57 protein-coding genes and 2 pseudogenes (2 of these 59 cut by a window edge) are annotated in these 53,116 nt (G+C 72.1%); 37 read left to right on the forward strand and 22 right to left on the reverse strand.

The window, feature by feature from the left end:
* Nucleotides 1–1,114 carry the 3' portion of a sensor histidine kinase gene (locus AMYBE_RS41085; protein ID WP_020658895.1) on the forward strand. 587 nt of this gene lie to the left of the window's left edge, so only the last 1,114 of its 1,701 coding nucleotides appear in the window; the start codon falls outside the window, past its left edge; the stop codon is at nucleotides 1,112–1,114.
* Nucleotides 1,115–1,208: 94 nt separating this feature from the next.
* The gene (locus AMYBE_RS0108295) at nucleotides 1,209–1,850 is read left to right on the forward strand and encodes a response regulator (RefSeq protein ID WP_027927479.1); all 642 of its coding nucleotides are present in this window, start codon (nucleotides 1,209–1,211) and stop codon (nucleotides 1,848–1,850) included.
* 7 nt (nucleotides 1,851–1,857) lie between these two features.
* Here the strand turns inward: AMYBE_RS0108295 and AMYBE_RS0108300 are convergent, their stop codons facing one another.
* Nucleotides 1,858–2,838 carry an Acg family FMN-binding oxidoreductase gene (locus AMYBE_RS0108300; RefSeq protein WP_020658897.1) on the reverse strand — a complete coding sequence of 327 codons (981 nt, stop codon included), beginning with the start codon at nucleotides 2,836–2,838 and terminating at the stop codon, nucleotides 1,858–1,860.
* Between the two features lie 139 nt (nucleotides 2,839–2,977).
* Between AMYBE_RS0108300 and AMYBE_RS0108305 the strand changes: the two genes are divergently transcribed.
* On the forward strand, nucleotides 2,978–4,699 hold the full coding sequence (locus AMYBE_RS0108305; protein WP_020658898.1) for a GAF domain-containing sensor histidine kinase: 1,722 nt from the start codon (nucleotides 2,978–2,980) through the stop codon (nucleotides 4,697–4,699).
* On the opposite strand, the gene AMYBE_RS41090 is transcribed toward AMYBE_RS0108305, so the two are convergent.
* A complete protein-coding gene (locus tag AMYBE_RS41090; protein ID WP_020658899.1) occupies nucleotides 4,638–4,952 on the reverse strand; it encodes a dsRBD fold-containing protein in 315 nt (104 codons plus the stop codon). The two genes, AMYBE_RS0108305 and AMYBE_RS41090, sit on opposite strands and share 62 nt — an antisense overlap.
* 116 nt (nucleotides 4,953–5,068) lie before the next feature.
* The gene (locus AMYBE_RS0108315; protein ID WP_020658900.1) at nucleotides 5,069–5,536 is read right to left on the reverse strand and encodes a universal stress protein; all 468 of its coding nucleotides are present in this window, start codon (nucleotides 5,534–5,536) and stop codon (nucleotides 5,069–5,071) included.
* A 179-nt stretch (nucleotides 5,537–5,715) separates the two neighbouring features.
* Here AMYBE_RS0108315 and AMYBE_RS0108320 point away from each other — a divergent pair, with 179 nt between their 5' ends.
* The 5 genes from AMYBE_RS0108320 to AMYBE_RS0108340 all read left to right on the forward strand — a co-directional run bounded on the left by AMYBE_RS0108320 (nucleotide 5,716) and on the right by AMYBE_RS0108340 (nucleotide 11,486).
* On the forward strand, nucleotides 5,716–6,711 hold the full coding sequence (locus tag AMYBE_RS0108320) for an Acg family FMN-binding oxidoreductase (RefSeq protein ID WP_020658901.1): 996 nt from the start codon (nucleotides 5,716–5,718) through the stop codon (nucleotides 6,709–6,711).
* On the forward strand, nucleotides 6,708–7,604 hold the full coding sequence (locus tag AMYBE_RS0108325) for an ABC transporter ATP-binding protein (RefSeq protein WP_020658902.1): 897 nt from the start codon (nucleotides 6,708–6,710) through the stop codon (nucleotides 7,602–7,604). Before AMYBE_RS0108320 ends, AMYBE_RS0108325 begins: the two co-directional genes overlap by 4 nt.
* A complete protein-coding gene (locus AMYBE_RS0108330) occupies nucleotides 7,601–9,175 on the forward strand; it encodes an ABC transporter permease (RefSeq protein ID WP_020658903.1) in 1,575 nt (524 codons plus the stop codon). The genes AMYBE_RS0108325 and AMYBE_RS0108330 overlap by 4 nt, the downstream gene beginning before the upstream one ends.
* Nucleotides 9,172–10,410, forward strand: a complete 1,239-nt coding sequence (locus AMYBE_RS0108335; RefSeq protein WP_020658904.1) for an MBL fold metallo-hydrolase — start codon at nucleotides 9,172–9,174, stop codon at nucleotides 10,408–10,410. Before AMYBE_RS0108330 ends, AMYBE_RS0108335 begins: the two co-directional genes overlap by 4 nt.
* 101 nt (nucleotides 10,411–10,511) lie before the next feature.
* Nucleotides 10,512–11,486, forward strand: coding sequence for an Acg family FMN-binding oxidoreductase (locus AMYBE_RS0108340; protein WP_020658905.1), 975 nt, complete (start codon nucleotides 10,512–10,514; stop codon nucleotides 11,484–11,486).
* A gap of 236 nt (nucleotides 11,487–11,722) precedes the next feature.
* Here AMYBE_RS0108340 and AMYBE_RS0108345 read toward each other — a convergent pair whose 3' ends face one another.
* Nucleotides 11,723–12,145 carry a CBS domain-containing protein gene (locus tag AMYBE_RS0108345; protein ID WP_020658906.1) on the reverse strand — a complete coding sequence of 141 codons (423 nt, stop codon included), beginning with the start codon at nucleotides 12,143–12,145 and terminating at the stop codon, nucleotides 11,723–11,725.
* A gap of 198 nt (nucleotides 12,146–12,343) precedes the next feature.
* On the opposite strand from AMYBE_RS0108345, the gene AMYBE_RS41095 reads away from it, so the two are divergent.
* Together AMYBE_RS41095 and AMYBE_RS41100 are read left to right on the forward strand one after the other, a co-directional pair.
* Nucleotides 12,344–12,928 (forward strand): Rv1733c family protein, encoded by a 585-nt coding sequence (locus AMYBE_RS41095; protein WP_020658907.1) that lies wholly within the window; start codon nucleotides 12,344–12,346, stop codon nucleotides 12,926–12,928.
* The gene (locus tag AMYBE_RS41100; RefSeq protein WP_020658908.1) at nucleotides 12,925–13,326 is read left to right on the forward strand and encodes a universal stress protein; all 402 of its coding nucleotides are present in this window, start codon (nucleotides 12,925–12,927) and stop codon (nucleotides 13,324–13,326) included. The genes AMYBE_RS41095 and AMYBE_RS41100 overlap by 4 nt, the downstream gene beginning before the upstream one ends.
* On the opposite strand, the gene AMYBE_RS41105 is transcribed toward AMYBE_RS41100, so the two are convergent.
* Entirely contained in the window at nucleotides 13,327–13,971 is a 645-nt protein-coding gene (locus AMYBE_RS41105; protein WP_020658909.1) for a hypothetical protein, read from the reverse strand. It abuts the gene before it with no gap.
* 235 nt (nucleotides 13,972–14,206) lie between these two features.
* Here AMYBE_RS41105 and AMYBE_RS41110 point away from each other — a divergent pair, with 235 nt between their 5' ends.
* From AMYBE_RS41110 to AMYBE_RS0108380, 4 genes are all read left to right on the forward strand, one after another.
* Nucleotides 14,207–14,707: a universal stress protein gene (locus tag AMYBE_RS41110; protein ID WP_020658910.1), complete on the forward strand. Its 501-nt coding sequence runs from the start codon at nucleotides 14,207–14,209 to the stop codon at nucleotides 14,705–14,707.
* Between the two features lie 247 nt (nucleotides 14,708–14,954).
* Nucleotides 14,955–15,677, forward strand: a complete 723-nt coding sequence (locus AMYBE_RS0108370; protein WP_154676145.1) for a GAF and ANTAR domain-containing protein — start codon at nucleotides 14,955–14,957, stop codon at nucleotides 15,675–15,677.
* A gap of 70 nt (nucleotides 15,678–15,747) precedes the next feature.
* Nucleotides 15,748–16,512 carry a GAF and ANTAR domain-containing protein gene (locus AMYBE_RS0108375; RefSeq protein ID WP_020658912.1) on the forward strand — a complete coding sequence of 255 codons (765 nt, stop codon included), beginning with the start codon at nucleotides 15,748–15,750 and terminating at the stop codon, nucleotides 16,510–16,512.
* 302 nt (nucleotides 16,513–16,814) lie between these two features.
* Nucleotides 16,815–17,147: a hypothetical protein gene (locus tag AMYBE_RS0108380; RefSeq protein WP_020658913.1), complete on the forward strand. Its 333-nt coding sequence runs from the start codon at nucleotides 16,815–16,817 to the stop codon at nucleotides 17,145–17,147.
* A gap of 9 nt (nucleotides 17,148–17,156) precedes the next feature.
* Here AMYBE_RS0108380 and AMYBE_RS0108385 read toward each other — a convergent pair whose 3' ends face one another.
* Nucleotides 17,157–17,777: a hypothetical protein gene (locus tag AMYBE_RS0108385; protein ID WP_020658914.1), complete on the reverse strand. Its 621-nt coding sequence runs from the start codon at nucleotides 17,775–17,777 to the stop codon at nucleotides 17,157–17,159.
* A 305-nt stretch (nucleotides 17,778–18,082) separates the two neighbouring features.
* On the opposite strand from AMYBE_RS0108385, the gene AMYBE_RS0108390 reads away from it, so the two are divergent.
* From AMYBE_RS0108390 to pspAB, 7 genes are all read left to right on the forward strand, one after another.
* Nucleotides 18,083–18,814 carry an ABC transporter ATP-binding protein gene (locus AMYBE_RS0108390; protein WP_020658915.1) on the forward strand — a complete coding sequence of 244 codons (732 nt, stop codon included), beginning with the start codon at nucleotides 18,083–18,085 and terminating at the stop codon, nucleotides 18,812–18,814.
* On the forward strand, nucleotides 18,811–19,548 hold the full coding sequence (locus tag AMYBE_RS0108395) for an ABC transporter permease (RefSeq protein ID WP_020658916.1): 738 nt from the start codon (nucleotides 18,811–18,813) through the stop codon (nucleotides 19,546–19,548). Before AMYBE_RS0108390 ends, AMYBE_RS0108395 begins: the two co-directional genes overlap by 4 nt.
* A 149-nt stretch (nucleotides 19,549–19,697) precedes the next feature.
* Nucleotides 19,698–20,120 carry a hypothetical protein gene (locus AMYBE_RS0108400; RefSeq protein WP_020658917.1) on the forward strand — a complete coding sequence of 141 codons (423 nt, stop codon included), beginning with the start codon at nucleotides 19,698–19,700 and terminating at the stop codon, nucleotides 20,118–20,120.
* 103 nt (nucleotides 20,121–20,223) lie between these two features.
* Nucleotides 20,224–20,961 (forward strand): PspA/IM30 family protein, encoded by a 738-nt coding sequence (locus AMYBE_RS41115; protein ID WP_020658918.1) that lies wholly within the window; start codon nucleotides 20,224–20,226, stop codon nucleotides 20,959–20,961.
* Nucleotides 20,958–21,236 carry a PspA-associated protein PspAA gene (gene pspAA / locus AMYBE_RS0108410; RefSeq protein WP_020658919.1) on the forward strand — a complete coding sequence of 93 codons (279 nt, stop codon included), beginning with the start codon at nucleotides 20,958–20,960 and terminating at the stop codon, nucleotides 21,234–21,236. Before AMYBE_RS41115 ends, pspAA begins: the two co-directional genes overlap by 4 nt.
* Before the next feature lie 4 nt (nucleotides 21,237–21,240).
* The gene (gene htpX / locus AMYBE_RS0108415) at nucleotides 21,241–22,143 is read left to right on the forward strand and encodes a zinc metalloprotease HtpX (RefSeq protein WP_020658920.1); all 903 of its coding nucleotides are present in this window, start codon (nucleotides 21,241–21,243) and stop codon (nucleotides 22,141–22,143) included.
* A 3-nt stretch (nucleotides 22,144–22,146) separates the two neighbouring features.
* Nucleotides 22,147–22,725, forward strand: a complete 579-nt coding sequence (gene pspAB, locus AMYBE_RS0108420) for a PspA-associated protein PspAB (RefSeq protein ID WP_020658921.1) — start codon at nucleotides 22,147–22,149, stop codon at nucleotides 22,723–22,725.
* A 165-nt stretch (nucleotides 22,726–22,890) separates the two neighbouring features.
* Here the strand turns inward: pspAB and AMYBE_RS0108425 are convergent, their stop codons facing one another.
* The gene (locus AMYBE_RS0108425) at nucleotides 22,891–23,523 is read right to left on the reverse strand and encodes a DUF2267 domain-containing protein (RefSeq protein ID WP_020658922.1); all 633 of its coding nucleotides are present in this window, start codon (nucleotides 23,521–23,523) and stop codon (nucleotides 22,891–22,893) included.
* A 183-nt stretch (nucleotides 23,524–23,706) separates the two neighbouring features.
* Here AMYBE_RS0108425 and AMYBE_RS0108430 point away from each other — a divergent pair, with 183 nt between their 5' ends.
* Complete coding sequence (locus AMYBE_RS0108430; protein WP_034288092.1) at nucleotides 23,707–24,588, forward strand: nitroreductase family protein; 882 nt, start codon at nucleotides 23,707–23,709, stop codon at nucleotides 24,586–24,588.
* Here the strand turns inward: AMYBE_RS0108430 and AMYBE_RS41120 are convergent.
* From AMYBE_RS41120 to AMYBE_RS0108455, 5 genes are read right to left on the reverse strand one after another with little or no spacing between them, the layout of a single operon-like run.
* Nucleotides 24,573–25,004 carry a DUF6292 family protein gene (locus AMYBE_RS41120; RefSeq protein ID WP_020658924.1) on the reverse strand — a complete coding sequence of 144 codons (432 nt, stop codon included), beginning with the start codon at nucleotides 25,002–25,004 and terminating at the stop codon, nucleotides 24,573–24,575. The genes AMYBE_RS0108430 and AMYBE_RS41120 overlap by 16 nt on opposite strands.
* 20 nt (nucleotides 25,005–25,024) lie before the next feature.
* Entirely contained in the window at nucleotides 25,025–25,933 is a 909-nt protein-coding gene (locus AMYBE_RS0108440; protein WP_020658925.1) for a slipin family protein, read from the reverse strand.
* 26 nt (nucleotides 25,934–25,959) lie between these two features.
* A complete protein-coding gene (locus AMYBE_RS0108445) occupies nucleotides 25,960–26,442 on the reverse strand; it encodes a universal stress protein (RefSeq protein WP_020658926.1) in 483 nt (160 codons plus the stop codon).
* A gap of 28 nt (nucleotides 26,443–26,470) precedes the next feature.
* The gene (locus AMYBE_RS0108450) at nucleotides 26,471–27,397 is read right to left on the reverse strand and encodes a galactose-1-phosphate uridylyltransferase (protein WP_020658927.1); all 927 of its coding nucleotides are present in this window, start codon (nucleotides 27,395–27,397) and stop codon (nucleotides 26,471–26,473) included.
* Entirely contained in the window at nucleotides 27,394–28,809 is a 1,416-nt protein-coding gene (locus AMYBE_RS0108455) for a glycosyltransferase (protein ID WP_020658928.1), read from the reverse strand. Before AMYBE_RS0108455 ends, AMYBE_RS0108450 begins: the two co-directional genes overlap by 4 nt.
* A 193-nt stretch (nucleotides 28,810–29,002) precedes the next feature.
* Here AMYBE_RS0108455 and AMYBE_RS0108460 point away from each other — a divergent pair, with 193 nt between their 5' ends.
* The 3 genes from AMYBE_RS0108460 to AMYBE_RS0108470 are packed head-to-tail and all read left to right on the forward strand — an operon-like array spanning nucleotide 29,003 to nucleotide 32,676.
* Nucleotides 29,003–30,340 carry a nicotinate phosphoribosyltransferase gene (locus AMYBE_RS0108460; RefSeq protein ID WP_020658929.1) on the forward strand — a complete coding sequence of 446 codons (1,338 nt, stop codon included), beginning with the start codon at nucleotides 29,003–29,005 and terminating at the stop codon, nucleotides 30,338–30,340.
* 60 nt (nucleotides 30,341–30,400) lie between these two features.
* Entirely contained in the window at nucleotides 30,401–30,916 is a 516-nt protein-coding gene (locus AMYBE_RS0108465) for a flavodoxin domain-containing protein (protein ID WP_027927484.1), read from the forward strand.
* Nucleotides 30,913–32,676 (forward strand): AMP-dependent synthetase/ligase, encoded by a 1,764-nt coding sequence (locus AMYBE_RS0108470; RefSeq protein ID WP_027927485.1) that lies wholly within the window; start codon nucleotides 30,913–30,915, stop codon nucleotides 32,674–32,676. Before AMYBE_RS0108465 ends, AMYBE_RS0108470 begins: the two co-directional genes overlap by 4 nt.
* 8 nt (nucleotides 32,677–32,684) lie before the next feature.
* Here the strand turns inward: AMYBE_RS0108470 and AMYBE_RS0108475 are convergent, their stop codons facing one another.
* Entirely contained in the window at nucleotides 32,685–33,308 is a 624-nt protein-coding gene (locus AMYBE_RS0108475) for a hypothetical protein (protein ID WP_020658932.1), read from the reverse strand.
* A 169-nt stretch (nucleotides 33,309–33,477) separates the two neighbouring features.
* Between AMYBE_RS0108475 and AMYBE_RS0108480 the strand changes: the two are divergent.
* Both AMYBE_RS0108480 and AMYBE_RS43820 read left to right on the forward strand, forming a co-directional pair.
* Nucleotides 33,478–34,128 (forward strand): annotated as a pseudogene (locus tag AMYBE_RS0108480) (DUF4389 domain-containing protein); the annotation flags it as partial.
* 74 nt (nucleotides 34,129–34,202) lie between these two features.
* Nucleotides 34,203–35,531 (forward strand): annotated as a pseudogene (locus tag AMYBE_RS43820) (WS/DGAT domain-containing protein); the annotation flags it as partial.
* On the opposite strand, the gene AMYBE_RS46045 reads toward AMYBE_RS43820, so the two are convergent.
* From AMYBE_RS46045 to AMYBE_RS0108505, 4 genes are read right to left on the reverse strand one after another with little or no spacing between them, the layout of a single operon-like run.
* On the reverse strand, nucleotides 35,513–36,952 hold the full coding sequence (locus tag AMYBE_RS46045; protein WP_020658936.1) for a wax ester/triacylglycerol synthase family O-acyltransferase: 1,440 nt from the start codon (nucleotides 36,950–36,952) through the stop codon (nucleotides 35,513–35,515). The pseudogene AMYBE_RS43820 and the gene AMYBE_RS46045 sit on opposite strands and share 19 nt — an antisense overlap.
* 16 nt (nucleotides 36,953–36,968) lie before the next feature.
* A complete protein-coding gene (locus AMYBE_RS41125) occupies nucleotides 36,969–37,688 on the reverse strand; it encodes an AMIN-like domain-containing (lipo)protein (protein ID WP_020658937.1) in 720 nt (239 codons plus the stop codon).
* Between the two features lie 14 nt (nucleotides 37,689–37,702).
* On the reverse strand, nucleotides 37,703–37,975 hold the full coding sequence (locus tag AMYBE_RS0108500; RefSeq protein ID WP_020658938.1) for an SHOCT domain-containing protein: 273 nt from the start codon (nucleotides 37,973–37,975) through the stop codon (nucleotides 37,703–37,705).
* 15 nt (nucleotides 37,976–37,990) lie between these two features.
* Entirely contained in the window at nucleotides 37,991–38,989 is a 999-nt protein-coding gene (locus AMYBE_RS0108505) for an Acg family FMN-binding oxidoreductase (protein ID WP_020658939.1), read from the reverse strand.
* A 325-nt stretch (nucleotides 38,990–39,314) separates the two neighbouring features.
* Between AMYBE_RS0108505 and AMYBE_RS44680 the strand changes: the two genes are divergently transcribed.
* The 4 genes from AMYBE_RS44680 to AMYBE_RS0108520 are packed head-to-tail and all read left to right on the forward strand — an operon-like array spanning nucleotide 39,315 to nucleotide 41,468.
* Nucleotides 39,315–39,509 carry a hypothetical protein gene (locus tag AMYBE_RS44680; protein WP_154676146.1) on the forward strand — a complete coding sequence of 65 codons (195 nt, stop codon included), beginning with the start codon at nucleotides 39,315–39,317 and terminating at the stop codon, nucleotides 39,507–39,509.
* A gap of 38 nt (nucleotides 39,510–39,547) precedes the next feature.
* Complete coding sequence (locus AMYBE_RS46610; RefSeq protein WP_281172058.1) at nucleotides 39,548–39,676, forward strand: hypothetical protein; 129 nt, start codon at nucleotides 39,548–39,550, stop codon at nucleotides 39,674–39,676.
* Nucleotides 39,677–39,715: 39 nt separating this feature from the next.
* Nucleotides 39,716–40,162: a CBS domain-containing protein gene (locus AMYBE_RS0108515; protein WP_020658941.1), complete on the forward strand. Its 447-nt coding sequence runs from the start codon at nucleotides 39,716–39,718 to the stop codon at nucleotides 40,160–40,162.
* A 16-nt stretch (nucleotides 40,163–40,178) separates the two neighbouring features.
* Entirely contained in the window at nucleotides 40,179–41,468 is a 1,290-nt protein-coding gene (locus tag AMYBE_RS0108520) for an ArsB/NhaD family transporter (protein WP_020658942.1), read from the forward strand.
* Nucleotides 41,469–41,476: 8 nt separating this feature from the next.
* Here the strand turns inward: AMYBE_RS0108520 and AMYBE_RS0108525 are convergent, their stop codons facing one another.
* Entirely contained in the window at nucleotides 41,477–43,474 is a 1,998-nt protein-coding gene (locus AMYBE_RS0108525; RefSeq protein WP_027927487.1) for an APC family permease, read from the reverse strand.
* A 368-nt stretch (nucleotides 43,475–43,842) separates the two neighbouring features.
* Here AMYBE_RS0108525 and AMYBE_RS0108530 point away from each other — a divergent pair, with 368 nt between their 5' ends.
* Nucleotides 43,843–44,694, forward strand: coding sequence for a formate/nitrite transporter family protein (locus AMYBE_RS0108530; RefSeq protein WP_027927488.1), 852 nt, complete (start codon nucleotides 43,843–43,845; stop codon nucleotides 44,692–44,694).
* 271 nt (nucleotides 44,695–44,965) lie between these two features.
* On the forward strand, nucleotides 44,966–46,735 hold the full coding sequence (locus AMYBE_RS0108535) for a chloride channel protein (RefSeq protein WP_245573163.1): 1,770 nt from the start codon (nucleotides 44,966–44,968) through the stop codon (nucleotides 46,733–46,735).
* Between the two features lie 33 nt (nucleotides 46,736–46,768).
* On the opposite strand, the gene AMYBE_RS0108540 is transcribed toward AMYBE_RS0108535, so the two are convergent.
* Nucleotides 46,769–47,263 (reverse strand): MarR family winged helix-turn-helix transcriptional regulator, encoded by a 495-nt coding sequence (locus tag AMYBE_RS0108540; protein ID WP_020658946.1) that lies wholly within the window; start codon nucleotides 47,261–47,263, stop codon nucleotides 46,769–46,771.
* 210 nt (nucleotides 47,264–47,473) lie between these two features.
* On the opposite strand from AMYBE_RS0108540, the gene AMYBE_RS0108545 reads away from it, so the two are divergent.
* Together AMYBE_RS0108545 and AMYBE_RS0108550 are read left to right on the forward strand one after the other, a co-directional pair.
* Nucleotides 47,474–48,757, forward strand: a complete 1,284-nt coding sequence (locus AMYBE_RS0108545) for an MFS transporter (RefSeq protein ID WP_020658947.1) — start codon at nucleotides 47,474–47,476, stop codon at nucleotides 48,755–48,757.
* A 60-nt stretch (nucleotides 48,758–48,817) separates the two neighbouring features.
* A complete protein-coding gene (locus tag AMYBE_RS0108550) occupies nucleotides 48,818–49,324 on the forward strand; it encodes a MarR family winged helix-turn-helix transcriptional regulator (protein ID WP_020658948.1) in 507 nt (168 codons plus the stop codon).
* A gap of 241 nt (nucleotides 49,325–49,565) precedes the next feature.
* Here the strand turns inward: AMYBE_RS0108550 and AMYBE_RS0108555 are convergent, their stop codons facing one another.
* Entirely contained in the window at nucleotides 49,566–50,411 is an 846-nt protein-coding gene (locus AMYBE_RS0108555) for a GAF and ANTAR domain-containing protein (protein ID WP_020658949.1), read from the reverse strand.
* 108 nt (nucleotides 50,412–50,519) lie between these two features.
* Complete coding sequence (locus tag AMYBE_RS41130) at nucleotides 50,520–50,696, reverse strand: CsbD family protein (protein WP_020658950.1); 177 nt, start codon at nucleotides 50,694–50,696, stop codon at nucleotides 50,520–50,522.
* Nucleotides 50,697–51,071: 375 nt separating this feature from the next.
* Between AMYBE_RS41130 and AMYBE_RS0108565 the strand changes: the two genes are divergently transcribed.
* Nucleotides 51,072–51,518, forward strand: coding sequence for an ATP-binding protein (locus AMYBE_RS0108565; RefSeq protein WP_020658951.1), 447 nt, complete (start codon nucleotides 51,072–51,074; stop codon nucleotides 51,516–51,518).
* Between the two features lie 46 nt (nucleotides 51,519–51,564).
* Here AMYBE_RS0108565 and AMYBE_RS0108570 read toward each other — a convergent pair whose 3' ends face one another.
* Nucleotides 51,565–52,032, reverse strand: a complete 468-nt coding sequence (locus AMYBE_RS0108570) for a MarR family winged helix-turn-helix transcriptional regulator (RefSeq protein ID WP_020658952.1) — start codon at nucleotides 52,030–52,032, stop codon at nucleotides 51,565–51,567.
* A 136-nt stretch (nucleotides 52,033–52,168) separates the two neighbouring features.
* Here AMYBE_RS0108570 and AMYBE_RS0108575 point away from each other — a divergent pair, with 136 nt between their 5' ends.
* A protein-coding gene (locus AMYBE_RS0108575; protein ID WP_020658953.1) for an FAD-dependent oxidoreductase crosses the window boundary here: on the forward strand, nucleotides 52,169–53,116 show its 5' portion. 315 nt of this gene lie beyond the right edge of the window; 948 of the gene's 1,263 nt are visible here — the first part of the coding sequence; it begins with the start codon at nucleotides 52,169–52,171; its stop codon lies beyond the right edge, outside the window.

Below are 53,116 nucleotides of genomic sequence, written 5' to 3' on the forward strand. Positions count from 1 at the left end.
CGCCCGGCTGTACGAGACGGCGCGCACCCGCCAGGAATGGCTCCGCGCGTCGGCGGCGATCACTCGCGAGCTGCTGTCCGCGGAGTCCGGCGATCCGCTCGACCGGGTGCTGGACAACGTGCGCGGCCTGGCGGAGGCCGGCCTGGTCTGCGTGCTCCGCCCGGCCGACGGCGGCGCGGTCCGGATCGAGCGCGCGATCGGCACGGTCTCCGACGGGCTGGCCGGGACGGTGCTGGCGGAGGGCGCCCCGGCGGCCGGCTCGATGCTGGCGAACGGGAAACCGGGCATCCGGTCGTGGCCGGGCGAGCGGACGCGGCTGCCGGTCGTGGCCGCGTCGGCGCTGAATCTGGACACGGTCCTGGCAGTCCCGCTGACCGGCCAGGACGGCGTGCTGATCGCCGCCCGCGTCGCCGGCCGCCCCGCGTTCACCGACGAGGACCTGGAGATGGCGGCCTGGTTCGTCGACCAGGCGGCGGTGGCCACCGAGCTGGCGCAGGCCCGCACCGAACGGGAACTCGCCGCGTTGCACGACGAGCGGGACCGGATCGCCGCCCAGCTGCACAGCGAGCTCCTGCAACGGCTCTACTCGGCCGGGCTGTCCCTGCACACCACCGTCGGTCTGGCCCGGTCGTCGGTCGTCGGCGCCCGGATCCGGGAGACGATCACGGAGCTGGACGACATCATCGAGCGCGTGCAGGGCACGGTGTTCGCGCTGGAAGATCCGCCTGCGCCGGCGCCCGCGCCGGTCCGCGCCGAAGTGCTGCGCGTACTGGCGGACGCGGGCGAAACGCTCGGGTTCGCGGTGTCCACGCAGCTGACCGGGAAACTGGACGAGATCCCGGCGGAGGCGGTGGTCCCGTTCCTCGACGAGGCATTGCGGCTGGTCGCCCGGCACGGCGCGGCCCAGGCGGCGGAAGCCGAGATCACGGCGGAACCGGAGCGGGCGACGGCGGTCGTCAGCTACGACGGGGCGGGCGACCTCGTGCGGACCGCCGGGCCGGAGCTGGCCTCGCTCGCCGAACAGGCGACCCGGCGGGGCGGCGTGTTCGCCGTCGACGGGCACCGGATGAGCTGGACCGTGCCGACCGGCACGGGACCTCCTGCGCGGAGATGATGACTTTGGTCCTCCCCCCGGGGGGACCTTCCCGTCGTACGCTCGTTGCCTGACCGCACGGCGCAGCGCCGTGCCCGAAATGGGAGAAGAACGGATGCTGCGGGTTTTCCTGGTCGATGATCACGAGGTGGTTCGTCGCGGTGTGGCGGACCTGCTGGAAGAGTCGGAGGAGCTGACGGTTGTCGGCCAGGCCGGCAATGTTTCGCAGGCGCTGGCCCGGATTCCGGCGCTGCGCCCGGATGTGGCGGTGCTGGACGTGCGGCTGCCGGACGGCAACGGGATCGAGCTGGCTCGTGAGCTGCGGTCGCGGCTGCCGGAGCTGATGTGCCTGATGCTCACCTCCTACACCGACGAGCAGGCAATGCTGGACGCGGTCATGGCCGGGGCTAGCGGTTACGTGATCAAGGACATCAAGGGTCTTGACCTGGTTTCGGCGGTGCTGGAGGTGGGGGCGGGCAAGTCGCTGCTGGATGCGCACGCGGCGGCTGCGTTGATGTCGAAGCTTCGCGACAGTGCGGAGAAGAAGCGCGGTCCGTTGGCTCAGCTGTCGGATCAGGAACGCACGCTGCTGGAGCTGATCGGCGAGGGGCTGACGAACCGGCAGATTTCCGAGCGCATGTTCCTGGCCGAGAAGACGGTGAAGAACTACGTTTCGCGGCTGTTGACCAAGCTCGGCATGGAGCGGCGCACGCAGGCTGCCGTGCTGGCCACCGAACTGCGGGGCCAGCGGCAGTAACCGCCTCTCAGGCGATCAGCGGCGACGGCTCGACGAGCACGTCGTCCAGCGTCCGTCGCGGTGTCCAGGAAACCGGGGAGCCGTAGCCGAGCCGCAGCACGATCTGCGGCCACAGGCCGCCGCCGAGCAGGTCGCGCAGCTGGGCGCGGACGGCGGGCACCTCGACCGGCTGCGAGACGAACGACGCGTCGATGCCTTCCGCGGTGGCGGTCAGCAAAACTCGCTGCATCGCTTGCCCGGCGCGCAACCGGTCGGTCGGGGTGTCGCCGAACGTCCCGATCACCACTACCAGCGGGCCGGCGGAAGGCGCCCGCGAACTAGTGCCGTAGTCGCGCAGGACCCAGGTGTCGTCGGCCGCGACGGTGCCGCCGGCGGCGAACGGGACTCCGTCGCGGTTGCCTTGGCCACGGCCGGTCCAGCGCTGCCATTCGGCGACGAACGCCGGGTCGGCCATCTGGACCCGGTGGCTTTTCCGCACCAGGTCCCGGAGACCGGCGACCTGGCCGGCGTCCAGCTGCGGCATCCAGGCGTGCTCGACCTCCGCGGCGTGCCGCAGCCGGCCGATCGCGGCCGCGGGCACCGGTTCGGCGGCGAACGGGGTCCGGTTGGTGTGCCGTTTCGGGATGGCGGTGGCCAGTACCGCGAGCCGGCGGTCGATCGGCGCGGTGGCTTGCGGGAGCACGAGGGCGAGCAAGTCCGGGTCGTCGCGGCGGGGCATCAGGGAGGTCGCCGGGTGCACGCCCATCGCGTGGATCGCGGTGCGCAGGTTGAACAGGGCCGCGCCGCAGGACAGCAGCAGCTCGCGCCGGTCCGCGTCGACGACCGGCAGAGTCCGGTCGGCGTCCGCGTACAGCTCGATTCCGTCCGGCCCGCTCGCGAACAGCCAGGGCTGGGTGTTGTGCGTGGACGGGGCGAGGGTGGCGGCGCGCAGGGCGGAGGCCACCTGATCGGTGCTGAGTTGGCCCGCCGGGGCCACGTGGAGCGTCATAGTTCTCCCCAGGCCGTGAAACACGGCACACTGTGGTCGTACCTAGTCGTTCCAGGATGGCTCCCTCCGTAGAGGGCGCACAGAGGCGAAAGTCATCTGCCCGGGGCGGCGTCGAGCACGAAGAGGGACGGCGGGACCGATGCCGGAGACCGGAGAGGGCGGCCGCAGGCTGTCTGGAACTCTCTCCCAGCTGCGCCTGCGCGAAACGCTGCGCGACCTGCAGGATCGGATCGAGGTGCTGATCGGCACCCGGGACAAGATGGACGGCCTGCTCGACGCGGTGCTCGCGGTCGCGTCCGGGCTGGAGCTGGACACCACGCTGCGGCGGATCGTGCAGGCCGCGGTCGACCTGGTCGAGGCGCGCTACGGCGCGCTGGGCGTGCTCGGCGCCGACGGCGGGCCGCTGGCGGAATTCGTGTACCAGGGCATCGACGAGCCGACCCGTGAGCTGATCGGGCCGCTGCCGGAGGGGCACGGACTGCTCGGGCTGGTCATCGACGAAGCGAAACCGCTGCGGCTGGAGGAGATCTCCTCGCATCCGGCCTCGGTCGGCTTCCCGGCCAACCATCCGCCGATGCATTCGTTCCTCGGGGTGCCGGTGCGGGTGCGCGACGAGGTGTTCGGCAATCTCTACCTGACCGAGAAGCGGGACGGCGAGGCGTTCACCGACGACGACGAGGTCATCGTGCAGGCGCTGGCCGCCGCGGCCGGGATCGCGATCGAGAACGCGCACCTCTACCAGCAGGCGCGGGCGCGGCAGCGCTGGCTGGGCGCGACCAGCGAGGTGACCACCGAGCTGCTCGGCGGCACCGACCCGGTGGACGCGCTCGACCTCATCGCCGGCCGCGCGCTCGAGCTGACCGGCGCGGACGCCACCATGCTCGCCCTGCCCGGCGACGGCCGGCTCGACATCGACGAAGACGACGAAGAACCCGACGAGCTCACCGTCACGGTGTGCGCCGGATTCAGAGCCGATGAGCTGACCGGGTTCCGGATGAGCGTCGGCGAGACGGTGCCGGGATCGGTGTACCGGGACCGCACCCCGCGCCGGGTGGCCGAGCTGGCGCTGGCCGCGGACCGGGGCTACGGCCCCTCCCTGGTGGTGCCGCTGCGCGCGGGGGACCGGACGTCCGGCGTGCTGATCGCGGTCCGGGAACCGGGCGCGCCGCCGTTCGAGACCTCCCAGCTGCCGGTGCTCGCCTCGTTCGCGGACCAGGCCGCCCTCGCTTTGCAGCTGGCCGCGCAACAGCAGGCGGCGCGCGAGCGCGACGTGCTGTCCGACCGCGACCGGATCGCCCGGGACCTGCACGATCACGTGATCCAGCGGCTGTTCGCGGTCGGGCTCGCGATGCAGAGCACGCAACGGCGCGCGAAGGCGCCGGAGGTCCAGCAGCGGCTTCAGGACAGCATCGACCAGCTGCACGAGATCGTGCACGAGATCCGCACCGCGATCTTCGACTTGCACGGCGGCGCGGCCGGCGAGGTCCGGCTCCGGCACCGGCTGCACGAGGCGATCGCGGAGCTGACCGACAACGCACCGCTGCACCCGACCGTCAGCATGTCGGGAACGCTGGACACGGTTCCGTCGCAGCTGGCCGAACAGGTGGAAGCGGTAGTGCGGGAAGCGGTGAGCAATGCGGTCCGGCACGCCAGTGCGGCCACCGTGAGCGTGTCGGTGGCGGTCCGCGACGGAATGGTCCAGGTGAGCGTCGCGGACGACGGCAACGGGCTGCCCGAGCATGTTTCGCCCAGCGGGCTGGGAAATCTCCGCGAGCGCGCGGAAGCCTCGGGTGGGACGTTCACGCTCGAATCGCGCCCGGGCGCCGGGGTTCGGGTGGACTGGTCGGCGCCGCTGCACTGAGCTCGCCCATCGCGGCGTCGACATCGGTCGCGACGGCTTCCAGCAGTTCCTGGCTCAGGTCGCACAGCGCCCGTCCGGCGGCGAGGTAGCCGGCCACGTGCGCGAGGCCGCGCCCTTCCAGTTGGCTGTGCGCGAGCCCGATGCCGGAAAACTCGTCGCCGTCGCTGCTGCGCAGCACGGCATGGGCACGGGTGTGGTGCACGGTCTGGTCGAACGCGATGGCGACCGTCCATTGTTGCGGTGTCTCGGTCATGTCTCTGCTCCGTTCCGGCTACACAGTCACAGCCGAGCGAGGGAGGGCGACAGGGCCGGAAGTCCTCGTCGTAGGGAGGCCTGAACTGCGGAAAGGTTGCATTGTCCGGACGCGCCTCACCCGGCCGGCGCGGGCGTCAGCCGCCGCGCCGCCTCCGGCGTGATGACTACCACCGGGCATCGCGAATACCGCACGCATTCCCGCGAAACGCTGCCCAGCAGCAATTCCCGCGCCAGCCCGGTGCCGTGCGCGCCCACCACGAGCAGGTCCGCCTCGGTCGACGCGGTCACCAGTTCGGTGGCCGGGTCCCCGTGCGGGGTGCGGATCTCGATGTCCGGGGCGTCCGGGAACTCCTGGCGGATCGCGACTATGTCGTCGTGCGGGCGATGTTCGGCGCTCGGGTGGCGCCCGTGCGGCTGGATGGCGTACGAGGTCCCGGGAAGCAACGCGTCCGCCGGGCGCACGACGACAGCGCGGATCCGGTCGCCGGGCTGGGCAGCGACGCCCAGTGTCCAGCGCAGCGCGGCGTCGCCGTGCGGTGAGCCGTCGAATCCGACGACGAGGAGACGGCCAGGAGCGGTCATCGGATGCTCCTTTCTCGGAAGGTCGGGCCGATCGTGGCGCCGGTCCGGCGCGGCGGGCTAGGGCCGGAGGTCATCGGCGAACCCGGGGACGTCTGCGCCGGGCCCGATGACTTTCGGCCTCAGCGGGCGCGGGAGGCCCGGTGCGAGCCTGGGGCGGTTCCCGCATCCAGGAGTGATCGATGACGAGTTCGGCGACCGCAGCATTCGCCCCGCCGGAAATCGGCGTGCTCGCCCGCGCGGTGAGCCGTGCGCCGTCGGTGCACAACACCCAGCCGTGGCGGTTGCGCGTCCGCGGCGGCGACGTCGATCTTCTCGAGCGGCGCACGGTTTCGTTGCCCCGGCACGATCCGGAAGGGCGGGACCGGCTGCTCTCCTGCGGCGCCGCGGTCGCGAACCTCGAGATCGCCGCGCGGGCGCTCGGCCGCGACACGACGACCTCGATCCCGCCGGACGGCGAGGTCGCCGCGACTGTCCACACCAGACCGGGCCGGGCGCCGAGCGCGGCGGAGCTGGCTCTGCGCCGGGCGATCGACCAACGGCGGAGCTACCGGCGGCCCTTCTCCCCGGCCGCGGTCAGCGACATCGAGCTGGCCGGGATCGTCGCCGCGGCCGGCGATCCGGCGGTGCGCGTCGTGCTGCCGCGCGACCTGCGGCCGCTCGGCGAGCTGCTCGGCTTCGCGACCCGGGTCTTCCGAGACGATCCGGCGTATCAGCGCGAACTGGACATCTGGACCGCGCACACTTTCGGCAGCCGCGCACTGGGCGCGGTGGACGGGGTGCCGGAAGCGGCGATGGGCGAGGGTCCGTTGCCGTCGGCCGGGCTGGTCCGCCGGACGACGCCGGTCCCGGACGATCCGCATCTGGCCGCCCGCCTTGCGGCGGAAACGTTTCTGGTGGTCTGCACCGAAGCCGACGGCAAGGCGGAGCACCTGGCGGCCGGGGCGGCGCTGGAGCGGATCTGGCTCGCCGCGACGGTGCGCGGCCTGGCCGGGTCGGTCCTGACCCAGCCGCTGCATCTGACCGGCTTCCGGGAACGGATGGTCAGCCGGCTCGGCTTGCCCGGCCTTCCGCAAGCGCTGTTCCGCTGCGGCCGGCCGGACTGCGCGGTCCCGCCTTCCCCGCGGCTGCCGCTCGGCGAGCTGCTCTCGGACGATTCCCTGGGAGGCCCGCAATGACCCCGGTCATCGAAATCTCCGGACTGCGCAAGAACTTCGGCGGTACCCGCGCGCTGGCCGGGCTGGAGCTGATCGTCGAGCCCGGCACGGTGCACGGTTTCCTCGGCCCGAACGGCGCGGGCAAGACGACCACGCTGCGGCTGCTGCTCGGCTTGCTGCGCGCGGATTCGGGCCGGATGCGCGTGCTGGGCGGAGATCCCTGGCGTGACGCGGTGGCACTGCACCGGCGGCTGGCCTACGTGCCGGGCGATGTCTCGCTGTGGCCGAACCTGACCGGCGGCGAGACGATCGACCTGCTGGGGCGGCTGCGCGGCGGCGTCGATCCGGTGCGCCGGGCCCGCTACCTGGAACTGTTCGAACTGGACCCGGCTACCCGGGTGCGTGCCTATTCCAAGGGCAACCGGCAGAAGGTGGCGGTGGTCGCGGCACTCGCGGCGGACGCGGAACTGCTGCTGCTCGACGAACCCACCGCGGGGCTCGACCCGTTGATGGCCGAGCAGTTCCGGCAGTGCGTGCGGGAGGAACGCTCGCGCGGCCGGACCGTGCTGCTGTCCAGCCACATCCTCGCCGAGGCGGAAGCGCTGTGCGACGAGGTCAGCATCGTGCGGGCAGGGAAGGTCGTCGACAGCGGGACCCTGGACCAGCTGCGCCATCTGACCCGGACGTCGCTCACCGTGCGGACCGCTGCCTCGGCCGGTCTCGCGGAACTGCCCGGCGTCCACGACGTGGCCGCCGAGGACGGACTGGTGCAGTTGACGGTCGACAACGGCGAGCTGAGCGAGGTGCTTGCGGAGCTGGGACGGCGCGGCGTGCAGAGCCTCGTCAGCCGTCCTCCGACGTTGGAAGAGCTGTTCCTGCGGCACTACCGCGAGCCGGAAGCGGTGTCGGCGTGAACGCCCTCGCGGGCGTGGGCACGCTGATCCGCCTCGACCTCCGCAAGGACCGCGTGCGGCTCACCGCGTGGATGCTGGTGGCGGCCGCGATGACCGCATCGGCAGCTGCGGCCACAGTGGACGTCTACCCCTCCGAAGAAGCTCGCCGGGCCGCGGTGGCCAGCATCAACTCTGTGCCCGCGCTCGTGGCGCTCTACGGGCCGATCGCCGAACCGACGACGGGCGCCACCGCGGTGTTCAAGCTGACCGCGTCCGGCGCGGCCCTGGTGGCGGTGCTGACCATCCTCACGGTGGTCCGGCATACCCGCGCGGAAGAGGAAACCGGACGCTGGGAGTTGCTGCGCGGCGAGGCGACCGGCCGGTATGCCGGTCTGGCCGCGGCGGGAATGCTGCTGGTGCTGACCGCCTTCGGGCTCGGCACCGGCGCTGCCGCCGGTCTCGTCGCGGTGGGGCTGCCGCTGAGCGGGTCGCTGGTGTTCGGCTTGGGCTGGGCCGGCGCGGGGCTCGCGTTCGGCGCCCTGGCCGCGATCGCTGCCCAGCTCACCCGGAGCGCGCGGGCGGCGTCGGAGATCGGGTTGCTGGTCCTGGTCGTCGCCTACCTGCTGCGTGCGGTCGGCGACTCGTCCGGGCCGCGGTGGCTGTCGTGGCTTTCGCCGGTCGGCTGGGCCGGGCAGCTGCGGCCGTACGCGGGCGACCGATGGTGGGTGCTGGTGCTGCCGACCGCGACCGCAGTGGTTTTCGGCGCGGTGGCGTTCGCGTTGTCCCGGCGTCGGGATCTTGGCGCCGGGCTGTTCGCGGTGCGGCACGGCGCGGCGTCGGCCGGGCGCGCCTTGTCCGGCCCGGTCGGGCTGGCCTGGCGGCTCGACCGCAGCGCGGTGCTCTCCTGGACGCTCGCGTTCGCGGTGCTGGGCCTGGTCGCCGGAAACCTGTCCACCTCGCTCGGCTCGTTCTTCTCGACCCCGCAGGCGCGGCAGATGATCGCCGCGCTCGGCGGGCAGCAGGCGCTCACCGACGCGTTCCTGGCGGCCGAGTTCGGCGTCTCCGGGATCCTCGTGTCCGCGCTCGCGATCGTCCTCATCGGACGGTTGCGCACCGAGGAGGCGGCTGGCCGGGCGGAGGCGGTGCTGGCCGGCCCGGTCTCCCGGTGGCGGCTCGCCGCCAGTGCGGTCGCGGTCGTCCTTGCCGGGACCGCGGTCCCGCTGCTCGCCGCCGGCTTGGCCGCCGGGCTCGTCCGCGGTTCGGGTGACATGCTGCCGCTGGCCGGTGCCGCGCTCGTGCAGCTGCCCGCGGTGTGGGTGCTGACCGGGATCGCGCTCGTCGTGTTCGGCATGGCGCCGCGGGCCGGCTGGATCTGCTGGGCCGCGCTGGCCGCGTTCCTGGTCGTGGGCGAGTTCGGGCCGCTGTTCCACGCGCCCGGCTGGGTGCTGGGCAGCTCGCCGTTCGCGCACCTGCCGCACTTGCCGGGCGAAGTGGTCGACGCCGGGCCGCTGCTGTGGCTGACCGCCGCGGCGGTGCTCCTCGGCGGGGCCGGGCTGACCGCTTTCCGCCGTCGCGACTTGGCCGCGTCATGACCGGCTCGCTGCTGACCTTCCGAGGCACCGCCGGGGAAAGCTTCCAGCTGGACGTCGCCATGCCCGGGAGCCGGATTCTCGTCGGCTGCGGCGCGGCGGGTGAAGGGCCCGCGCCGGACGCGGTGGTGCTCCTGGACGCCACGCTCGACCAGTGCGGCCAGCTGCCGCGACTGGTCGCCGACGGCTGGGCGGGACCGGTATACGCGACGCCGACGACCGCGGCCCGGGTCCCGCTGGTGCTCGCCGACGCGGCGCAGCTGCTGGCGGAGGAGGCCGAGTGCGCGGCCGCGGCCGGCTGGCCGGAACCGGCTTCGCCAGGAAAGCTGGATGTCGCCGGGGTGGCGGCGCTGCTCAAGCCGCTCGCGCTGGGAACGCCGCACCGGATCGAGGGCGGTGCCGTCCTCCGCTTCGGCGCGGCCGGGCGGGCGCCGGGAGCCAGCTGGGCGGAACTTTCGCTCGGCGCGAGGCGGCTGGCGGTCGTACCGGCGGTGGGCAGCATGCACCACCCCCTGCTCGCGCTGCCGCAGCCGCGGCCGGCGTGCGACACGCTCGTGCTGACCAGCCCGCCCTGCCACGGCGGCAGCGAGCACTACGTCGGCCGGTTCGCGGCGGCGGTGCACCGGGCGGTGAGCCGCAACGGCAGCCTGCTGATCCCGGTCTCCGCGGCCGGGCTGACCGACGTTGTCCTGACCGTCTTGCGGGACCTCACCGACGCGCGGGAGATCCCGCCGCTTCCGGTGCTTCTCGACAGCCCGATCGGGCTGGACCTGGTCGCGCAGCAAAGCGGGGTCCGCCTGCCGGAGACGCTCGTCGAACACCGGGAGGCCGGGGATGCGCGGCTGCCGCGCGGTCCGGCGATCGTGCTGGCCGGGACCGAGACGGCGGAGTACGGCCGCGTGCGCAGCCACCTGGAGCGGATGCTGCCGGACCCGAGTCACGGCGTGCTGCTGGCCGGGCCGGTCCCGCCCGGCACGCCGGCCGCGCGGCTCGGCGCGGGGGAGCGGCAGGTCTCGGTGCGCGGCCGGTACCTGCCGGTGCGGGCGGAGATCACCCGGACCGGCGACTTCGCCACCACCGCGCGGGACGCGGAGTTCCGCGTCTGGGCGGAATCCGGCCCGCCGCCGGAAACGGCGTTCCTGCTGCGCGCGGGCGCGGACCGGACCGCCCGTACGCTCCGCGCCGACAACGGATGGTGCACGGTCGTTCCCGCCGACGGCGAGCAGGTGCTGTGGTGAGGGCCGTTGGTCCTCCGATGTCGGGTCAGCCGCCGCTATCCGGAAAGGACCGCCGGGCCCGACGCTGAACCGGTAGCCCACGGAACCGCCCGGAGACCGCGATGAACGCATCCCTGCCCCAAGCCCTCGACCAAGCGCTGGCCGCGGCTGTCCGCGCGCCGTCGCCGCAGAACACCCAGCCGTGGCAGTTCGTCGTGGACGGGCCGCGGATCGAGGTGTGGCTGGACCGCGAGCGCGTCCTCGCGGTCGCCGACCCGATCGCCCGGGAAGCGCGGCTGTCCTGCGGCGCGGCGGTGTACAACCTGGTGCTCACCTTGCGGGTCAACGGAATCCGCGCGCGGGTCCGGGTGCTGCCGGATCCCGCGGAGCGGGACCTGCTGGCCGTGATTTCGATCGAGGGCAACACTCGTTCGTCCACTATGGACCGCCGGCTGGCCGAGGCGGTGCACCGCAGGCAGACGAACCGCCGCCCGATGTTCGACCGGCCGGTCCCGGTGTCCGCGCGGGCGCAGCTGCGCTCGGCCGCGCTGGCCGAGGGCGGCCAGCTGGAATTCCTGGACGGCTCGGGCCGCTACGCCCAGGTCGCCGCGCTGGTCCGGCGCGCGGAGACCGCGCAGAGCACCGACGAGGAGTACCTGGCCGAGGCAGCATCCTGGACCGGCCGCGCGGCGGACAGCCCGGACGGCGTGCCCATCGTCGCGTTCGGACCGCCCGCCGAGGGACCCGGCACGGTTTCGCTGCGCTCGTCGCACCAGAACCCGTCGATCGCGCCGCGACCGTTCGAACAGGACCCGGTCCTGGCCGCGGTGCTGACCCGGGACCGGGGCACCGCGGCCGAGGTCCGCGCCGGGATGATCATGCAACGGGTCCTGCTGACCGCGACCGCCGAAGGCTTGGCGACTTCGTTCCTTTCCCAGCCGTTCGAGGCGCGGGAAACCCGCACGCACCTGCTGGAGGTGTTCCATCGGCTGGGCGACGTGCACACGCTGCTGCGGATCGGGTACGGCCTGCCGACCCGGATGACCGCCCGCCGCCCGGCGGCGGAGGTGACGACGGTGCGAACCCCGGCGCGCTGAACGCTGCTCCCGCGCTTCGGTCCGCGAGCTGGGCCGCGCGCCGCTCCGCGCTGCCGCTCCCGCGTGACGCGCCGCGCGCCGCTGCGCTGAGCGCCGCCGCTCCCCGCGCGGCGCTCCGCTCCGTGCGCCGCGCGGACTTGACTGTCCGTGAAGGGCCCCTTGAGGGACTTGGATTCCCTCAAGGGGCCCTTCACGGACAGCTTGCCGGCGCGGACCGGGCCCGGGCCGGCGCGCGCTTACGGTCGTCCCGCGGCGGGCACCACCCGCAGCACGTCCTGGAACGTCACGATGCCCACCAGGACTCCCGAATCCACCACCGGGATCGAGCGCAGCCGTGCCGCGGCCATCCGGTGAGCCAGCTCCGTCACCTCGAGGTCCGCCGCCGCGGCCATGCCGGGAGTGCGCATGACGGTGCCCGCGGTGCGGTGCCCGCTGAGCAGCACGCCGCCGTCCGGGTCCGCTTCATCCGGTCGTTCCGGGTCCGGAAAGCCTTCTCGCACCAGGTCTTCCTCGCTCACCACGCCCAGCAGCCGGCCCCCTTCGTCGACCACCGGCAGCGTGGTGAACCCGTGCTGGGTCATCAGCCGCGACGCTTCGCCGAGGGTGGCCGAGGGGGTCACCGCGATCACCGGGGTGGTCATGATTTCTCGCGCCTGCATGGCAGCCTCCGTTCGCCGCGGGAGTGCTTCGACGATCTCGCCGCGTCCCCAAGCGGGCCAAGGGTCTTTGGTCCTTGCCGCAATGCCCTCCGAACCGGGTACCGCGTCCCGTCCACCCCGGGGACAACGCCTCTTCGGCCAGCCGGTCGCCGGGACGATTCTGAGGGCGGAATCACCGTACGGCGAAAGGTGCGAGAGATGAATGCGTTGCGGTGGCGGCATCTGCTCTTCCCCGGGCGCCGTTCGGTCGCCCGGGTATCGGATCGCGTGCAGAGCGGACTGCTTCTGCTCTCCGTTCTCGTCGCGCTGGCGGCGGTCCCGTTCTCGGCCGCCGCGGGCTCGATGCTCTACGCTCACCAGGCGCCGATTTCGGCCGAGCAAGTCGCCTCGCGCACCGAGACGACCGCGGTGCTGCTGGCCGACGGCCCGGCGACGTCGGTCACCGGGCGCAGTGGGGTCGTCGCGAACTCGGCTCCCACCGCCGCGACCTGGCAGGCGCCCGACGGATCGCGCCGGGCCGGCAACGTGGACGCGGACGAGGGCACCCGCCGCGGCGATCCGGTCTCGATCTGGGTCGACCGCGCGGGCAACGTGACCAGTCCGCCGCTGACCGCCGCGGCGGTCCTGGTCGACGCGGTGTGCGCGGGGATCGGCCTGTGGGTCTCGGTGTGCCTGCTGCTCGCCGGCCTGTACGGCGGCACCGTGCTGGTGATGAACCGCCACCGGCTGGCCGAATGGCAGCGCGAATGGGACATCGAGCAGTCGAAGCGGGCGCACTCGTGACCGGGGGGAGCGCGGACATCGTCGTCGGCGTCGACGGTTCCGCGGCCAGCCTCGCGGCTCGGCAGTGGACACTGACCGAAGCGCGGCAGAGCGGGCGTACGGCGAAAGCCGTGCACGCCCGCCCGGCCGGCATCGCGACGTCGTGCTGGGAACCGGCCGCGCTGGCGGCGGCCGCCGGGGCTCCGTTCGGCACTGAGACCGTCGACGGCCTGCCCGGACCGACGTTGGTGGAGGCGTCGGCGGGCGCGGAGATGCTGGTACTGGGCAGCCACGGGCAACACGGGCTGTTGCGGCAGCTGGTCGGCTCGGTCTCGGCTTACTGCCTGCGCGAGGCCGCCTGCCCGGTGGTCGTCATCCCCGCTCGCACGGTCGGCACGCTCGCGCCGCCGCGATGCTGATTATTCGGCGGGGCGCAGGAATCGGCGCGGATCGCCGGCCGCGCGGGCCCCGCTGTCGAGCCACTTCGTGAATCCCCGGCGGTCACGGCGTTCCAGCTCGTCGAGGTACGCCTGGCGGGCGGCGATGACGGCCTGCCGGCCCTGCTCGTCGCTGGCGCGTTGCAGCAGCAGGAAACTCCGCCGCCACGCGAGGCACAGCTCGTCGGTCGAAAGCGAAGCGGCCGTGACCGGCGGCACCGGAGGGACCGGCACCGGACGGACCGGCAGCGGCGGGCGGCGGGTTCGAACCGGGCGCTGGGGGGCGGTCCGGATCTGCCACTGCGCCCAGAGAGCCGCGCCGAGGAGAAGTCCAGTGCTCGCCAGCGCGAGCGACGGTCCGGCCAGCACGCCGACGGTGACCGCGAACAAGCCGGTGACCACCAGCAGCGCCGCGAGCGCCGCGCTGGCCCGTCCCACGGCGTGCCGTGGGCCGAACTGTCGTTCCACCCACGGGACGTCTTCGAAACAGAGCGACACGAACGCCACCACCACCGCGACCGCCGCCACGATCCCGAGCAGTGCCGCCAGCGGAACCAGGACCACGCTGAAGGCGCACACCAAGACCGCGCACCAGAGAGTCGCGGACCACACCGCTCGAGCGAACATGGGCCACCTCGATCGTCTGCTCGGCGCGGAATTTCCCGCCCCGCCCGCGGATCCAGCCTGCGGACGGGCGTCCGGGCCGGGATAGGGCCCAAGGTCGCCGCGACGGGGCCCTACGGCCATGCGGCCGCCGGCCGGGCCTTTCGTCACCCGCCGCCGGGCCGGGTGGCTCTTCCCGGTCCCGGCCGGACCGGCTGTGCTGGAGCCGGAAAGCGGGCGCGGCGGAAGGGGACGGGCGATGACCGGGGACAACGATCGGGTAGTGGTCGGCGTGGACGGATCGGACGCGAGCCTGGGCGCGCTGGCCTGGGCGCTCGACTGGGCCGAAGCCGCGGGCGCGGAAGTGACGGCCGTGAGTGTGTGGACCTACGACCCGATGCTCGACGAAGACTCGCAGCGGCACTCCCGCACCGAGGCCCAGGAAGCTCACTTGCGAGAGCTGAAAAAGCAGACCGCCGCGGTGCGCGCGGGCTCGCGAATGCCGGTGCGGTTCGCCGCCCCGGACGGCGATCCGGCGGACGTGCTGGTCGAGTTGTCCGAGCAGGCCCGGATGCTGGCGGTCGGCAGCCACGGCCGGGGAAAGTGGCGCGATGCGCTCGTCGGCTCGGTGAGCGGGGCGTGTCTGCGGCACGCGCACTGCCCGGTCGCGGTCATCCCGCCGCGGGCGTGGATGGCCGGCGGCCGGGTGGGCCGGATGCTCGCCGGGGCGGCGGAATCGGCCGGTCCGGATTCGGCCTGAGCGTCGCGGAGGAATCGTTGCCAGCGAACAGGCCCGTGGAGCGCAGGCGAGCACCGATCCGCATTCGCCGCCGTGGCGACCGACCGGCGGTCGCCGGATCGGGTGATAGTCGGCCATCGCGGCACGGCCGACGCACCGCGCCCGCGGTTCCCGGCTCGACCTGCTTCGCCGGGGTACACTGGCGGAGCCGTCCACGTTTCCGCGGAACTCGGCTGGGCACATCGGTCGAGAGGCGGTGACATCGGACGTGGCGGGAATCGGAGATTTCTCCGCGGCGATGCCGGAATCGGTCGCCGAGCTGCTGGCCGCGCTGCGCGAGGGCCGGGACACCGCGCCGCCGCTGGCGGAGGTCTGCCGCGCGGCGACGGAGCGGCTGCCGGTGGACGGCGCATCGGTCGCGTTGATGACCGACACCCGCGATCGGACCCTGGTGTACGCCAGCGACGAGGTGATCAAGCACCTGGACTCGGTGCAGTTCAGCCTGGGCGAAGGCCCGTGTTTCGAGGCGGTGTCGACCGGTCGGCCGGTGCTGGCCCCGGATCTGGCCCACGACCCGCAAGAGGCGTGGCCCACGTTCGCGAACGAAGCCGGGCTCGCCGGGGTCGGCGCGATCTTCGCGTTCCCGTTGCGCCATGGCGCGGCGATGCTCGGAGCGATGGACGCCTACCGCCGCGACCCGGGCTGGCTTTCCGAGGCGGAGCTGGCGAGCGTCCTGAACGCGGCGGATTGGGTCACCAGCGCCCTGCTTGCGGTCGCGGCCGCGGCGGGCGACGAGATGCCCGTCGGGATCGGCCCGGACCGCGCGGTGGTCCACCAGGCGACCGGGATGGTGATCGCGGAGTTCACCGTCCCGGCGGCGCAGGCTCTTGCGCGGCTGCGCGGGTACGCGTACGCCAGAGGAAGACTTCTCGAAGACGTCGCCGGCGATCTGGTCGCCCGGCGTCTGCACCCGCGGGAGATCGAAACATGATTCCGGACGGACCGCCGGGATCCCCGGCGAGGCGCGCGCTCGGACGTCTTTGGAGGGAAGGAGAGGCACCATGAGTGACGAGCTCGCGACCGCGGTGACACCGTCCAGCGAGAACCTGCTGCTGCGCGCGTTCGTGGACATGGCCGACACGCTGGTGGACGACTACGACGTGGCGGACATGCTGCACCGGCTCGCGGGGTACTGCGTCGAGCTGCTCGGCGCTTCGGCGGCCGGGTTGCTGCTGGCCGACCAGCGAGGCGGCCTCCAGGTGGCGGCGTCGTCCCACGAAAGCAGCCGCCTGCTCGAATTGCTGCAGCTGCAGACCGAGCAAGGCCCGTGCCTGGACGCTTACCGGGCAGGGGAGCCGGTGCAAGTGGACGACCTGACCGCGGCGGTGGACCAGTGGCCGCTGTTCTCCCCGGCCGCGCTCGCCGAGGGCTTCCGCTCGGTGCACGCGCTGCCGTTGCGGCTGCGCAGGCAGGTGATCGGCACGCTGAACCTGTTCGGCCGGGAAACCGGTCCGCTGGGCGAGCAGCAGCTCCGAACCGCCCGCGCGCTGGCCGACATCGCCACGATCGGGATCCTGCAGGAGCGCGCGATTCGCCGCGGCGAGCAGCTGACCGAGCAGCTGCAGCATGCGCTGACCAGCCGGGTCGTCATCGAGCAGGCCAAAGGCGTGGTCGCGCACGCCGGCGGGCTGGCGATGGAGGATGCGTTCGAGCAGCTGCGGGCCTACAGCCGCCAGCACAACGAGCGGCTCAGCGAGGTGGCCGAAGCGGTGGCGCGCACCGAGTTGTCGCCGTGGCGGGTTCTCGACAGCGAACCGGCCGGCTGAGCCGGCCGCGGTGCACGGCGCGACCAGGTGGCCTCCGGTTGTGACCGAGGTCGCCGGTTAGCCCGAACGGACGTCTTGGCACGGCCTGGCGGCCGACGCTAGCGTAAAGGGCAGCCCGGTAACCGGACCGCCTCCGCGGCCTGCCCGAGCTTGTGCAGATGCCGCTTGTGCCCGTGCCCCCGGCTTTCTGACATCTGCGACATAGAGCCTGCTGCCTTCCTGGAGTGCTGATGTCGCGTCCTTCCCCCGAAGTCGTTTTTCATGCCCGCCGTACGAGAGTGTGCGGAAGCTGCGGCGATCCGGTGCCGCCCGGAAAGCTGCAGACCGCGTTGGTTCCGGACTCGTCCAGCGTCGAGTTCGTGGATTCCGCCCGGCGCGGGCAGCGCCTCGTCTACGCCTGCTGCGACGAGCACATGAGCCTGCTGGTGCAGCAGGCCCGGCGCGACTGGGTCGACGAGCAGTGGTGGTTCGAGCTGTTGTGCCAGGCCAGCCTGGTGCCGAGGATGGCGCACGCGTCGTTGCCGGAGGTGGCGCGGCGGGCGCGGTTGTCCGGCGGGAAGCTCGAAGCCGCATTGAAATGGAATGCCGGGTGCGAGCACCCGGTGCAGCGGTTGCCCGGCGGGCAGCCCTGCTGACCGCGCCGGTCACGGAGTGCGCGGCCGAGTTCCGCCTCCGGCGTCGGCGGAGCGGAGATACCGGAACGGATCGCTCGAGGGACGTGCGCCGTTGTCCAGCCAACGCGCGAAGCCCGCCGGGTTGCGGCGTTCCAGCTCGTCGAGATAGCCCCGACGGGCGGTGACGACCGAGGCGTGCGCGTCTCCGTGGGTCCGCAGCAGCTGCAGGTAGCTGCGCTGCCAGAGCCGGCACAATTCCTCCAGCGCAAGAGTTTCGACCGGAGCGCCGGGTTCCGCGGGCGGCGGCACTGGCGGGGCCGGTTCAGCGGCGGTCCGGCGGAGAGCCCAGCCGCTCAGCGCGAGGCCGAGAGCGAGGCCGAGAGCGAGGCCGATCGCGACCACCACCGCGACGGCGAGGTGCAGCACCTCGCCGAGAACGAAACCCGCCGTCCCGGCCGCGGCGGCCGTCGTCAGCCGGGTCCGCAGCCCGGCCCGGCCCGCGGCACTGCCAGGCCGGATCGCCCAGACGAGAACCGCGCCGCCGGCGACCGCCAGGGCGGGGAAGAACAGCCACGCCGGCAGGGCCGAGCCGAGCGCGCACAAGACGAAGGCGCAAGTGCAGACGAGGCACCATTCGAGTCGAGCGAACATGGCGCACCTCGGGTCGGTCGTCGGGTCTGGTTCGGTATCCGGCAAACCGTAGAGACAGCCGCCGCGCGGGGAGCAGGGCCGGAGGCACCAGGCGGCGAGGACGTTGGGCCCGGACCGGGCAAACCGGCGCGACGTTCGCCGCCGGCAGGACTGTCGGCTCTCGCACCGAGGTACTCCGGCTCTTCTGCGGTCTGCTCCGGGAAGCCATGCTGCGGCCGACCCACGGTGCCGAAGAGCAGCGGAAAGGCGGGAACGATGCACCCGTCCGCGATGCGTCGCGCCGGTGAGCGACAGCGGAGCCGGCCATGACCACCGTCGCCCCGGCCGCGGTCGAGGTGGCCGGGCTGCGGGTCGTGCGCGGCGGCCGGGAGGTCTTGCGGGGCGTCGGGTTCGCGGTCGCGCCCGGCACGGTCACCGGCGTGCTCGGACCCAACGGCGGCGGCAAAAGCACGCTGCTGCGGTCGATCGTCGGCGTGCAGATCGTGGCAGGCGGCTCGGTGACGGTCCTCGGGCTCCCCGCCGGCCATCCCGATCTGCGGCACCGGATCGGCTACGCGACCCAGGAGCCAGCGGTCTACGCCGACCTCACTGTGTACGAGGCGCTCCGCTACTTCGCGACCGTGCTCGGCTCAGGGGCGGCCTCGGTGCGGCGGGCGATTCGCGAAGTCGGGCTGGAACAATCGGCGCGGAAGCTTGTCGGCGCGTTGTCCGGCGGCCAGCGCGCCCGCGCGAACCTGGCCGTGGCGCTGCTGGGCGAGCCGGAGCTGCTGGTGCTGGACGAACCGACCGTCGGCTGCGATCCCGAGCTGCGCGAACAGCTGTGGCAGCTGTTTCGCGAGCGCGCCGCCGCGGGCACCACGCTGCTGATCTCCAGCCACGTGATGGACGAGGCGGCCCGTTGCGAACGCCTGCTGCTCATCCGCGAAGGGCAGCTGCTCGCCGCCGCCACCCCGGCGGAATTGCGCCGGCGCACCGGGACGGACGACCTGGAACAGGCGTTCCTGCGGCTGATCCGGAGAAGCGAGCTGACCGCATGAGCCACGCGACGATGACCGCGGCGACCGCCCAGCGGATCCTGACCCAGCTGCGGCACGACCCGCGCACCGTCGCGCTGCTGATGATCGTGCCGACCGCGCTGATGGTGCTGCTGCGATACGTGCTCGATTCGGCGGCGCAGTTCAGCGCGGTCGCGCCCGCGCTGCTGGGCGTCTTCCCGTTCACGATCATGTTCCTGCTGACGTCGGTGAGCACCCTGCGCGAACGGACCAGCGGCACCCTGGAACGGCTGATGGCGCTCCCGCTCGGCAAACTGGACCTGCTGGCCGGCTACGCGATCGCGTTCGGTCTGCTCGCGGTCGCCCAGGTAGTCGTCGCCACCGGGGTTTCCCTGCTGTGGCTGGGGCTGACCGTCAAAGGCGCGTTGTGGACGCTGCTGCTGATCACCGTGCTCGACGCGCTGCTCGGCACCGCGCTCGGGTTGCTGGTCAGCGCGTTCGCCCGGACCGAATTCCAGGCCGTGCAGTTCATGCCGGTGGTGGTGCTGCCGCAGATCCTGCTGTGCGGGCTGTTCGTGCCGCGCGGCTCGATGGGCTGGGTGCTGAACGTGCTGTCCGATCTGATGCCGTTGTCCTACGCGGTGGACGCGCTCACGCACGTCACCCGTTCCGCGGAAATCGACGGCACGCTGGTGCGCAACATGCTGATCGTGGCCGGCTGCGCGGCGCTGGCTTTGATCGTCGGTGCGGCGACGCTGCGCCGCCGGACTCCGTGAGCCGGCCGGGAAGGCCCGGCCGAGACGGACCAAGGCTGAGCTAGGGACTTTAGTCCTTGCGGCCGCAGACGTCCGGCGGTGCGCACAGCCCGGCGCGAGGCGTTGAGTTCTCAGTGCCGGAGCGGTCGGACCGGGGGAGGAGCAGGACGATGGAAAGCGGGACGTTGACGCATCGGGACTGCGTCCGGCTGCTCCGGTCGGCCGGGCCCAGCCGGTGCGGGTCGGTTTCGATCGACGGGCTCGCTCCGGTGCTGCTTGCCTGCCTCGTGCTCGACGACGGCGACGTGCTGATCCCGGCCCTCCCGGACAGCCCGCTGGTGCGTGCGGCCGCGCTGCGTCCGGTCGCGGTCGAGTTCGCCTGCGGCGACCCGGGCGCGGGCGGGCACTGGACGGTGCGGGGGATCGGCCTGGCCCGGCTCCTCGCCGGCTCCGACGTCCCCCGGCCGCGGACGACCGTCCTGGCGACGCTGCCCCACGCGGGCGGCGGCCTGCGCGTCGTGGTGGCCCGCTATCACGGCACCCGGACGCCATCGGTGGCGATCCCGCTGCCGCGCCCCGGCGAATCCGGCTGACCGGCAGCGGTGACCTCCGCCCTCCGAGCGGACTTCCTTGGTCCCTGCCCGGCCGCGCCCGGGAGGACGACGCTCGGAAGTGCCGTCGGAAGGAGGCAGGGACGTGAGCATTACCCGACGCCTGGCGCTGCTGTTCCGCGTAAAGGCAACCAAAGCGCTCGATCGTGCGGAGGACCCGCGCGAGGTGCTGGACTACTCGTATCAGCGGCAGCAGGAGATGCTGGCCAAGGTGCGCCGGGGCCTGGCTGACGTAGCGACCAGCCGCAAGCGCCTGGAGTTGCAGGCGCGGCAGCTGCAGCAGTCGGCCGACCGGTTGCAGAGCCAAGCCGCGCAAGCAGTCGGCCAAGGCCAGGACGCACTGGCCAGGGAAGCGCTGACTCGCCGGGCCGCCGCGCTGGCACAGATCGAAGACCTCCAGCCGCAGCACGACGCGCTCAAGTCCGAAGAGGACAAGCTGATCGTCGCGCAGCAGCGGCTGCAGGCGAAGGTCGAGGCGTTCCGCACGCGCAAGGAGACGATCAAGGCGACTTACACGGCGGCCGAAGCGCAGACGAAGATCAGCGAAGCGGTGTCCGGCATCTCCGAAGAGATGGGCGACGTCGGCCTCGCGATGCAGCGCGCGGAGGATAAGACCGCGCAGATGCAGTCGCGGGCGGCCGCTCTGGACGACCTGATGGCCTCCGGGGCGCTCGACGACGCGACCGCCGCACTCGGGCCGCACGACGACATCCAAGCCGCGTTGTCGGCAGGCAAGGCGCCGGACATCGACGCCGAACTCGCGCAGTTGAAGGCCGCCTCCGCGCCGGCGCAGCTGGAATCGCCCAAGGAGGCGCAGTCGTGATCATCCGCATTCTGGGGCAGGGGCAGTACGACGTGGCCGCTGCCGGAGTGGACCGGCTCAACGAGCTGGACGCCCGCTTGCAGGACGCTGCCGAATCCGGCGACGCAGCCGGTTTCGCCGCCGCGCTGCGGACGCTCGTCGCCGAAGTGCGCAATGTCGGCGAGCAGCTGCCCGAGGACGCGCTCGTCGTCTCGGACCTGCTCTTGCCCGCCGAGGACAGCGACCTGGAGCAGGTGCGGGCGCTGCTGTCCGACGAGGGTCTCATCCCCGGATAGTCCGATGCGCACCCGGTTCCGGCCCGACCGCCAGCTCACCGTCCGCATGCTGGCCACGCTTGTTCTGCTGACGTTGGTCTACGCGGCGTTCGTCGCCGCGCTCGTCCTGCTGGTCAAATCCGTCGCCTTGGTGGTGCTGATCGCCGGCGGTCTGCTGTTCGCCCAGTACTGGTTCGCCGACCGGATCGCACTGCGCGCGATGAACGCCCGCATTGTCACGCCGGAAGAGGCTCCGCGGCTGCACGGCATCGTCGATCGGCTCTGCGCGACCGCCGACATGCCCAAACCGCGGCTCGCGGTGGCGGACACCGAACTGCCGAACGCTTTCGCGACCGGACGCAGCACCGACCGTGCGGTGGTGTGCGTGACTACCGGGTTGATGCGCCGGCTGGACACCGAGGAACTCGAAGGGGTGCTGGCGCACGAGCTGTCGCATGTCGCGCACCGGGACGTCGTGGTGATGACGATCGCCTCGTTCCTCGGCGTCCTGGCCGGGCTCGTAGTCCGGTTTTCCTTCTATTCCGGCACTTTCGGCGGCGGGCGCTCGCGGGACAACACTTTCCCGGTGGTGCTGCTGGTGATGGCGGTGTCGGCGGCGGTGTACGTGCTCAGCTTCCTGCTGGTGCGCGCTCTCTCGCGGTACCGGGAGCTGGCGGCGGACCGCGCCGGGTCGATCCTCACCGGACGGCCGTCCGCGCTCGCTTCGGCGCTGACCAGGGTCACCGGCGACATCGGCCGGATTCCCACTCGCGACCTGCGCGCCGCACAAGCGTTCAACGCGTTCTTCTTCGCTCCCGCACTCGGTGCGCAGCCGAGTGTGATGCATCTGCTCGCCACGCACCCGACGCTCCAGCAGCGGCTCGACCGGCTGGCGGCGTTGTCGACTGAGCTGGGCGAAGAGGTCTGAGCGATGGGTTTCTTCGACGCACTGCTCGGCCGTAGCGCTCCGGTGCCGCCGGACCTCGACGTGCTGTTCACCGTTCCGGGCGCGGCGGACACGCTGCAGGCCGCGCTCGGGTTCGCGCCGACCGGCGCCGGTGCGGTGTGCTTCAAGCCGGCGGAAGGCGGTGCGGCGGCGGCGTCCCGGCGCGAGATCGGCGACCTGCTTTCACTGGACCCGGCCCTGGTGCCGACGGTGACCGACGACGAGTTCGGCTACACCTGGGTCACCTGCCGGCAGGAGGTCGCGGACGTACCGGCGCTCGTGACGGGATTGCACGCGGTGAACGCCGCGCTCGTGGACGCCGGGTTCGGCTCTTCGCTGCTGTGCACCGTTCTCGGATTCCGGGGCGGCACCGAAGCCGCGCCGCGCCGGCTCGCCCTCGTGTACCTGTTCAAACGCGGCAGCTTCTACCCGTTCGCCCCGACCGGCGACCAGCGCCGGGACACCTCGCTCGAGCTGCAGGCCCGCGCCGCGATCGGCACGGACCTGCCGATCGAGCCGGACCTCAGCCGCTGGTTCGCGCTCTGGGACGCGCCGGTGCCCTGACAGCGGTCAGGTCGGGACGCCGGGAACTCAAGCCGGTCAGCTCGCAGCGTGCTGATCGGCCGTAACGGACATCTGAGGCATCCAGTCCGTTTTCTTGAGTCCGTGAAGGGCCCCCTCAGGGAATCCAAGTCCCTCAAGGGGCCCTTCACGGACTTGACCAACCGGTCAGGTCGGGATCTCACCCTGGGAAAGCAGGATCCGGTGCGCTTCCTGCGCTGCCCGCGCGGTGTGCCCGGAGCCGGGCTCGCTGTCCGGCAGCTGTTCCAGGCCCCGGGCGAGCGTGCTGATCGCGTCGGTCAGCGCCTCGACCCGGTCTTCCAGCGCGTTGATCCGCAGATGGTCCGGCGCGGCCGGGGAGCGGGGCGGCGCGGCCGGCCGGACGCCGTCGAGGGTGCCGCGGAGGCTTTCCGGCAGCAGCGCGAAGACGTGGTCGAGCTGGCCGGGCGAGCACAGCGCTGCCAGACCGGCGGAGACCGCACTGGCGGCGGCCGGCACGTCGGAGGCGCTGATGGTGGCTCCGGCGGCGAACCGGGACACGAATTCCTCCGCGGGGTAGCGGGTCGGGACCTTGCTCGGGACCCAGCCGTCGTAGTAGATGCCGCGCAGCAGTTCGGGCAGCTGAGCGGCGAGATGGACGGCGCTGTCGACGGTGAGCCGGTCGCGCACCAGGTGCAGCCAGGTCCGCACCACCCGGTGGACGTAGGGCCGGTCGTCGGTGCCGAGCCGGTGCGCGATCGTGGTGTACCACCGCTGGGCCGTCTGGTGCGCGTGGGCGAGTGGATCGGGGTGTGCGGTCATCGGGCCCTCCTGCCGTGTCGAGATCTCCACCTTCGGTCCCGGCCCCGGGGCCGGGACAGGGCAGAAGGACCCGAACCGCACGGCCGCAAGGACTTTGTCCCCTTCCGGATGACCGGGCGCGGGCGCATTCTGGGTATCCGGCTCCGGGCGGCGGAGCCGCGACCGAGCCGATCGGGACGGATGATGGCGAACCAGCGGATTCCCGACCAGGCCACCGTCGAGGCGGCGGTGGCCGCGGCGCTGCGCGCCCCCGCGGCAGACGGGCTCCCGCCCGCGCAGTGGCGGATCGGGCACTCCGCGCTGCACCTCTACGCCGGACGGACCGGAATCCCGGACGACCGCGCTCCGGTGCTCAGCGGCGGCGCCGCGCTGCACCACTTCCGGGCCCGGCTCGCCGGGTCGGGCTGGGCGACCTCGGTCGCTCGGCTCCCGCAGGCGGGCGAGCCCGGTCATCTGGCGGCGGTGACCCCGCGCCCGGGCCAGCCTTCGGGCGAAGAGCTCGCGCTGGCCGCCGCCATCCTGGTCCGGCGAGACGACTGGCGGCCGCGGCGCGGCTGGCCGGTGCCGCCCAGTGTCCTGCTCGGCATGGCACAGGCCGCGGCGGGGGCGGGCACGCTCCTGCACGAGGTGACTGATCGGGAGGTACGGGCGCGCTTGTTGCCCCGGCTCGGCCTCACCGCGCGGCACCGCACGCGGGAGCGGGTCCTGGTCGGAGGCGGGGGCCTCGCGAAACGGCCGCCGGCGAGGCGCGGCGGTGAGGTGGCGACGTTGGTGCTGAGCACTGCCGAGGACGACCAGCTGGCTTGGCTCCGGGCCGGGGAGGCGCTGAGCGCGGTGCTGCTGAAAGCGACCGCGTACGGGCTGGCGTCCGGCAGCTCGGTGACAGTGGCGCGACAGGCCCGGGAGCTGCTGACGGACCGGGTCACGGCCGGGCGGGTGCCGCAGGCGGTGTTGTGGGTGGGGTGGCCGGAAGCCGGCGAGCCGCCGGGGGACCGGCTGGTCCGGGCTGAGGTGGCGGAGGTGTTGTGTCCGTTGGAGGCGCCGTCTCGCTACCACTTTCGGTAATCCGGCGGTCGGGTCTGCCGGGCGCGCCCGTCTTCGTAGTGGGCGAGACAGGAGACCCGGCGGTCGCGCAGCCGCGGCGGGGCGGCGGCTGGCCCGCCGGTCCGGCCGCGGACCGCGCGGACGAACGCGCGCAGCCGGGCCGGCGCCGGCACCAGATCGCCGCCCAGGTAGGCCAGGACGCGCTGGCCGTCGCCGTCCGGGCTTTCGATCGCGAACGACCAGCCGTGCCTTTCGTCCCACAACAACGCGGTTTCGCGGCCGGGACAGCCGGCCAGCTGGATGTCGAGGACGAGGCAGGCGGCCTTGGGCGGGCCGAAGTCGACTGCGAACGATTCCGCGCCAGTGCCGAGAGCGGCGCTGACCGCGGTGAGGTAGCCGCGCAATCCCCGGCGCAGCCGGTCTTCGGTGCTCTGCATCGGCCAGCCCGTCCCGGTCGCTATCCGGCCCGCTGCGGCGAAATCGACGGCTGCACCGGGGCCGACGGCTGCGCCGGGACCGTTGGCTGGGCCGGGACCGATGGCTGCGGGCCGTTCCGGGCGGCGCCCAGGTCGTTCGGCCCGGCGCCGTCGCGGTGCGGAACGGCTGCCGCAGCCTCCCGCGACAGGAACGAGCCCAGCTCGCCGATCGTGCTCATCAGCGGCGCCGGGAAGATGACCGTGCTGTTGTGGTCCACGCCGATCTCCACCAGGCTCTGCAGATTGCGCAGCTGCAGGGCCAGCGGGTGCGCCATCATGGTGTCCGACGCGGTGCCGAGCGCCGCGGCCGCCTGCGCCTCGCCTTCGGCGTTGATGATCTTCGCGCGCTTCTCCCGCTCCGCCTCGGCCTGCTTCGCCATGGCCCGCTTCATCGACTCCGGCAGCTGGATGTCCTTCAGCTCCACCAGTGTCACGTCGATGCCCCACTCGGTCGTGACCAGGTCGAGGATCTGCCGGATGTCGGAGTTGATCTTGTCCGTCTCGGCGAGCGTCTCGTCCAGCGTGTGCTGCCCGACGACCTTGCGGAGCGTGGTCTGCGCGATCTGGTCGATGGCCGCGCGCACGTTCTCGATCGCCACCACCGATTTGACCGCGTCGACGACCCGGAAGTAGGCGACCGCGGAAACGTCGACGCTCACGTTGTCGCGGGTGATGATCCCCTGCGACTGGATCGGCATCGTCACCACCCGCAGCGACACCCGGCGCAGCTGGTCGATCACCGGGACGATGAACCGCAGCCCCGGTTCCCGGACGCCGATCACCCGGCCCAGCCGGAAAAGGACGCCCTTCTCGTACTGTTTCACCACTCGGATCGACAGCGCCAGCAGCGCGACGAGCACCACCGCCCCGACGATAATCCAGACAGTCATGGCAGGAGTTCCTTTCTCGGACGGTCTCAGCCGCCGGTGATTGCGGCGATCTTGCGGCCCAGCCTGCTTTCCGGGGCGAGCGCGCGCGGCGGGATCACGGTGACCGGGCAGGACGCCCGGCGCAGGCAGGCTTTGCCGACCGACCCGGTGAGCGCCTCCCGCACCATGCCCTTGCCGTGGCTGCCGACGACGAGGAGCGCGGCATTGCGCGACTGGTCGATCAGCGCCCCGGCGGCGTCGCCTTCGGGCACCGCCGAGCGTACCGAGGCGACCGGCACGTTCTTGACGACTTGCGCGATGAACGCGTCCAGTTCGGCGAGATGCGCCTTCCTGGCTTCGTCCACGGTCCGGCCGATCGAGAGGTCGTCGAGCAGCGGATCGTGCAGCCACGCGGAGACCACGTGCAGCTCCGCGCCGCTCGCCGACGCGGCTTCGGCTGCCCAGATCAGGGCGCCGATGCTGGCGCTCGAACCGTCGACCCCGACCACGATGAACCGGTGTGCCTTCATCTGCCGTTCCTCCTTCGGTCTTCGGTAGTCAGGACGCGATCGTCGGAGAGACCCGGGCGCGCAGCCGGGCCGCGGCGGTTTCGGGCGCGACGGTGACGACCGGGATGCCGGTGGCGAGTTCGAGTCCTGCGGCGATGCCCAGCCGGGGCACCAGCTGCAGCGACCACGCGGTGAAGGGGGCGTCCTCGTAACCGGTGGGCGCGGTGCGCAGGACCAGGTTGTACGCGGGGTCGCCGAGTTCGGTCTGCAGCGCGGCCAGTACCACGCGCAGGCAGTGCGCGAGCGCCTCGATCGTCTCGGGGGGCGCGGCGGCGAAGTCGGCGGCCGGCCGGCGCGGCAGGAAGGACACTTCGTAATCGGCGACCGCGGCGAACGGGCTGAACGCGACGATCTGCTCGTCCGCGAACACGATCCGGCTCCCGGCGGCCAGTTCGGCCGCGAGCACGTCGTCGGCGAACCGGCGGCCGGTCGCGGCGTGGTGCTCGCGCGCGGTTTCGAGGTCGCGGCGGGCGTGCTCGGCGAGCACCGGCAGCCCGGCGATCTGCGAATGCGGGTGCGCCAGCGAGATGCCCGCGGCGGAGCCGTGGTTGCGGAAGACCGCTACCTGGGCCGCGCCCTTGCGCAGGGTGCGGTGCCGCAGCTGCCACGCGGACAGCACCGCGGCCGTCTCGGCGATCGTCCCGGTCGGGATGTCCCAGTCGTGCCGCGGGGATTCGATGACGATCTCGTGCCGGTCGGACAACGCGTACCGGTTCGGCACGGTGCGCACGAGCCAGCCGTCGCCGCCGGAGAGCCGCCAGGTCTCCGGCGGGGTGTCCTCGCCGGGACCGGGGCAGAACGGGCAGCCGGCGCGGCCGACGTGCGGGCGGTCCCGGCGGCCGGTCGCGAGCACCGACCAGGCTCGGGTCTCGGAATTCCAGCGGAGCTGGCCGCCGTGCCAGGTGCGGGTCGTCATGGCCGTCCTTTCCGGGTGGCGAACGTGTCCCGGCAGCCGGCCGAGCAGAACCGGTGCCGGACGCCGTCGCGGAGCAGCGAGAACGATTCGTCGCCCGGCACCAGGTAAAGGCCGCAGACCGGATCGCGGTCGCCGGTGCGGGTCATCAGCGAGCCGGGCCGGTCGCCGTGCGCGAGACCGTCGAGCAGCGAGAGCTCGTCGAGAACCAGCCGCGGGATCAGGAAGTGCCGCTTCACGCGCTGGTGCCCGGCGGTGCCCAGCGCGGCGGCACGTGCGCTGTCGGCGAGCAGTGCGCCCAGTTCGCGGGCGCATTCCTCGACCGAATCGACGAGCACCCCGCCCGCGCCGTCGGCGACCTGCAGCGGGATCCCGCCCGCTCGCCCGGCGACCACCGGCGTTTTCTTCCAGAGCGCCTCGGACACCACGAGGCCGAACCCCTCGCGGATCGACTTCTGCACCATCACCGCCGACGTCCGCTGGAAGGCGTTGACCTCGACATTGCCGACGCCGGTGAAGTTGGTGAATACGTGCACGCCGGGGTCGTGCCGCGTCGCGTCGCTGATCATGCGATAGACGTCCCATGCCTCCGGGTCGTCCAGCGCCATCGATCCGACCAGAGCGAGCTGCAGGCCGGGGACTTCGTCGCGCACCAGCCGGTAGGCGTCGATCACCCCGAGCGGGTCCTTCCACGGGTCGAACCGGGACACCTGGGTGATCAGCGGAAGCGCCGGGTCGATGCCGATCCAGTTGAGCACGGCGTGCGCGGTGCGGTCGTCGAGGGACAGGTTTTTCGGGCTCAGCGGGTCGATCGCGGGCGGGATGACGTCGACCCGGTCGGCGGACAGCGAGGGTGGGACGAAATCGGCGAGGGTGAAGACCGTCGCGTCGTAGCCGTCGACGAACTTGCCGATGTAGTCCCAGGTTTCCGGCTGAGGCTGCGAGGTGTCGATGTGGCAGCGCCACACCCAATGCGCCGCCATTCCGTCCACAAAGGACTGTATGGCGGCGGGCTGCGGGTCGTGCACGAAGACGAAGTCCCAGTCGGCGAACCCGCGCTCGGCGGCGAAATCCGCCGCGTTGCGGCGCGCGGTCTCTTCGTACACCGCGCGTTCGGCCGGCGTGAGCGGCTCGGACGCGCCCTGCAGAGCGTTGTGGATCTTCTTGGTGACGGCGAAGAACTCCGGTCCGCCGTTGATGATCTTCCACGTCGCGTGCACGCCGAGATCGCGGTAGAGCGGGATCGCCGAGCGGAGCAGTTCCGACACGCCGCCGCCGTACGGGGTCGCGCTGAGGTGCAGCACCCGCGCGCCGCGCAGCCGGTCGCCGACCGCGGCGAGCGCGTCGAGAATCCAGTCCGGCGCGACCGGGCGATACGCCGACACGGCCAGTTCGCCGACGTCCACGGTCTGCATGGCGGGCACCTTTCTTCAGCGTTCTTCCAGGCAACGCGCCCGGGCCGGGCAGCGAGAAGAGGCCAAAGACCCCGGCGCCCGGGACCGAGGGCGGACCGGGGACCATCGTCGCCCGCGCGAGGGACGTGCGGCCCTCTTGCAGTCCGGCGGCCCGCCCGCACACTGGGCCACGGCCGAGCCGGAAGGGACCGCGATGAACGGGCTGCGCACGGATCTGTACGAGATCAGGATGGCGGTGAGCTATCTGCGCCGGGGGATGACCGGCCCGGCCACCTTCAGCCTGTTCGCCCGGAACCTGCCGCGGCACCGGGGATTCCTGGTCGCCGCCGGGCTGGACGAGGCGCTCGACCTGCTGCACTGCTACCGGTTCGAGCCCGAGGAACTGGCGTATGCGAGCGAGGTGCTCCGGCTGCCGGCGACCGACGTGGAAGCGTTGTCCCGGTTGCGGTTCACCGGCGACGTGCGCGCCGTCCCGGAAGGCCGGACAGTGTTCGCGGGGGAACCGCTGCTGGAGGTCACCGCACCGCTGCCGGAGGCGCAGCTGGTGGAGACCCTGCTGCTGAACACGGTCACGTTCGCCACCGCCGTCGCCACCAAGGCGGCGCGCTGCCGGCTCGCCGCGCCGGACGCCGAGCTCATCGACTTTTCCGCGCGCCGCACACACGGTTCGGCCGCCGCACTGGCCGCGGCCCGGTTGACGGCGCTGGCCGGTTTCGCCGGCACCAGCAACGTCGAGGGAGCTGCCCGGCACGGCTTGCGCCCGGCCGGGACGATGGCGCATTCGTACGTGCAGGCGTTCCCCAGCGAGTACGAGGCTTTCCGCGCGTTCGCCGAGGATTTCCCGGCCGCGCCGGTGTTCCTGGTCGACACCGTCGACACGGCGACCGGCATCGCGCATGCGATCGACGTGGTGCGGGAACTGGACTTGCCGGCCGCGCGAATGGCCGTCCGGCTGGACTCGGGCGATCTGCTGGAGCAGTCCCGCCTCGCGCGCCGGATGCTGGACGACGCCGGTCTGTCGGCGGCCCGGGTGATGGCGAGCGGCGGCCTGGACGAGTACGAACTGGAACGGCTGACCGCGGCGGGCGCGCCGATCGACGCGTACGGGCTGGGTACCGCAGTGGGCGTTTCCGCCGACGCGCCTTCCCTGGACAGCGCGTACAAGCTCGTCGAGTACGACGGCCGGCCGGTGATGAAGCTGTCCGCGGGGAAACGGACGCTGCCCGGCGCGAAACAGGTCTGGCGGGATCCCGCGGGCGGGCCGGACCTGCTGGCGTTGGCCGACGAGGCCCGTCCGGGCGGCGAGGCACTGCTGCTCCCGGCGATGCTGTCGGGACGCCGGATCGGCCGCTTCGACCTCGCCCGCGCCCGGCGGCGGCTCGAATCGGACCTGGCTTGGCTGCCGTCCTCGGCTCGCCGTCTCCGCGCAGCGGTGCCGGTGCGGGCGCGGCAGTCGGCGGCAGTGACCGCGTTGGCGGCGGAGGTGGCGGCAGGCCTGCCGATCCGGCGGGTGCCCGCGCTGGCGCGATGAGGCAGCGCGCACCGGCCGCACCGTCCGGTCCGGTGGCGCAATGGAGAAAGGAGCCCGCATATGCGAGCGTTAGTCGTGTACGAGTCGATGTTCGGCAACACCGAGGAAATCGCCCGTGCGATCGGCGAAGGACTCGGCACCGACGAGATCCTGCCGGTCGATCACGCACCGCGGGATCTCGCCGGTTACGACCTGCTCGTGGTGGGCGCGCCCACGCACGTGCACGGGCTGAGCCGGCCGTCCACCCGGAAAGCCGCGGCCGACCAGGGCAGCGGCAGCACCCGCACCGGCGAGCCGGGAGTGCGGGAATGGCTGGGCGGGTTCACCGTCCTGCCCCCGGCTCTGGACACCGCGGTCTTCGACACCCGGATCGGGAAACCTCGGTGGCTGACCGGGTCCGCCGCCCGGAGCGCGCAGAAGATCCTGAGCGGGCTCGGCCACGCGCCGGCCGCACCGGCGGAGAGCTTCCTGGTCGAGGGCGACGGCACGGAGACGAAACTGGTTGCCGGGGAAACGGAGCGGGCGCGCGAATGGGCCGCCGGGCTCCGCCTGCGCAGGCGGGCGAGCCGGGCATGAACCCGGTCCAGTACGCCGGCCCGTCCGGCCCCGTCGTCGCGGACGACGCCGTGATCGCCGACGACCTCGCCGACTGGGCGGCACGAGAACCCGGACATCCGCTGTTCGCCCGGGAAACCCCGGCCGGCTGGCGAGACGTGACCGCCGGCGAGTTCGCCGCGGAGGTGCGCGCTCTCGCGAGCGGCCTCGTCGCGGCCGGGGTCGAACCGGGCGACCGGGTCGCGATCATGTCGGCGACGAGCTATGAATGGGTCCGCTGCGACTACGCGATCTGGACCGCGGGCGGCGTTACCGTCCCGATCTACGAGACGTCCTCGGCGGTGCAGGCCGAGTGGATCATCCGCGACTCCGGCGCGGTGGCCGTGTTCGCCGGAGGGGAGAAGTGCGCGCAGACGGCGGTCGAAGCCGGGGCGCGGCAGGTGTGGCGGACGGACGGCCCGGACCTCGACCAGCTGGCGGCGCTCGGGAACGGCGCCCAGCCGGACCGGCGCGGTGCGGGCGTGGACGACCCGGCGACGATCGTGTACACCTCGGGCACCACCGGCCGGCCCAAGGGCTGCGTGCTCACCCACCGGAACCTGCTCGCCGAAGTCGGCGCGGTCCTGGCCGCGCCCGGGATCCGGGACCAGGTGCTGACGCCGGACAGCTCGGTCCTGCTGTTCCTGCCGCTGGCACACATCCTCACCCGGGTGGTCCAGCTCTCCGCGGTGCGCGCCGGCGCCCGGACCGGCCATCTCGGCGACCTGGGCCGGCTGCCCGAGGTGCTGCGCGAGTTCCGCCCGAGCGCGATGGTCGCGGTCCCGCGCGTGTTCGAGAAACTTCACGACACCGCCGAACGGCAAGCCGGGCACGGTCTCGGCGGCCGGATCTTCCGCGCGGCCGAGCGGACCGCGGTCGAATGGAGCGAAGCGGCATCGCCGGGGCGCTTGCTGTCCCTGCGCCGCTCGCTGTTCGACCTCGTCGTCTACCGGCGGCTGCGGGCGGCGCTCGGCGGGCGAGTGGAGTACGCGGTGAGCGGCGGAGCCCCGCTGTCGCCTCACCTCGCGCATTTCCTCCGCGGTGCGGGGATCCGGATCCTGGAAGGCTACGGGCTGACCGAAACCACCGCTGGCGTCACGCTGAACCTCCCGGCCGCACAACGGGTCGGCACAGTCGGCCAGCCGCTTCCCGGCGCGGTGCTCCAGATCGCCGCGGACGGCGAGATCCTGGTGCGCGGCCCGATGGTGTACGCCGGATACTGGCACGACGAGGCGTCGACCGCCGAGGCGTCCGCTCCCGGCGGCTGGTTCCGCACCGGCGATCTCGGTTCGCTCGCGGACGGCTATCTCACCGTCTCCGGCCGCAAGAAGGACCTGCTGGTGACCGCGGGCGGCAAGAACATCGCCGCGGCCTACTTCGAGGATTCGCTGCGCGCGCACTGGCTGATCGACCAGTGCGTGGTCACCGGTGACCGGCTCCCGTTCGTCGGCGCGCTGTTCGCGCTGGACCGGGAAGCGTTCGACGGATGGAAACTCGACCGCGCGAAGCCCGCCGGCGCCACGGTGGCGGATCTGCGCGACGACGCCGAGCTGCATACGCTGCTGCAGCAGGCGATCGACGAGGTGAACGCCACGGTGTCGCAGGCCGAAGCCATCAAACGGTTCCGTGTGCTCGGGACGGAGTTCAGCGTCGGCGACGAGCTCACGCCGACGCTGAAGGTCCGCCGGTCCCGGGTGCTGGAGAAGTACTCCGACGAGGTGGCCGCGCTCTACTCCGGCTGAGCCGCCGGTCAGTCGTCGTCGCGCTGGTAGGCGGCGAGCGCCCGTTCCCGCGCCTCGTCGGCGATCGTGCGCAGCAGCGCGGTGTGGACCGCCAGCGCGAACGGCGACGCGACCCGCCAGTAGCGGCGGAACTTCAGCCAGCTCGGCGGATCGGTCAGCTGCACCCGGGTGTCGATCGTCAGCAGGCTGCGGTGCGCGCCGTAGGGCCGCACGCCGAAAGTCATCACGAGTTTCCCGTACCCGGGTTCGGAAAACGCCTCGAACTCGGCGGGCTCGACGCGGCGCCAGACGATCACCGGCCGCCAGAACTTGCCGGCCACGCCGATCGCGAACTCGCTGCCCGGGTGCTCGCCGAGCAGTGCCCATTCGGTTCCGGCGTCGAGGTCGTCGATGGTCAGCCGGGTCGGCCGGCGCATCGGCCCGGCCCGGCGGCCGCGCCACCGGGCGGGCAGCTCGCGCAGCCGGCCCGCCGCGGTCGCGAGGCCGCTGTGGATCTCGGTCAGGTCGATCGCGCGGGCCGCGGCGTAGGTCGGTTCTACCGGCGCGTCGACGATCGCGTGGCGGACCAGCGTGAAATGCGGGTTCGGGAGGAAGCGATCGCCGAGCAGGTCGCGGGTTTCCTGAGTGGTCATAGCGTCTCTCCGGAGTTCGGTGGGGTTCAGCGTCGGCCCGCCGCGGCTGTTCGCGCCAGAAGCAACCGGTGCGTTCCGGCGCCGATTTCGTCACCGCACGAAAGGACTTCCTGCCCTGTGCCGGGACCGGTCGGCCCGGCGACGGTGAGCAGGCTGAAAGGGGGCCGCGATGGAGATCCCGGACGCGCCGTACCCGGTTCGCGTGGAAGCCGATCTCGACGAGCCGCTCTCGCGCTGGCTGTGGCTGGTGAAGTGGCTGCTGCTGGTGCCGCACTGGTTCGTGCTCGCGCTGCTGTGGCTGGTCTATCCGCTGGTCGGCCTGTGCGCGCTCGTCGCGATCCTGGTGACCGGCCGGTACCCGCGCCCGCTGTTCGAGTTCACCGTCGGCGTGCTCCGCTGGAGCTGGCGGGTGCACTGCTACGGCTACGCCGCGCTCTCCACCGACCGCTACCCGCCGTTCGCCCTGTCCGCGGTGCCGGACTATCCGGCGCGGCTGGAAGTCGCATATCCGGAACGCCTTTCCCGGGGCCTGGTGCTGGTGAAGTGGTGGTTGCTCGTCCTGCCGCACCTGTTCGTGGTGGCCTTGTTCGTCGGAGGCGGCGGCACGGTCGTGCACACGAACGCGGAGTGGGACGGCGGACTGATCGGCGTCCTGGTGCTGATCGCCGCGGTCGTGGTGCTGTTCACCGGGTCCTATCCCCGTCCGATCTTCGATTTCGTGGTCGGCATGGACCGCTGGGCGCTGCGCGTCGCCGCGTACGCCTCGCTGCTGACCGATGCCTATCCACCGTTCCGTCTCGACCAAGGCGGGTCCGAACCGTGAGCCCGACCGATTCGCGGCGGATCGCCGCGCAGGACGCGCTGTGGCTGCGCCTCGACCGGCCGCACAACCGGATGGTGGTCACCTCGGTGCTCTGGACCGCCGAACCGATCGAGCCCGGCCGGTTGCGTTCGCTCGTGGCCGACCGGCTGCTCGCCCGCTACCCGGTGTACCTGCAGCGGCCGGTCGGCGGCCGCTGGGAGACCGACCCCGACTTCGACCTCGACCGGCACCTGCTGGTCCACTCGCTCCCGCAGCCGGGAACGCAGGCGCAGCTCGAGGAGTTCGCGGCCGCCCGGCGCAGCGGCCCGTTCGACCCGGATCATCCACTGTGGACGATCGACCTGCTGCAGGGCTACCGGCGGGGGAGCGCTGTCGTCGTCCGCACGCACCACGCGATCGCCGACGGGATCCGGTTGACGCAGGTGCTGTTCAGCCTGCTCGACCCGGACCCGGCCGGACCGGGGCTGCCCGCGCACGTCGGCGGCGCCGCGCCGCATCACCCGCCGGTGGCTCATCCGGTGGCGCGCGCCGGTGCGTCGGTCGTCCGCTCGGTCGACGACGCGAGCGCGGCACTGCAGGACCGTGCCGCCCGGATCGGCCCGATCGCCGAAACCCTGGTCGCCGTACCCGCGTACGCGGCGGCCACCGTGACCGGAGTCGCCGCCGCCGCGGCCGGCATCGCGGCCGGCCTGCTCAGCGGCGGCCCCCGGCAGGCGGTCGAGCAGGTGGCCGCCGCGGTGACTTCGCTGCGGCACAGCGCCGCCGGGTTGACCGACCTCGTGCTGGCTCCGGCCGCGGCGCCCGCGTGGTCCGGGCAGCCGGGCGCGGAAAAAACGGCGGCCTGGGGCGATCCGGTGCCGCTCGCCGACCTGGCCGGACTCGGGCACGCCACCGGAACGACGGTGAACGACGTGTGCACCGCGCTGGTGGCGGGCGCGTTCGACCGGTACCTGGCCCGCAACCCGGCCGCTCGCGTCCCCGCCGACCTGCCGTGGTTCGTCCCGGTGAGCCTCACCGCGTTCGACGAGGAGCTGCCAGAGGAACTGGGCAACCACTTCGCACTGGTCTTCGCGCGGCTGCCGCGGGGTTCCCGCACGTTCGCCGAACGGCTCGCCGAAACGCACCGCCGGGTCGCCCGGATCCGGGACTCCTACGAGCCGGTGGTGAACTACGGGCTGCAGTACGCGGTGGCCCGCACCCCGGATCCGCTCGCGGTGTGGTTGAGCGATTTCCTGTCCGCGAAGGCGGTCGGGGTGCTGACGAACGTGCCCGGGCCGCGCACGCCGATGACACTGGCGGGCGCCCGGGTGGACGGAATCGTCGGCTGGGCACCGTGCTCGGGACGCCAGGCGATCACCGTCTGCGTGTTCAGCTACGCCGGTCAGGTTCGCTTCGGCTTCGGCACCGACCGCCGGCTGTTGCCCGACCCGGGAGAATTGGTCCGGGCCCTCGAGGAGGAGACCGCCGCGGCCTTGAGCGCGGCGAGGTCGGAGACGATCGTGTCCGCCAGCACCCGCGGATCGGGCACCGTCGCACGGTCGGCGGTCACGCCGAAGAAGACCCGGCCGCGGTAGGTCAGCATCGCGATCCCGGTTCGCAGGCGCAGCGCGATCGGGACGTACGGGTAGAGCGCGAGCACCCGGCATCCGGCCACCGTCAGGGTTTCGGCCGGGCCGGGCACGTTCGTGGTCACGGTGACCACGTTGTGCTGGGGGAGCCGCAGCGCCGCGCGCACCGCCCAGGCGGCAGGCGCGAACGGGCCGCGGGCGGCAGCCGCGGTCACGAACGCGCCGGCGGTGGATTCCTTGCCTTCCTTGTGCGCCAAGAGCCGCCGGTGCACGCGAACCAGCCGCTGGACCGGATCGGGCAGGTCGACCGGGAGCAGCGGGAGCAGCAGCGACACTTCGTTGTCGACCGTTCCGTCGCCGGGCAGCCGGACGGAAACCGGCACCAGGCTCCGGACGCTGTCGGAAGCGGGTTCTTCGCCGCCGCGCAGGAGGACTTCGCGCAGCCCGCCGGTGATCGCGGCGAGCAGCACGTCGTTGCCGGTGGTGCCGAAGGCGTTCGCGACGGCGGCCACGTCGGACAGTTTCGCCTGCGCGATCGCGTATCCGCGAGTGCTGCCGATCGGCCCGCCGAGCGAAGAGGGGCTCACCGGCAGGAGAGCTTGGGCGAGCGTGGCGAACCCGTGTGCGACGTCAGTGGTGCGCCGGGCGAGCACACGGGGATGCAGCAGGCTTCCGGCGAGGGCTCCGGCCTGGGCGAACGGCCCGGTGACCAGGTCGCCGAGGGAAGACGCCAGAACGCGGAGGGCACCGGGGTCGGGATGCGGGTCCTCCTCGGGCACGGATGCGGACTCGGCGAACAGCAGCTGCTGCAGCCCGTTGGCGGAAATGCCGTCGGCCAGGCAGTGGTGCACCTTGGCGAGCATCGCCCACCGCCCGCCGGAAAGTCCTTCCAGCACCCAGAACTGCCAGAGCGGCCGGTCCCGGTCGAGCCGTTCGGACATCAGCAAGGCGACCAGTTCGCACAGGGCGGCTTCGTCGTGCGGTTCGGGCACCGACAGCCGCCGGAGATGCTGATCCAGCTCGAACGAGTCGTCGTCGACCCAGACCGGCGCGCCGAGGTCGAGCGGCACGCGCCGGACTTTCTGCCGGTACCGCGGCACCCGGGGCAGCCCGGCCTCCACCGCGGCGGCGAACTGCTCGGGCGAAGGCACCGGTCCGGACAGGACGGCAACCGAGGCGATCGCCAGCGAGACCTGTGGGTCCTCGTCTTCGATCGCCAGGAATGCCGCGTCCAGGGGGCTGAGCCGGTCCATGGCGGGCTCCTCCGGTTCAGTGGGCGATGTCGAGCACGACCAGCCGGACCTGGTTCACGCGGTCGAGCAACGTGAACACCCGGAACGGGAGTTTCGCGCGGGTGCCGACAGCGAAGGTGCACTGTCCCTCGAAGAATCCGGCGAAACGCACCGCGCGCAGGGAGGGCCAGCTGGCCAGCTGAGCGGACGGGTAGAAATAGTCGCCGGTGGCGGCGAGGATCCGGCCGGGCTGGTGCCCGCTGGTGTCGGCGCCTTGTTCGGGCGCCCGGACGACGACCTGCAGCACCGCGCCGCCGGCGACCGGAAGCGGTTTGCCCGAAGCGTCCGCGGTCACCAGCGGGACGTAGCTGACCGAATAACCGGTCGAGGCCGGCCCGTTGATCGAGAAGACCACGCGGTCGTAGCAGTCGTGCCGGCCGATGCGGACCAGGTAGAGCGCGTCGGTGGTCGAACCGGCGGCTTCCTTCGCTCCGGTGCCCCATCCGGGCGCGGGACAGCCGGGCGTGCCCGGCGTCGAGGTCGGGGCGGGGCTGGTGGTGCCCGGCGGCGCGGTGGAGCTGGGCGGTGCGGTAGTGCTGGCCGGCGGTCCGGCCGACGTCGTCGGCGCGGTGCTGGTCGTCGCCGGGGGCGCGGCGCTGGGAGCGGTGGTCGGTGCGGCCGTTCCGCCGCCGTTCTGGCTGCACCCGGCGAGGATCAACAGCCCTGCCGCGGCGAGCGCGGCGGGAATGCGGCGCATCGCAGTCCTCCCCGTCAATGCCGGAGCGCTTCGCGGCGGCGGTCGTACTCCTCCTGGTCGATCTCGCCGCGGGCGAACCGCTGGCGCAGGATCGTCATGGCTTCGTCCGGTCCCGGGCCCGGCCCGTGACCCGGCGCCGGCCCTCGTCCCGGGCCCGGCGCGGCGGCCTGCCGGCGGACGAGGAGCGCGATCACCACCCCGAGCGCGGCCAGGATCAGGACCGCTCCGACGATCATCACCACCGGGCCGACCCAGCCGGCCTCGTCTCCGTAGTGCCAATAGGGCATGGCGTCCTCCTCAGGTCAGGACAGCTGATCAGCGTCGAGCGGCTCGAGCACCTCGGCGACCTCGCGCCGGGGTGTCGCGGGCAGCGGGTCGGCGTTGGCCGGCGCCCAGCCGATGCGCAGCACCATCTGCGGGAAGCTGCCCGCCGCGACCTTCTCTTCGACAGTGCGCCGGACATCGGGCAGTTCGAGCGCTTCGGTCAACGGGCAGGTGGCGAGACCGAACTGGGTCGCGGTGAGCAGCGCCGCACTCGTGGCTTCCCCGGCGCGGAGCCGGGACATCCGGTCGTCGGACGCGGTGCTCAGCACGAGCAGCACGGTCTCGTCTTCCTCGCCGGCCGCGCCTTCGGCTTCCGGCAGTTGCGGGTCGGCGAACGGACGTCCGGGCACCGCGCCAGGCGTGCTGTCCGGCACCGGCGCGTTGCGCGCGGGAACTCCGTCGGGCGACGTGTGCCGCCCGCTCCAGGCGGCCAGTTCGATCCGGTACGCGGGATCCTGCAGGTGCCGCCGCGACGCTTCTTCGATCGCGGCAGCGAGGTAATACCGTTCGGCATCCTCCGCGACGCGCAGCACCACGCCTTCGTCGGCGACCGCTTTGGCGATGTTTTCGAGGTGTCCGCGCGGAACGTGCCACGAACTGTGCCGCCGCCGGTCGGTCCGCCGCCGCGGAATCGCCGCGGCGAGCGCGATCTCGTCGAGAGTCGGCTCGTGCCGATGCAGCTCCACCGAAGCGAGATGGTCGGGCTCGGCGGGGTTGGGCAGCCGGTGCACCTCGGCCCGCCAGCCGAGCGCGGCGAACGCGATCCGCAAGTGATGCAGCGCGGCGCCGCAGCTGATCAGCAGGTCGCGCCCGTCCGGATCGGTCTGCGCGAGCTGCCGCGAGGGATCCGCGTAGAGATGCATGGACCGGTACCCGACCGCGAACCGCCAGGGCTGGGAGTTGTGCACGGAAGGCGCGCGAACGGCCATCCCGACCGCGGTGGTGACGGTGTACTCGTCGGGGAGTCCGCGTTCCATGGCGCCCTGCCTCGTCGTGTCGTCCGGTGGTGTCTTCGACACTCGCAGGCGAGGCAGGAGCGGGGGAGGGCCGGAGTTCCCCGGGCAGAGGGACCTTCGCCGGTTGGGCGCCCGATGCACCGCGGCAGCGGGCAAGCGGGCCTGGTCCGGGGTCTCGTCGAACGGCGGGTTCCCGAGTTGCCTCCGCCGGTTCTTTGCGGCATCTTTACGGCCGGAGTGCCGGGAAGTCTGGTCGGCCTGTCCGTGCCCGGCCGGGCGACGGACCGCACGATCGACCCGGGAGAGTGTCCGATGGTGCTGGCTCGGCGTCGTGCCGCGGATCAGCGTGTCACTCTCCGGAGCCGCCGCGCGGGCGGTTCCGCCAACCGCATTGCTGATCCTTCAGGTCGCGCCGCTGGCGATCGCGGCGCTGCTCTGCGCGGGCGGCCACCCGGCGCCGGCCACTGTGGACAAGACGGCGGCCGGACCTGCCGAAGCGCTGGCGGTCTGCTGCCGGAGAACACGAAGTCCGCCGCGCTGATCACTTCGGACGGCGAGGCGGTGTCCGGACTCGTGGCGGTGATCATCGTGCTGCCTTCTTCCAGCGCAGCGGCGGTCGCGACGCCGCTGCGCGTCGAGCAGCCGGGCAATGCTCCCGCCGGCCGGCCGAAGAACGGCACCCGCAAAGAGAAAGGAAAGAATTCGTGAGCTTCGGCGGAGCCGCCCGGATGGCCGTAGCCTTGGCGGATGCGCGCAGCGGACATGGCCGAGGAATTCCCGGTCGTCGACGTCGACTCGAACGCGCTGGCGGCCGCGCGGCTGCTGGCCGAGCACCGGCTGCCCGGCCTGGTGGTGACCGACGCGTCCGGATGCCCGCAGTCGGTGCTGCCCGCCTCGGACGTGGTGCAGTTCCTCGTTCCGTCGTACGTGCGCGACGATCCGTCCCTGGCCGGGGTGCTCAGCGAGTCGATGGCCGACCGGGCGGCGGACAAGCTGGGCGGGCGGACGGTGCGCGAACTGCTGCCCGCCGAACCGGCCGAGCTGCCGCGAGTGGACGCCGACGACACCACCGTCGAGGTCGCCGCGACGATGGCCCGGCTGCGCTGCCCGCTGGTCGCGGTCATGCGGGACCGGACTTTGCTCGGCGTGGTGTCCGCGTCGCGGCTGTTGGAGCTGGCGCTGACGCCCCGCTGACCGGGGCGGGCCCGCGATGAGCACCGTGATCGCGGCCGTCGTGTTCGTGGTCGCGTACGTCCTGATCGCGTCCGAGAAGGTCCCGAAGATGACCGCCGCGCTGGCCGGGGCGGGTTTGGTGCTCGCGACCGGGGTGAGCGGTTCGGCCGACGCGTTCTTCTCCGAGGACACCGGCGTCGACTGGAACGTGCTGTTCCTGCTGCTCGGTATGATGATCATCGTCGGGATCCTGCGCCGCACCGGGGTGTTCGAGTTCGTCGCGGTCTGGGCGGCCAAGCGCGCGAAGGGCTCGCCGCTGCGGATCCTGATCCTGCTGGTGCTGATCACCGCGGTCGCGTCGGCGTTCCTGGACAACGTGACCACGGTGCTGCTCATCGTCCCGGTGACGCTGCTGGTGTGCGACCGGCTCGAGATCAGCCCGGCGCCGTTTCTCATCTCCGAGGTGCTGGCGTCCAACATCGGCGGCACCGCGACGCTGATCGGCGACCCGCCGAACATCATCATCGGCAGCCGCGCGGGGCTGGCGTTCAACGACTTCCTGATCAACCTCGCGCCGATCGTCGCAGTGGAACTCGTCGTGCTGGCGCTGGTGCTGCCGTGGCTGTTTCGGGGTTCGTTCGCGGTGGATCCGCAGCGGGTCGCCGACGTCATGGCGCTCAACGAGCGCGAAGCGATTCGGGATCGGAAGCTGCTGCTCAAGTCCGGGCTCGTGCTGCTGCTGGTGCTCGCCGGGTTCGTGCTGCACTCCGTGGTGCACCTCGACCCGTCGGTGGTCGCGCTGCTCGGGGCCGGTCTGCTCGTGCTGCTGTCCGGCACGCCGCCCAACCACTACCTCGCCGGAGTCGAGTGGGAGACCCTGCTGTTCTTCGCCGGGCTGTTCATCATGATCGGGGCGCTGGTCAAAACCGGCGTCATCGACCGGCTGGCCCGGCTCGCCGCGGAAGCCACCGGCGGGAACGCGCTGCTGGCGGTGTTCCTGATCCTCGGGGTGTCGGCGCTGCTGTCCGGTGTGATCGACAACATTCCCTATGTGGCGACGATGAGCCCGCTCGTGCTGGCCCTGACACACGACATCCCGGACCCCGCGCATTCGGAGGCGTTGTGGTGGTCGCTGGCGCTCGGCGCCGACTTCGGCGGCAACATGACCGCGGTCGGGGCCAGCGCGAACGTGGTCGTTCTCGGCATCGCCGCCCGAGCCGGGTCGCCCATCTCGTTCTGGGAATTCACCAAGAAGGGCGCGGTTGTCACGCTGGTCAGCGTCCTGGTGGCCGCGCCGTACCTGTGGCTCCGCTACTTCGTGTTCTGACGGCGCGGTCAGGAACTGCGGCGGGTGGTGACGCCGCGGCGGAGGTCGCCGGGCAGCGGGCGGACGCGCTGGAGGTCGCGGCGGCGGCTGGAGCGCAGCTGCCACGGCACGCTGGTGACCATGACGCCGGGTTCGAACAGCAGCCGTCCTTTGAGCCGCAGGGAGCTCTGGTTGTGCAGGATGTTCTCCCACCAGCGGCCGACGACGTATTCGGGGATGTAGACGCACACGACGTCGCGCGGGCTGGAGCGGGCGTAATTCTTGACGTATCCGACGACCGGCCGGGTGATCTCCCGGTAGGGCGACTCGATGACCTTCAGCGGGATCTTCATGCCGCGCCGGTCCCATTCCCGTTGCAGATCCCGGGTTTCGGCGTCGTCGACGTTCACCGTGATGGCGGTCAGCGTGTCCGGCCGGGTGGCGCGGGCGAAGGCGATCGCGCGCTGGCTGGGCTTGTGCAAGGTGGACACGAGCACGATGGCGTGGACGCGGCTGGGCAGCAGCCCGCTTTCCTCGTCGGGCCGCAGCTCGTCGCGGACGTGCGTGTAGTGCCGGTGGATGGCCCGCATCATCAGGTACAGCGCGGGAATGGCGATGACGACCAGGTACGCGCCGTGGCTGAACTTGGTGATGAGCACGACCACGAGAACGACCGCGGTGAGCGTGGCGCCGAGCGCGTTGATGGCGCGGGAGCGCAGGATCGCCCGCCGGGCGCCCGCGCCGCTGGCCAGTTCGCGGTTCCAGTGCCGGACCATGCCGGCCTGGCAGAGCGTGAAGGAGGTGAACACGCCGAGGATGTAGAGCTGGATGAGCCGGGTGGTGGAGCCGTCGAACGCATAGATCAGGATCGCGGCGACCAGGGCGAGCGCGATGATGCCGTTGGAGAAGGCCAGCCGGTCGCCCCGGGTGTGCAGCTGGCGAGGCAGGTAGCGGTCCTGGGCGAGGATCGAGGCGAGCAGCGGGAAGCCGTTGAACGCGGTGTTCGCGGCGAGGATGAGGATCAGCGCCGTGGTGGCCTGCAGGAAGTAGAACAGGACGGCGTGGTCGCCGCCGAAGACCGCGGCGCCGATCTGGCTGATCACGGTGCGCTGCGGGTCGGTCGCGCAGTTGCCGGCGAACCCGGCGAGGTCGCAGGTGTTCTCGGCGATGTGCACCTTCGTGATCAGCGCGAGCGCGGTGATGCCGCCGAACATGACGACGGCGATGATGCCCATCGCGGTCATCGTGCGGGCCGCGTTGAGCGCCTTGGGCTTGCGGAACGCGGGCACGCCGTTGGAGATGGCTTCGACGCCGGTGAGCGCGGTGCAGCCGGAGGAGAACGACCGCAGCAGCAGGAAGATCAGCGCGAATCCGGTCATTCCGACTTGCTCGGGCCGGATCGTGTAGCCGGCGCTCTCGGCGAGCGGGGCGTGCCCGGCGAGCGCACGAGCGAACCCGAGGACGATCATCACCACCACGGCGGCGACGAACAGGTAGGTCGGTGCGGCGAACGCGCGGCCGGATTCGCGGATGCCGCGCAGGTTCATCGCGGTCAGGATCACGATGAAGCCGATGTCGAGGGCGATCCGGTAGCCGTTGAGGCCGGGCACGGCGGAAATGATGTTGTCGACGCCGGAAGCGACCGACACCGCGACGGTCATGATGTAGTCGACCATCAGCGCGCCGGCCACGACGAGCCCGGCGTGCCTGCCGAGATTGCGGGAAGCGACCTCATAGGAGCCGCCGCCGCTCGGGTAGGCCTTCACGACCTGCCGGTAGGAGACGACCACGACGCTGAGCAGGACCGCGACCCCGAGCCCGACCCAGGGCGCCAGCGCCAGGTAGGTGAGCCCGCCGATGGAGAGGATCAGCAGGATTTCCTGGGTGGCGTAGGCGACCGAGGACAGCGGGTCGCTGGCGAAGATGGGCAGCGCGAGCCACTTGGGCAGCAGTGTCTCGCCGAGGGTGTCGCTCCGGAACGGCCGGCCGAGCACCAGCCGTTTGAGCCATGACGTAGGTGCCGGCACGTACCGCAGCGTCCCTCGCCGCAAGCCGGTGCGGCGTATGGATCACGTCAAGATCCGGGCTTCCGCGTAGAGATTCCGTCAACGCACGTCAGAAATGCGTCAACGATCCGGTTGCCGGGACACGAGGGCACCTAGGCTGCCGCGCCACGGCGGCGCCTCCGCGCGATCGGCGGGTCTGGCCGGCCAGAGACGGACGCATCGGAAAAGGCCGTCGAGTCCGGAATGGCGGGATTCACCGGGCAGGGTGCGCGCGGTGCGTTCCTGGATACCCGACGGTGACTCCGAGGTGATCGGCGCATCGCGGTGATCGGGTCGACTGTCCGGGTGATCGCCCGATCACGGAAGTCGACGATTCCGGAGGACCGGCCGTGCCCATTCCACTTCCCGATGCCTTGGCCGTGCAGGCGAGCACCGCCGAGGGCAAGATTCGCGATCTGCGCCGGCCCGGGCGCTACCTGGTGAGCTCGGCGCTGGCCGGGGCGTACATCGGCGTCGCGGTGGTGCTGCTGCTCGCTGTGACCGGACCGCTGAACGCCGCGCAGTCGCCGTGGACGAAGCTGGTGCAGGGGCTGGTGTTCGGCATCGCGCTGACCGCGGTGGTGTTCGCCGGCGCGGAACTGTCCACCGGCAACATGATGACGATGGTCCAGGGCATGATCGCGCGTCGCCGCGGGGTCGGTGCCGGGCTCGCGGTGATTGCCGGTTCCTTCGTCGGGAACCTGGCCGGGTCGGCGGTGTTCGCGTGGCTGGTGCACGAAAGCGGGATCTTGCAGACCGGAGGGACGCCCGGGCACGCGGCGCCGGCGGCGGCGCTGCTGGCCGCGACGGTGAAGGCGAAAGCGGCCGAATCGGGCACGATGCTGTTCTTCCGCGGGGTGTTGTGCAACTTCCTGGTCTGCCTCGCGGTGTGGATGGCGGCCCGGACGAAATCGGACGGCGCGAAGCTCGCGCTGATCTTCTGGTGCCTGCTGGCCTTCATCGGCTCGGGCTTCGAGCATGTGGTCGCCAACATGACCGTCTTTTCGCTCGGCATGTTCGAGAACGTCCCCGGCGCCACCGCCGGTGTGTTCGTGACCAACCTGCTGGTGGTCGGGCTGGGCAACCTGGTCGGCGGCGGGCTGCTGGTCGGCGCCGGGTACGGGTTTCTCGGCAGGACCGGCGGCCCCGCGCTCGCCGGTGCTCCGGAGCCCGATGAGCGACTCGAACCGGCGCGCGCTTGACCGCGCGCCCGGACGCCGTGCGGCGACCGCCCAAATAGTGAGAGGGTGCAACAATTGATCTGTCAAACGGTCCTGCTTCGGCAAGGACGCGGCCTGGGCGGTCGTCGCGGCGCTGCCGGAGCGGTCCAAGCGTTACGGTGCGCAGGACCAGCTATGCCCAGCGCATTGCCGGTGCCGAGCCTGCTCGATGCCGTGGCCGCCGCCCGCACCGCTCGCTCGGTGTGAGAAACCCCGCAAGTATGTCCCTCACCAACTGTTGCATACTACAACAGTGGCGACGAGTAACCGGATAGGAAAACGCGGTCTGGTGGTGCCGGTGCGGCAGCCGCTGGGCCGGTGGGTGCGGGAGAGCCGGGCCGGGCTGGTGGGTCTCGCGGTGCTGATCGGTGCCGGGGCGGGGCTGGGTGCGGTGGTGTTCCGGTGGCTGATCACCACGTTCACGCACTTGTTCTCCGGGCAGGCGGACTATTCGGCGGCGGGCCGGGTGGCGCATCCGTGGCTGCCTGCGCTGGGCCCGTGGTTCCTGTTGCTGGCTCCGGTGCTGGCGGGGCTGGTGTACGGGCCGTTGGTGTACCGGTTCGCGCCGGAGGCGCGCGGGCACGGGGTGCCGGAGGTGATGTACGCGGTCGCGGAGCGGGGCGGGCGGATTCCGGTGCAGGTGAGCGTGGTGAAGGCGCTGGCGTCGGCGTTGACGATCGGGTCCGGCGGGTCGGTGGGGCGGGAAGGGCCGATCGTGCAGATCGGGTCGGCGCTGGGTTCGTCGCTGGGGCGGCTGGCGCGGTTGCCGGAGTCGCGGTTGCGGGTGCTGGTGGCGTGCGGTGCGGCGGGCGGGATCGCGGCGACGTTCAATGCGCCGCTGGCCGGGCCGTTCTTCGCGATGGAGCTGATCCTGCGGGATTTCGCAGCCGAGTCGTTCGGTGCGGTGGTGCTGGCGAGCGTGACGGCGAGCGTCGTCGGGCGGGCGGTGTTCGGCAACTCGGCGTTCCTGGCGTTGCCGCCGTTCACGCTGCGGAATCCGGTGGAGTACTTGCTGTTCGTGGTGCTGGGCCTGCTGGTCGGCGCGTGCGGGGTGCTGTTCACCCGGGTGCTGTACTGGATCGAGGATCTGTGCGACCGGCTGTGGCGGGGTCCGGAGTGGCTGCGCCCGGCGGTCGGCGGGGTGTTCCTGGGCGGGCTGCTGCTGGCCCTGCCGCAGATGTACGGGGTGGGCTATCCGGTGCTGCAGAACGCCGTCGAGGGCAAGTACGTGCTGGGTTTCCTGCTGGTGCTGATGGCCGGGAAGATCGTGGCGACCAGCCTGACGATCGGGATCGGCGGTTCCGGCGGGGTGTTCGCGCCGTCGTTGTTCATCGGCGCGATGGCGGGTACCGCGTTCGGGATCGTGGTGCACGCGTGGTTGCCGTCGCTGACGGCGTCGCCGGGGGTGTACGGGCTGATCGGGATGGGTGCGGCGTTCGCGGGGGCGGCGCGGGCCCCGATCACGGCGGTGATCGTGCTGTTCGAGCTGACCGGGCAGTACACGGTGATCCTGCCGATGCTGACGGCGATCGTGATCGCGACCGCGACCAGCCGGGTGCTGTCGCGGGACACGATCTACACGCTCAAACTCCGCCGCCGCGGCATCGACCTGGACAAGCATCCGTCCGCGCGGCGGTTGGCCGACACGGCGGTCTCGGCGGTCGTGGAGCCGCTGCCGGAGCCGTTGGCGGCCGGGCTGGGGCTGGCGTCGGCGGCCACCGCGCTGGCTGTCTCCGGGCACGGCATCCTGCCGGTGGTCGACGAGCGGGGCCGGTATCAGGGCTGTGTCACCGCGCGGGCGGTCGCCGAGGCGATGGCCGACGACCACGAGGGCCCGGTCGGCGACCTCGCGGAACTGCCCCCGCTGGTCACCAACGACGCCACGCTCGCCGACGCGTTGGAGGCGTTGACCCATGCTCCGGGCACAGGGTTGCCGGTGCTGTCCGGCAAGGACGAGCTGACCGGCTGGGTCACCCACCAAGCGGTGCTGACCGCGCTCAAACCGGCCGCGGGAGTCCGCTGAGCCCGGGCGGCGGCCGACCGCCGGCCGAGACCGTCAGTCCCAGACCATGTCGCCGGAGGAGAGCGACGCGGACGGCTCTCCGCCCGCGTTGGCGAAGGCGGTGAGCACGTCGACCAGGCCGCTGCGGGCCTGCGCGGGCATTTTCGCGACGATGTCGGCGATCTCCCGGCGGCGGCGGTTGGTCACCCGCCGGACGACGCGGGCGCCTTCGTCGGTCAGTTCGACGACGATCTCCCGGCGCGAGGACGGGCTGTGCTGGCGGGCGACCAGATCGATGCCGACCAGCCGGTCCACCATCCGGCTGGCGGTCGACGGGGTGACGCCGAGCAGGTCGGCGAGCAGGGCGTGTTTCATCGGGCCGCGCGAGTCGAGGATGACCAGAAGCCGGAACTGGGGAACGGTGACGAGGTCACCGGCCGCGGCGATCGACCGCGCCGACACGGCCACCAGGAGCCGGGACGCGGTGAGCACTGCCTCGGTGACCGCGTCGACGTCGGTGTTCGCCGCAGTGGTCGAAGGACGGGACATGCCTCCAGTCTGCCGCACCGCCGCGGTGCGGCGCAGCGAACCTCGGCGCTGGGGGACCGGCCGGCGCGATGCCGAGATAGCTTGACACAAGCATCTTAGGAGAAAGATACTTCCCGGCGACCCCGCCCGCCGAGGCGTCCGGTCTGGCGTCGCGGCGGGCCCGCGCGGTCCAGCCCGCCTCGCGGGTGGTCCGGACCGGAAGGAACTGGTGTGACCGTGCTGAGCGAAGACCGGCACCGCTCGCCGCTCGCCGCGTGGCTGGGCGTGGTGGCTCTGCTGGCGGTCGTGGCGATTTCCTACCTCGACCGGGTCAACGTGTCCGTGCTGATCACCGATCCCGTTTTCACGCGGCACTTCGGGATCGCGGGCAACCGCGCGGCGCAGGGCGCGCTGATGACGCTCTTCCTGGCCGGCTACGGGGTCGCGGCCATGCTGATTACGCCTTGGTACGAAGCGGTTTTCGGGGTGCGGCGCGGTTTGCTCGTCAGCCTGCTGTGCTGGGCGCTGTGCACTTTCGCGTCCCCGTACGCCGGCGGTGCGGTGCTGCTGCTGACGCTGCGGTTCCTGCTCGGTGCCAGCGAAGGCCCGCTGTTCTCGCTGAAAACCATGTACGTCAAGGATAATTTCGCCGAAGGCGAATGGGGAAAGCCCAACGCGGTGAGTTCGATGGGCGTGTCCCTCGGTACGGCGCTGGGCATTCCGGTGATCACCTTCGCTCTCGTGCGCTTCGGCTGGCACGGCTCCTTCCTTCTGCTCGCAGCGCTCAACCTCGTGGTCGGACTGCCGCTGGTCGCAGTGTTCGTCCGGGCCTCGCGCCGCCGCGCCGCCGTCCGGCAGCCGGCGTTGCGGCGGTTCACCGCCGCGCTGCGCACCCCCAAACTCGGCTGGATCCTGCTGATCGAGGTGGCCACGCTCGGGTACCTCTGGGGCAGCACTTCCTGGCTGCCGTCGTATTTGCTGCAGGCCCGGCACTTCTCGCTGGCGCAGATGAGCGCGCTGTCGGCGCTGCCGTTCGTGGTCAGCCTCGGGTCCGGTTTCCTCGGCGGGTACCTGATCGACCGGATGCCGGCCCGCCGGGCGCCGCTCGTGCTGGTGGTCGGCAGCATCGGCACGGCGCTGTGCGCGACGACCGTGACGCTCGCCGATTCGCGCTGGCTGGCCGCGGCGACCCTGATCCTGGCCAACGCGTTCTGGGGCCTGCAAGGACCAGCGATCCCGACCCTGGTGCAGCACTACGCGCCGGCCGGCACCGTGGGCAGCGCCTACGGCGTGATCAACGGAGTCGGGAATCTCGTGTCCGCGCTGCTTCCCACCTTGATGGGAATCGCTATCGCCGCGGGCGGCGATCACGGCTTCGCCGCCGGGTATGCCCTGCTCGCCGCGACTCAGCTGCTCACCCTGCTGGGAGCCGTGGTGCTGCTGCGCGGTCGCGGCCCGGCCAGGGGAGAACCCGCCGCGGCGGATCGGCCGGCCGTGCCGGAACAGTCCCATTAGGACGGACGCGCCGGCGAACACCGGATAGGCTCCGTCCGAACCCTGCCGGACAAGGAGCCGATGACGATGGACCCGGTCGATCAGGTCGTCGCGGACTGGGCGCGCCAGCGCCCGGATCTGGACGCCTCTCCGATCGCGATCTTCGGCCGGGTCCGGCGGATCGCCGATCTCGCGGCCGACGGCCTCCGTGGATTCCTGGTCCCCCACGGCCTGACTCCAGCGTCGTTCGACATTCTGTGCAACCTGCGCCGGGCCGGACCGCCCTACCGGAAGACTCCTTCGGAACTGGCCGCTTCGGCGCTGGTCACCTCCGGCGCCTTGACCGGGCGGCTGGACGCGCTCGCGCGCGACGGGCTGATCCGCCGCCGCGAACACCCGGCCGACCGCAGGGTCAGCTACGCCGAGCTGACCCCGGCCGGCCGCAAGCTCATCGACCGCGTCCTGGAAGGGCACCTCGACCGGGAAGAAGCGCTCCTCGCCGGCCTGGATCCAGCCGACCGCGAGGATGTGGAACGGGCGCTCGCCTTGCTGGAACGCGCCGTCCGGAAAGCTGGTCCGACTGCGTGACAGTCTGGTCGCCAGCCGGCGGCGCGGCCCGGCCTCCAAGGATCCGGCCACCGTCTTGATGCTGGTCCAACGGCTCCGCCAGCCGCAGGTCTCGACTGACGGAGCCTGGGCCCGGGTCTCCTGCGCGCCGAAAACCCCACCCTGACCGTCGGCTACCCATTCGCCCGGAAACTATCCGTCGCGCGGGCGACGGCGTGCCGGGGAAGAGCCCAGCCGGGGCCAAGGCCGCGCGCGGGCGCGCTCAGAGGTCGAGTTCGTGGTGCCGTTCGGTCAGCGTCTGGGCGAGTTCCACGAGTTTTACGTTGAGATCCTGCGACGTGCGGCGCAGGATGTCGAACGCCGCGTCGGCCGAGATCCCGCGGCGGTGCATCAGGATGCCCTTGGCCTGGCCGATGAGATCCCGGCTGTCGATGGCGCGCTGCAAGTGGACCGCTTTGAGCGCCGCCGCGGTGTGTCCGGCGGAACCGGCCAGGGCGAGCGAAGCGTGGGAAGCCAGGACGAGCGCGGCGTCGACGGCGCGACCGTCGAAGGCGTCGGTCCGGCGGCTGTAGAGGTTGATCGCGCCGGGCTGCAGGTCGGATTTGCGGTCCGGCAGCAGCGTGGCGGCCAAGAGGGAGCCGAACCCGAGCCGTCCGGCGCGCAGTCCGAATTCGGGGAACGCTTCCGACTTCGCGAGGTCGTTGGCCAGGGCGTGGCCCGGCCGTTCGTGCCGGGCGGCCTCCACGCACGGTCCCTCGCCGGTCTGGTACTGGATCCGGTCCAGTTCCTCGGCGGCCTCGTCGGTGGCGACCGGAGTGTGGAATCCGCCGTCGGCCGAGCGCAGGGTGATGCTGGCCAGATCCGCTTCCGGCACGATTCGCAGCGCCGCGGACACTACTCGCTCCATCGCCTCGTACAGGGAGTCCGCGTCCAGCAGCACCGCGCTGAGTGCGCCGAAGCGCTTCGCCAGCGGCCCGGCCAGGATCACCTCGCTGCGGGCCCAGTCGTCGCTGGCCGGTTCCGCGCAGAAGGCGAGCCGGTCGGCTTCCCAGTCTTCTTCGGGCTGCGTTGTGGCGTCAGTCACCGCGGCCGCCTCCTTCGATGCCATGCCAGTTGGCCGGCATCGCCAGACTCTACCGGCCAGCGAGGTCAAGGCTCGTGGTCCGGACATGTCGGTGGCCAGGACCGAGGTCCTGGCCACCGACATGTCCGCGGATCAGTCCTTCGTGCCCTTCACGGCGTCCTTGATCTTGTCACCCGCCTGCTTGAGGGCGCCCTTGGCCTGCTCGGCCTTCCCCTCGCCCTGCCACTGCTCGTTGCCGGTGGCGTTGCCGACCGCTTCCTTGGCCTTGCCCTTCATTTCCTCAGCCTTGTGCGCCGGGGTGTCGTTCATCTCGTCGCCCTCTCTCTTCTCAGATTTCGGCGCGCACTGACAAACCGCGCATAGTTCCGCTCGATACGGGGTTTCTTCGAGGGATTGAGCGCCGTTTTCTTTTCTTCGCGCGCTAACCGCTGCGTCTCCGGCCCGATTCGCGCCGGGGCCGGTCACGTGCTGGATACCCGTCTCCGGGAGGGCCCAAACAGCGCCGCCTAAACCGGTGGCGGCGTGCGGCCGCGAGGAATTCCGTTTTTGTGCGGCGTTGCGGCGGTGTGTGTGGACCGGCGTACACGTGGGTACTTACTCCGCGTCTGAGCACACCGAGACCAGCGCCGGCGGCGAGTTCGCTCGAAGCGGTGGGCGCGACGCGGGCCGAGGAGGAGGTCGGACATGAGTGTGGAGGAGTTGCAGCGCGCCAGCTCGCCCGCGAGGGCGGCTTCGCGGGCTGGCTCGGCGGGCCCGGTGGCGCGTCTGGATCTAGCGCTGAATCAGGATCTCGCGGCTTTGCGGCAAATTCGGGACGAGGCGGCGGCGTTCGTCCGACGCCATCTGCGGGGCGTTCGGGCCGATACGGTGGCGGATGTGCGCTTGGTGCTGCACGAAATGGCCAGTAACGCGATCCGTCACGCCTGCCCGCCTTTCGCGCTGATGCTGTTGCTGCGCGGAGATCGGATTCTGCTCGAGGTGTCCGACTCGAGTACGAACTTCGCGCGGCACCGGGACAGGTACTGGGCAGGAGGCGGCGGGTTGGTCCTGATCGACGCGATCGCGGAACGATGGGGGCAGCGGCCCCGGGCCGGAGGGAAAACGGTGTGGGCTGAGGTGGCTCTGCGCTGAGGCGCCGGCGGGCCCGAAGCGATGTCCGGCTTGAATGCGGCAGTGCTCAAGGTCCGGTTCGCGGTGCGGGCTCGCGGTGGTAGCTGTGCATGGTTTCCGCCGCTTCGGCGAGAAACCGCAGCACGGTCGCGGCCTCGTCGTCCTCGAGCCGGCGGATGACGTCGGTGAGCGCGTCGAGCATCGGGGCCAGCTGAGCGCGGACCTCGGCGCGGCCGTGCGCGGTCGGCGTCAGGATGACCCGCCGCCGGTCCTCCGGGTCGGGTTCGCGGACCAGGTGCCCGGCCGCGACCAGCCGGTCCACCAGGACCGCCGCGGACGCCGAGCGGATGCCCAGCCGGTCGCCGAGTTCCACCGTGCCGATCGGGGCGCTGACCGAGGACAGGTGGTCCAGTGCCTGCACGTCGGTCACCCGCAGGCCGAGGCCGTGCGCCAGTTGTGCCTGCATCTCCCGGCCCGCCTGCAGCACCCGGCGCAGTTCGAGGCCGATCGCGCGCCCGGTCCGTTCGTCTGCCACCTGTCGGATGGTAGCTAGAAAACCTACCGGTGTGTAGAGTGGGCCAAGTGACTAGAATTTCTAGCGAAATAGTCTCGGGGTCGCTGGCCGCTTGGCTCGACGCGCGCCAGTGCGGCCGTCTGCGGATCGGCCTGGCATGAGCGGCGGTCCCTCGCGGTGCGTGATCGTCGGCGGCGGTCCGGGCGGCATGCTGCTGGCCTACCTGCTGGCGCGGGCCGGCGCGGCGGTCACCGTGCTGGAATCGCACCGGGACTTCGACCGCGATTTCCGGGGCGATTCGCTGCACCCGTACACCCTCGAGCTGCTCGACCAGCTCGGCCTGGCCGACGAGCTGCTGCGGCTTCCGCACGAGCGGGCCCGCTATTTCCGGTTCCACACGCCGTCCGGGCCGATCACCACCGCCGACTACGGGAAACTGCCCGGCCGGTTCCCGTTCGTGGCGCTGATGCCGCAGGCCCGGTTCCTCGATTTCCTCGCCGCCCAGGTGCGGCGGCTGCCCGCCGCGCAGGTGCGCACCGGCTGCAAAGTCACCGGCTTGCTGCACGATTCCGGCGGCCGGGTCCGCGGGGTTCGCTACCGGGACGAGTCCGGAAGCCGCGATCTGCCCGCCGACGTCGTGATCGGCGCAGACGGGCGGTTCTCCCGGGTGCGCCGGGCCGCCGGGCTGACCGCGGAATCCCTGGGCGCGAGCACCGACCTGCTGTGGTTCCGTCTCCCGCGCAACCCGTCCGATCCGCCGGACGCGGATGTCGATCTGTTCTTCGGCCGCGACCACTATGTCGGGCTGCTGACCGGCATCGCGGGCTGGCAGATCGGCTACAGCCTGCCGAAAGGCGGATACCCGGCCGCCCGGGAAGCCGGGGTGGCGCCTATCCGCGCGACGGTGGCGGAATTGGTGCCGTGGCTGGCCGACCGGGTGCCGCTGCTGACCGACTTCGCGCAGACCACGTTGCTGTCGGTGGACATCTCCCGGGTCCCGCAGTGGTGGAAACCCGGGCTGCTGCTGATCGGCGACGCGGCCCACGTCATCTCCCCGGTCGGCGGCAACGGCATCCTGATGGCGGTCCAGGACGCGGTGGCCGCC

This window comes from Amycolatopsis benzoatilytica AK 16/65, from assembly GCF_000383915.1.
In the GTDB taxonomy this organism is placed as follows: domain Bacteria; phylum Actinomycetota; class Actinomycetes; order Mycobacteriales; family Pseudonocardiaceae; genus Amycolatopsis; species Amycolatopsis benzoatilytica.

Bases quoted from the DNA above. Each gene is read 5' to 3' on its own strand.
- AMYBE_RS0108295 (WP_027927479.1), top strand. From the start codon at position 1,209: ATGCTGCGGGTTTTCCTGGTCGATGATCACGAGGTGGTTCGTCGCGGT.
- AMYBE_RS0108300 (WP_020658897.1), bottom strand. From the start codon at position 2,838: ATGACGCTCCACGTGGCCCCGGCGGGCCAACTCAGCACCGATCAGGTG.
- AMYBE_RS0108305 (WP_020658898.1), top strand. From the start codon at position 2,978: ATGCCGGAGACCGGAGAGGGCGGCCGCAGGCTGTCTGGAACTCTCTCC.
- AMYBE_RS41090 (WP_020658899.1), bottom strand. From the start codon at position 4,952: ATGACCGAGACACCGCAACAATGGACGGTCGCCATCGCGTTCGACCAG.
- AMYBE_RS0108315 (WP_020658900.1), bottom strand. From the start codon at position 5,536: ATGACCGCTCCTGGCCGTCTCCTCGTCGTCGGATTCGACGGCTCACCG.
- AMYBE_RS0108320 (WP_020658901.1), top strand. From the start codon at position 5,716: ATGACGAGTTCGGCGACCGCAGCATTCGCCCCGCCGGAAATCGGCGTG.
- AMYBE_RS0108325 (WP_020658902.1), top strand. From the start codon at position 6,708: ATGACCCCGGTCATCGAAATCTCCGGACTGCGCAAGAACTTCGGCGGT.
- AMYBE_RS0108335 (WP_020658904.1), top strand. From the start codon at position 9,172: ATGACCGGCTCGCTGCTGACCTTCCGAGGCACCGCCGGGGAAAGCTTC.
- AMYBE_RS0108340 (WP_020658905.1), top strand. From the start codon at position 10,512: ATGAACGCATCCCTGCCCCAAGCCCTCGACCAAGCGCTGGCCGCGGCT.
- AMYBE_RS0108345 (WP_020658906.1), bottom strand. From the start codon at position 12,145: ATGCAGGCGCGAGAAATCATGACCACCCCGGTGATCGCGGTGACCCCC.
- AMYBE_RS41095 (WP_020658907.1), top strand. From the start codon at position 12,344: ATGAATGCGTTGCGGTGGCGGCATCTGCTCTTCCCCGGGCGCCGTTCG.
- AMYBE_RS41105 (WP_020658909.1), bottom strand. From the start codon at position 13,971: ATGTTCGCTCGAGCGGTGTGGTCCGCGACTCTCTGGTGCGCGGTCTTG.
- AMYBE_RS41110 (WP_020658910.1), top strand. From the start codon at position 14,207: ATGACCGGGGACAACGATCGGGTAGTGGTCGGCGTGGACGGATCGGAC.
- AMYBE_RS0108375 (WP_020658912.1), top strand. From the start codon at position 15,748: ATGAGTGACGAGCTCGCGACCGCGGTGACACCGTCCAGCGAGAACCTG.
- AMYBE_RS0108385 (WP_020658914.1), bottom strand. From the start codon at position 17,777: ATGTTCGCTCGACTCGAATGGTGCCTCGTCTGCACTTGCGCCTTCGTC.
- AMYBE_RS0108390 (WP_020658915.1), top strand. From the start codon at position 18,083: ATGACCACCGTCGCCCCGGCCGCGGTCGAGGTGGCCGGGCTGCGGGTC.
- AMYBE_RS0108395 (WP_020658916.1), top strand. From the start codon at position 18,811: ATGAGCCACGCGACGATGACCGCGGCGACCGCCCAGCGGATCCTGACC.
- AMYBE_RS0108400 (WP_020658917.1), top strand. From the start codon at position 19,698: ATGGAAAGCGGGACGTTGACGCATCGGGACTGCGTCCGGCTGCTCCGG.
- htpX (WP_020658920.1), top strand. From the start codon at position 21,241: ATGCGCACCCGGTTCCGGCCCGACCGCCAGCTCACCGTCCGCATGCTG.
- pspAB (WP_020658921.1), top strand. From the start codon at position 22,147: ATGGGTTTCTTCGACGCACTGCTCGGCCGTAGCGCTCCGGTGCCGCCG.
- AMYBE_RS0108425 (WP_020658922.1), bottom strand. From the start codon at position 23,523: ATGACCGCACACCCCGATCCACTCGCCCACGCGCACCAGACGGCCCAG.
- AMYBE_RS0108430 (WP_034288092.1), top strand. From the start codon at position 23,707: ATGGCGAACCAGCGGATTCCCGACCAGGCCACCGTCGAGGCGGCGGTG.
- AMYBE_RS41120 (WP_020658924.1), bottom strand. From the start codon at position 25,004: ATGCAGAGCACCGAAGACCGGCTGCGCCGGGGATTGCGCGGCTACCTC.
- AMYBE_RS0108440 (WP_020658925.1), bottom strand. From the start codon at position 25,933: ATGACTGTCTGGATTATCGTCGGGGCGGTGGTGCTCGTCGCGCTGCTG.
- AMYBE_RS0108445 (WP_020658926.1), bottom strand. From the start codon at position 26,442: ATGAAGGCACACCGGTTCATCGTGGTCGGGGTCGACGGTTCGAGCGCC.
- AMYBE_RS0108450 (WP_020658927.1), bottom strand. From the start codon at position 27,397: ATGACGACCCGCACCTGGCACGGCGGCCAGCTCCGCTGGAATTCCGAG.
- AMYBE_RS0108455 (WP_020658928.1), bottom strand. From the start codon at position 28,809: ATGCAGACCGTGGACGTCGGCGAACTGGCCGTGTCGGCGTATCGCCCG.
- AMYBE_RS0108460 (WP_020658929.1), top strand. From the start codon at position 29,003: ATGAACGGGCTGCGCACGGATCTGTACGAGATCAGGATGGCGGTGAGC.
- AMYBE_RS0108465 (WP_027927484.1), top strand. From the start codon at position 30,401: ATGCGAGCGTTAGTCGTGTACGAGTCGATGTTCGGCAACACCGAGGAA.
- AMYBE_RS0108470 (WP_027927485.1), top strand. From the start codon at position 30,913: ATGAACCCGGTCCAGTACGCCGGCCCGTCCGGCCCCGTCGTCGCGGAC.
- AMYBE_RS0108475 (WP_020658932.1), bottom strand. From the start codon at position 33,308: ATGACCACTCAGGAAACCCGCGACCTGCTCGGCGATCGCTTCCTCCCG.
- AMYBE_RS46045 (WP_020658936.1), bottom strand. From the start codon at position 36,952: ATGGACCGGCTCAGCCCCCTGGACGCGGCATTCCTGGCGATCGAAGAC.
- AMYBE_RS41125 (WP_020658937.1), bottom strand. From the start codon at position 37,688: ATGCGCCGCATTCCCGCCGCGCTCGCCGCGGCAGGGCTGTTGATCCTC.
- AMYBE_RS0108500 (WP_020658938.1), bottom strand. From the start codon at position 37,975: ATGCCCTATTGGCACTACGGAGACGAGGCCGGCTGGGTCGGCCCGGTG.
- AMYBE_RS0108505 (WP_020658939.1), bottom strand. From the start codon at position 38,989: ATGGAACGCGGACTCCCCGACGAGTACACCGTCACCACCGCGGTCGGG.
- AMYBE_RS0108515 (WP_020658941.1), top strand. From the start codon at position 39,716: ATGCGCGCAGCGGACATGGCCGAGGAATTCCCGGTCGTCGACGTCGAC.
- AMYBE_RS0108520 (WP_020658942.1), top strand. From the start codon at position 40,179: ATGAGCACCGTGATCGCGGCCGTCGTGTTCGTGGTCGCGTACGTCCTG.
- AMYBE_RS0108540 (WP_020658946.1), bottom strand. From the start codon at position 47,263: ATGTCCCGTCCTTCGACCACTGCGGCGAACACCGACGTCGACGCGGTC.
- AMYBE_RS0108550 (WP_020658948.1), top strand. From the start codon at position 48,818: ATGACGATGGACCCGGTCGATCAGGTCGTCGCGGACTGGGCGCGCCAG.
- AMYBE_RS0108555 (WP_020658949.1), bottom strand. From the start codon at position 50,411: ATGGCATCGAAGGAGGCGGCCGCGGTGACTGACGCCACAACGCAGCCC.
- AMYBE_RS41130 (WP_020658950.1), bottom strand. From the start codon at position 50,696: ATGAACGACACCCCGGCGCACAAGGCTGAGGAAATGAAGGGCAAGGCC.
- AMYBE_RS0108565 (WP_020658951.1), top strand. From the start codon at position 51,072: ATGAGTGTGGAGGAGTTGCAGCGCGCCAGCTCGCCCGCGAGGGCGGCT.